The sequence below is a fragment of the Klebsiella sp. GL120222-02 genome (assembly GCF_003097195.1).
GTDB lineage: Bacteria > Pseudomonadota > Gammaproteobacteria > Enterobacterales > Enterobacteriaceae > Klebsiella > Klebsiella variicola.
The window spans coordinates 173,015-230,685 of the sequence record NZ_QEQO01000008.1 but is presented as its reverse complement, the minus strand read 5'-3'; the positions used below and the strand labels follow the sequence as shown (position 1 = coordinate 230,685).

The window sequence follows — 57,671 nt, the reverse complement described above, 5'->3', positions numbered from 1 at the left end:
ATAACCCGCCCCATGATCGCCACCCCGGCCAGCATCACGGCGTAAAACAGTACCGCCAGCGCCAGACCGGTCAACATCGACAGTTTAATAACGGTGCCGTCGCCGAAGTTCCAGCCCAGCTGCGTAGTGCCGATAAAGGCGCACACCACCGGAACCGCCGCCATCAGCAGCACATGGTGCGTATAGTGATGAGAAATGGTTTCATTCTCGCTCTTTATCACGCTCATCTCCCGGTTGGGATGAGCGAAGAGCCCCCAGACATGGTTCATAGCGTCCCCCTTGTCACGGCTTCGTACTGCACTGATCCAAGTATAATTCACCCTGTAGATTATTTTGTGTACAGCGCAAAAAAACTGCGTCGCCGCGTTTTGGTCAGCAGGGTGTATGATTAACAGGTGATGAGATAAGGAGATAAGCTGTTTATGGATATCAATCACCTGATTTCCCAGTATGGCTACGCGGCGCTGATCGTCGGCAGCATGGCGGAAGGTGAGACCATTACCCTGCTGGGCGGCGTCGCAGCGCATCAGGGGTTACTGAAGTTTCCCCTGGTGGTGATCGCCGTCGCCCTCGGCGGGATGATTGGCGATCAGCTGCTCTATCTGGTCGGCCGCCGCTTCGGGGGACGCATTCTGCGCCGTTTCGCCAGCCAGAAGGCGCGAATACGTAAAGCGCAGCGCATGATCCAGCACCGGCCGTGGCTGTTTGTCATCGGCACCCGCTTTATGTATGGCTTCCGGGTAATCGGCCCCCTGCTGATCGGCGCCAGCCGCCTGCCGCCGCGCATTTTCCTGCCGTTGAATATTGTCGGAGCGCTGGTGTGGGCCCTGCTGTTTACCACCATTGGCTATCTCGGCGGCGAGGTGGTTGGCCCGTGGCTGCACCATCTGGACGCCCATCTGAAGCACTGGATCTGGCTGATCCTCGCGGTAGGACTGGTGGTCGCCGCCCACTGGTGGCTCAGGCGGCGAGAAAGGAAGAAGAAAGACTAAACGGCGCCCCCGAAGGCGCGCCGTTGCGCCGGTTATTTCACGCTCTGGTGATAGCCGCCGCCGAGGGCTGAAGTCAGCTGAATACTGGCGTCAATCCACTGACCGTGCAGGCGCAATGCGGTAATGCGCTCCTGCAGCGCCGGGAGCTTCGCCATACTGACTCTGGAGCCGGGTAAGATCCCCGCCGCCATTCGGGCCTGCGCCAGGTTCACCACCCGCTGGGCGTCTTTTTCAACCTGCTGCTGCTGCTGGCTTTTGGCCATCAGCGTCTCGACCTGGCTGGCGGTTTTCGCCACCTGGTTGACGGCATCCACCACCGCTTTGTTGTACTGCGCTATCGACAGGCTGTTCTGCGCGCTGGCGATATCCAGATTGGCATTGAGGCGGCCGCTGTCAAAGATCGGCAGCGTCAGTCCGGCGGTGACGCCCATCTGCTGCGCCGAGTGACGGAAAAGATCGCTTAAGTGCAGGGCATCCTGCTGCAGGAACGCCATCAGATTGATGTCGGGATAAAACGCCGCTTTCGCCGCGTCCACTTCGCTCAGCGATGCCTCAATGTACCAGTGAGCAACCTGCAGATCCGGGCGGCGCGCCAACAGCTCATAGCCGAGGGTATCAGGCAGCTGCGCGCTGACCGTCGGCAGGCTGACCGGTTTGAGGTTCAGCGACTGGCTCTGGCTGTTGGTCAGGGCCATCAGGCGCGCTTCAATCTCTTTCATCGTGCCCGCCACGTCCGCCAGCTGCTGGTCGGTTTTGCTGACGTTAATATCGTTCTCCGCCCCTTCGGCGGAGTTGGTGATCCCGCGCTGCAACAGGGCCTTGTCGACCGTCACGATATTATTTTGCTCACCCTTCACCTGCTGCAGCACTGCTTTAATCGCCGCTTCCGTCTGCCACTGCCAGTACAGGCGCGCCACGCTGCCAGAAAGCAATTCGCGGGTCTGGGCCTGCTCCGCCACCTGGGCTTTCAGCTCGCCGATGCGCGCTTTCACCAGCGCGCGGTTTTTACCCCACAGGTCCAGATCCCAGCCAGCGGTCAGGCCGAAGGTGCCGTTGGTGTACCACGGGCCGGTATTGCCGTCGGTGTCGGTGGCGAACGGCCCCATCAGGCCTTCGGCCGACATGCGCTGGCGTTCAACATCGGCGGAGAAATCCATCTCCGGGCCAAGATTCGCCTGCGACATTCGCGCCTGCGCTTCGGCAAGCCTGATGCGCTGTTCGGCAATTTGCATATCCGGCGCATTGGCGAGTGCGCGCTGAATCAGATTATCCAGTTGGGCATCGTGGTAGTCTTTCCACCAGTCGGTCTGCGGCCAGCCATTTTTCACGGCGGCAGGGAGATCCATGGAAACATGGGAGGCTGGAATTTGCTGCTGCGGCGGATTAGCAACCTCATGAGATGGCGCGCAGCCAGCCAGCGCGATGGCCAGGGGCAATGCCGCCAGCACGCTTTTATTTAATATCAATTTCATTAGACAGGTCAGATAACTTAATCAGGTTGGTTATCATAAGTTAATTGAATTAAACGCGTTTAGTAAAGCGTGTGACTAAATTATTAGTTAGCTAAAAATAAACAACCTTATCAATTCAAGGGATGAATATGAGTCAGAATATTTATGACGACCCGCAGTTTTTTGCCGGCTATGCGACCCTCGATCGCTCGGTGAAGGGGCTGGATGGCGCACCGGAGTGGCCTTCCCTGCAGGCAATGTTGCCGCCGATAACCGGTTTGCGGGTGGTGGATCTCGGCTGCGGCTACGGCTGGTTTTGCCGCTGGGCACAGCAGCAGGGAGCCAGCCAGATAACCGGTTTTGATATCTCCCAGCGCATGCTGGCGCAGGCGCGGGAGATGACCCGCGGGGATGAGATTGTCTACCGCTGCGCCGATCTGCAAACCCTGACGCTGCCCGCCAACAGCTGCGATCTGGTCTACAGCTCGCTGGCGCTGCATTATTTACCGGACATTGCCCCGCTCTTCGCCACCCTGCAGCAGGCGCTGGTTCCCGGCGGCACCCTGGTCTTTTCCGCCGAACATCCCATCTATACCGCCCCCTTGCAGCAGGGCTGGCGGGTGGATGACCAGGGACAGAAAAGCTGGCCGGTCAGTCACTATCAGCAGGAGGGCGAGCGCGTCAGCAACTGGTTTGCCGAGGGCGTCATCAAGCAACATCGCAAGCTCTCAAGCTGGATAAACGCGCTTATCGCCGCGGGTTTTGTGCTGGAGCAGCTGGATGAGTGGGGTCCGAGCGCCGAACAGATTGTCCAACAGCCCGCCCTGGATGAAGAGAAAGAACGTCCGATGATCTTTTTACTGCGCGCGCGTAAACCGGGCTAATCCCCCGCCCGGCGATGGCCGGGCGGGCATGCTTTACGCTTTCAGGCTGGCGCCGCGGCTGGCAATCACCTCTTTATACCAGTCAAAACTCTTCTTCTTACTGCGCGCCAGGGTGCCGGTGCCGTCATCATGACGGTCGACATAGATAAAGCCATAGCGCTTCGACAGCTCCGCCTTCGAGGCGCTCACCAGGTCAATCGGCCCCCAGCTGGTAAAGCCCATCAGCTCAACGCCATCGTCAATGGCTTCCCGCGCCTGCACCAGATGGTCGTTCAGGTAACTGATGCGGTAGTCATCGTTAATGCTGCCATCGGCTTCCACCTTATCCTTGGCGCCCAGACCATTTTCCACGATAAACAGCGGCTTCTGATAGCGATCCCACAGCACGTTCAGCAGCGTACGCAGGCCCAGCGGGTCTATCTGCCAGCCCCACTCCGAGCTCGCCAGGTGCGGGTTCGGCACCATGCTGAGAATATTGCCGCGCGCCTGCTGGTTCAGCGCCTCGTCGGCGGTGACGCAACCGGTCATGTAGTAGCTAAAGGAGATAAAGTCGACGGTGGTTTTCAGCGCTTCACGATCGGCATCGGTAATGGTGAGTGTGATACCGTTGTCGCGGAAAAAGCGCAGCATATAGCCCGGGTACGCGCCGCGCGCCTGCACGTCGCCAAAGAACTGCCAGCTGCGGTTCTCCTGCAGCGTCTCAAACACATCTTCCGGTTTGCAGCTCAGGGGATACATCAGCCCGCCGAGCAGCATATTGCCGATTTTGCCCTCGGGCACCAGCTCGTGACAGGCTTTAACCGCCAGAGCGCTGGCCACCAGCTGGTGGTGAATCGCCTGATACACCTCGCCTTTGCTGCTGCCGGCCGGCAGGCCGACGCCGGTCATCGGAGCATGCAGCGACATATTGATTTCGTTAAAGGTCAGCCACAATTTGACCTTATTTTTATAGCGGCTGAACACCGTGCGGGCGTAGCGCTCAAAGAAACCAATCACCTCCCGGCTGCCCCAGCCGCCGTAGTTTTTTACCAGCGCCCACGGCATTTCATAATGCGACAGCGTCACCAGCGGGGTGATGTTGTGCTTCGCCATCTCGTCGAACAGCTTGTCGTAGAACGCGAGACCGGCTTCGTTGGGCTCGGCGTCATCGCCGTTGGGATAGATGCGGGTCCAGGCGATGGACACCCGCAGGCAGTTAAAGCCCATCTCGGCGAACAGAGCGATATCTTCCGGGTAGCGATGGTAAAAATCGATCGCCACATCCTTAATACCGCTGTCGCCGGGTACGCGCTCGACCACCTCGCCGAACACGCCGTGCGGCTGCACATCGGAGGTGGATAAGCCTTTGCCCTCTTCCAGATAAGCCCCTTCCACCTGATTCGCCGCGGTCGCGCCGCCCCATAAAAAATCCGCCGGGAATGTTTTCATCTCTCTCTCCTGTGATTAATGGCTGACTGACAACAGCGGCTGGCCGGCTTCGACGGCGCTGGACGCCACCGTATCAATTTCCCGGTAGTCGTCGCTGTTGCTGATAATGATCGGGGTCGCCAGGTCGTAACCGGCATCCAGAATCGCCTGACGATCGAACTCGATCAGCAGATCGCCGGCCTGCACCCTGTCGCCCTCTTTGACATGTGCGGTAAACGGCACGCCGTCGAGTTTGACCGTGTCGATGCCGACGTGGATCAACAGCTCAATGCCGCTGTCGCTCTGCAGGCCGATGGCATGTTTAGTCTGAAACAGGGAAGCCACTTCGCCCGGGAACGGGGCAATCACTTGGCCCACCGCCGGGATAATGGCGACCCCTTTACCGAGCAGGCCGCTGGCGAAGGTGCTATCCGGCACCTGCTCGAGGGCGATAACGCTGCCGCTCATCGGCGCCAGAATATCGTTTGCCGAGGCCGGGGCTACCGTCACGGCGCCCGGTGCAGCGCTGGCGCGCGGCATGCCGGCGAAGAAGGTCAGCACGCAGGCAAGCACGAAAGCCACGCCGGTGCCGATAAGCCCGCCCCAGACGCTGGCGTCAATGCCGCCGGGCGGGATCATCTGCGCCGGGAAAAAGATATTCGGCACGCCGAACGAGTAAGCATGGCTATTACTGAAGGCAGTGATCGCCCCGCCGATGGCGCCGGCGATACAGCCGAAGATAAACGGACGACGCAGCGGCAGGGTCAGACCGTAGATAGCCGGCTCGGTGATGCCAAACAGCCCGGCAGAGAAGGCGGAACCGGCCAGCATCCGCTGACGCGCATCGCGGGTGGCCAGCAAAATCCCCAGAACCGCCCCCACCTGGGCAATCACCGCCGGAAGAATAATCGGCAGCATGGAGTCGTGACCAAGTACCGTCATGTTGTTGATCATCAACGGCACCAGCCCCCAGTGCAGGCCGAAAATAACGCACACCTGCCACATGGCGCCCAGTACCGCGCCCGCCAGCCATGGGGCAAACGCATAAATGAACTGGTAGCCGTTGGCCAACAGATGGCTCAGCCAGGTGGCGACCGGGCCAATCACCAGGAAGGTGAGCGGGACCACCACCGCCAGGCAGATCGCCGGGGTGAAGAAGTTTTTCATTGATGACGGCAACAGCGCGTTGCTCTTGCGCTCCAGCCAGCAGCAGACCCACGAGGCGAGAATAATCGGGATCACTGACGAGCTGTAGTTGATAAAGGTCACCGGAATGCCGAGAAAGTGCTCCACCGCCGCGCCCGGCGCCTGGCTGGCCTCAAAGGCCTGAATCATCAGCGGGTGGGTTAACGCCCCGCCAATCACCATCGAGATAAACGGGTTGCCGCCAAACTTCTTCCCGGCGGTATAGCCAAGAAACAGCGGGAAGAAAAAGAACAGCGCGTCGCTGGCGGCAAACCAGATTTTATAAGTCCCCTGCTCCGGCGTAAGCCAGCCGCAGGTCACCGCCAGCGCCAGCAGGCCTTTCAGCAGACCGGTCGCCGCCATCACGCCGATAAACGGTGTAAAAATGCCGGAAATGATGTCGATAAGCTGGCTTAACACCGATCCTTTAGCCGCTTTTTCCCCGGCAACCGGTTCGCTGTCATCGCTTAACCCCGCCTCCTGGCGCACCGCCAGCCAGACGTCGTGAACGTGGTTGCCAATCACCACCTGAAACTGGCCACCGCTCTCCACCACCATAATGACGCCCGGATTGGCCTTCAGCCCTTCGGCATCGGCTTTGCCGTTATCTTTCAGTTTAAAACGCAGACGTGTCGCACAGTGAACCAGACTCACAATGTTCTCTTTGCCGCCGACGCGGTTGAGAATATCCTGCGCGAGTGCTTTATATTCCATGCTCTTTTCCTTACTGCCGCTGCCCGCAGACAACCGGCGACTGAGTAGTAAAAAATAAAAAAACCCGAGAACCACGCCGGTGGGCGTCGCGCTCAGGTTTTGCCTGCATCATGCAGTAACAATCCAGTTTTGTTGGGGGGAATTAACGCCCCTCTTTTCTTACCCGTTCGATATGAATGGCAAGAAACATAATCTCTTCGGTGGTCAGCGACCGCTGATACTGCTTTTGCAGATGCGTCGCCACCGTTTCCGCACACTTCCACGCTTTAGCGTAGTTATCTTTCACCGCGCTGTGCAGCGAGACGTCGTCATCTTCCACCACCGTGCGCGTCAGCATCCGCTGGGCGAAGAACTTGAGATGAGTGACAAAGCGCTGATAGCTCAATGACTCTTCGTCATAGTTAAGCTGCAGCTGATACTTCACCAGCTGCAGGATCTCCTGCATCACCCGGGTCACGTGCATGACCTCCGGCATTTCGCTGTTGAGCTGCGCCGTCACCAGATGCAGGGCGATAAATCCGGCTTCATCCTCCGCCAGCTCCACACCAAGCCTTTTGGCAATAATGGCCCTTGCCTCCTGACCCAGCGCGAACTCCTTCGGATACAGCCGCTTAATCTCCCACAGCAGCACGTTACGCAGTGCGATGCCCTTTTTCTGCCGCTCGATAGCAAAATGACAGTGATCCGTTAATGTGATGTACAAACTTTCCTGTAGCTTGCCCAGCCGCCCGCGTGCCAGGTCGATAATGCGATCGCAGGTGGTCATCACTTCTAACGGTATCTGACTGAGTAACTCACCTAAGCGGCCTACCAGTTCATCGCTCTGTAAGGCGAAGACTTTTTCAATTTTACTGTCGTCCAGCACGTCGCCCGGGCGTTTCTGAAAGGCCAGCCCTCGCCCCATCACCACCTGTTCGCGCCGGTGCTCGTCAAGAACCACCACCACATTGTTATTGAGTACTTTGGCGATTTGCATATAGACCCCAGAAACAAAAAAACCTGACCCCCGACGAAACGCCAGGTGATCAGGTTTTGCCTGCCGCAGCAGTTGCAATCCAACACCCGCACTGTAACAACTTCTGCTGCGCGCTCAACCTGACAAGTGAAAAAACGTGATTAAGATCGCGACTATCAGAAAGTCACCACCGTTTTCCACTCCACCACCCATGCGTCCTGGGTCTGCGCGACGCCGCCCGGACGGTGCCAGTACTGCAGGCCCGGCTGCAGCTCCAGCCAGGAGACCGGGCGGAAGCGATAATAGAGCTCGCCGTTCAGCGAATGACCGGCCACCGGCTGGTAAGCCGGGTCGTTATAGTCGGTGGCGCCGCTGAGTTGATTCATATAGCGCTGGTTACGTGCGTAGTGGCTGCTCATGTCGATCCACGTCAGACCAAAGCCAATCCAGTCCTCCGGGCGGGCGTCAAACAGCCCGCGGTAGCGCATGGAGGCGGCGACGGCGGAGTGGATATAGTTACTGCGCTGGTCGCTGAGGCTGCCGCTCAGCGAGACGCTCATCCCCCGCAGCGGGTCGTCGGCGTGGCGGGTGATCTGCTGGTTCAGGCCGGCGTACATAAACCAGGTGCTGTCGTGCTCGGCGTAGCCTTGCGGATCGGTCGCCCCGACGCCGCCGGATTTGCCGCTGTAGAGGTCGGTTTGCGGCGCGTTGGTCCAGACCACACCCAGGTTATAGGCTCCCGGCAGGCCATTCATCAGCGGACGGGTTTCGATCTCCATCGGCAGTAAAATGCCTTTGCTGCCCTTCGTCGACCCGCTCCAGGCGTGACTGCGCGCGGTAGCCTGCGGGTTTTGCTCCATCACCCCGCCTTTCAGGGTGACCGTCGGCGTCAGCTTGTACTCCAGGGTGGTGCCCCAGGTGTGGATGTTCCAGTTATTCCAGGTCAGCGAGTTGGCCGATTTCCCACCGCACTGGGTCAGTAGCTGAAAATCGCAGGGAATGATCTGGTCGAAAGTTTGCACCTTGTTCATCATGCCGATGCGCCAGGTCAGGCGACGGTCGTCAAAGCTGCGGGCAAAGGTCAGCCAGCCGAGGCGGGTGATCGACCCGCCGCCCCAACTCTCCTGCGACAGATCGTTGAAACTCACCCGCGGATCCTGCAGCCGTTTCGTGGTGAGGTTATCATCGTGGTTACGGTTGACGATGTTGCCTTCGAGACGCGCATCCGGTATGCCGGTCCAGCGCTCCAGATCCTGGGTAAAGGTCAGCGCCACCTGGTCAATATAGGCCAGGTGTTTATCATGGTCGTAACCGCCGCCGGCGTTGTAGGCCATCTCGTTAAGATACCCGAGATTATAATGAAAGCCGTTCTCTTCGAGGATCGGACGAATGCCCAGCATATCGCCCAGCAGCCCCTGCTGTCCGGCTTCGAACCCCAGCACGCTGCCGTTCCAGGCCGGAGTTTCCGCGGCGCTGACGGCAGGCACCATTGCCGCCAGCGCCGCGCCGATCAAAAGCTGATTTATTTTTTTGTTATGCATTGTGATATCCACCGTGACTGAATAAAAACAAAGGGGATCCCCAGGTTATTTATTTACCTGTTTTCTTTTTTAAAAAATGAATGGCAAAGGGCGTCCGCCGGTAATAAAACCGCGACGATGCCAGAGAAAACGTTAATTACAACCTATTGTTTTACATAACCATTTTTTCACCATTGAATTTTAGCCAAAAAAAAACCTAAGCACTTTCCGCCACGAATGACGAAAATGCTTAGGTTTTGCCTGGGTTCAGTAGCAATCCTGAATTGATTGACCGCACATTATCACTTTATTCAACTCATGCCTACCAGCAATAGGCAGGCAAGTAATAATATGTGAAGCAAATAACAGTATGGTGTTTAATAGCGGGCGATGGCCGCCGCTATTTCAGCAGACGTTTGCAGGGCGCGAATTTCATTAAACAGAGTCAGCGCCTCACTATATTCCTTGCGTAAATAGCCTAACCATTGCTTAATTCTCGCCACATGATACAGACCGGTGTCGCCCTGCTTTTCCAGGCGGGTATATTTTTGCAACAGCTGAACCACCTGCGGCCACGGCATGCGCGGTTCGTTGTATTTGATCACCCGGCTGAGGTTCGGCACGTTGAGCGCCCCGCGGCCAATCATCACCGAATCGCAGCCGGTGACGGCCATACAATCCTGGGCGCTTTGCCAGTCCCAGATCTCGCCGTTGGCCACCACCGGAATGGTCAGACGCTGGCGGATCTCACCGATCGCCTGCCAGTTAATGCGTTCGGCTTTGTAGCCATCTTCTTTGGTGCGGCCGTGAACCACCAGCTCGCTGGCCCCGGCCTGCTGCACCGCATCGGCGATTTCGAAGCGCCGTTCGCCGCTGTCCCAGCCGAGTCGCACCTTGACGGTCACCGGCAGATGATCGGGAACCGCTTCGCGCATGGCTTTCGCACCGCGATAGATCAGCTCCGGATCTTTCAGCAGCGTCGCCCCGCCGCCGCTGCCGTTCACCAGCTTAGACGGACAGCCGCAGTTTAAATCCACCCCCCACGACCCCAGCTCCACCGCGCGGGCGGCGTTTTCCGCCAGCCACTCGGGATATTGTCCCAGCAGCTGGACGCGCACGCGGGTGCCGGACGGCGTGCGGCTCTGATGATGCAGTTCCGGGCACAGCCTGTAGAACGATTTTACCGGCAGCAGTTGATCCACCACGCGCAGAAATTCGGTGATGCACAGATCGTAATCGTTAACCTCGGTCAGCAGCTCGCGCACCAGCGAATCGAGCACGCCTTCCATCGGCGCCAGTAGAACACGCATATCGTTATCCGGAAAAAAAAGAGGCGCTATGGTAGCGCCTCCAGGCATTGGTGGAAAGCGCTCAATGCGTCCGGCCTGCCGTACGCCATTCCCCGTTCGGCGAATGCGGCAAAGCGAGGAGATAATCTCTATGCTTTACAGGAGCCTGCGGCGTCTCATGCCGCCTTTATTTGCCGCGCCTCGTTCAAAAAGGTAGCGTGGGACTCCATATACCCTAAGCTGCGAGCTGTCGGGTCCTGCCGGGAGAGGCTATTGTTCCCGTACGCTATCAGCGCTATGCGTAGAATTCATGATGTGATCGGTAGCACATTTTAGGGATTAATTGTATGATGAATGCACTTCATCAAGGGTTATTACCATGAGTAAATCGCTGACTATTATCTGGCAGTACCTGCGGGCCTTCGTCCTGATTTACGCCTGCTTATACGCCGGAATTTTTATCGCCGGACTGCTGCCCATCACTATCCCCGGCAGCATCATCGGCATGCTGATCCTTTTCGTGCTGCTGGCGCTGCAAATTATGCCGCCGCAGTGGGTCAATCCTGGCTGCAATATCCTGATCCGCTATATGGCGCTATTGTTCGTGCCCATCGGCGTCGGCGTGATGCAATACTGGGATCTGCTGCGCGCCCAGCTGGGGCCAGTCGTCATCTCCTGCGCCATCAGCACGCTGGTGGTGTTTGTGGTGGTGAGCTGGAGCTCTCACCTGGTGCATGGCGAACGTAAAGTGATTGGGCAAAAGGAAAAGAAAAATGATGCATGAAATCTGGTGGTCGCTGCCGCTAACCCTGATCGTCTTTTTTCTCGCCCGCAGGCTGGCCGCCCGCTTTAAGTTCCCGCTGCTCAACCCGCTGCTGGTGGCGATGGTAGTTATAATTCCGTTTCTGCTGCTGACCGGGATCTCCTATGGGCGTTATTTTGCCGGCAGCAAAGTCCTGAACGATCTGCTGCAGCCGGCGGTGGTCGCGCTGGCCTTTCCACTGTATGAGCAACTGCACCAGATCCGCGCGCGCTGGAAATCAATCATCACCATCTGCTTTATCGGCAGCTGCGTGGCGATGATCACCGGTACTACCGTCGCCCTGCTGATGGGCGCCACGCCGCAAATCGCCGCCTCTATTCTGCCTAAGTCAGTCACTACGCCAATTGCCATGGCGGTCAGCGGCAGCATCGGCGGTATTCCGGCCATCAGCGCCGTGTGCGTGATTTTTGTCGGCATCCTCGGCGCGGTATTCGGCCATACGCTGCTTAACCTGATGCGCATTCGCACCAAAGCGTCACGCGGCCTGTCAATGGGCACCGCCTCGCACGCCCTCGGCACTGCCCGCTGTGCGGAACTGGACTACCAGGAAGGGGCGTTTAGCTCGCTGGCGCTGGTGCTGTGCGGGATCATCACCTCGTTGATGGCACCGTTCTTATTTCCGCTGATCCTCGCGGTGGTGGGATAAATTGTGATTTAAATCACATTTTTTAATGCAACAAATCAAAGTTGCATAAACAATGAGATATTCATCACATATGAGACTGCTGGACGCCCGTACACTGGCTTCCCATTACATTGTTATGAGGCAACGCTATGCACTCACGTTTTCAAGCTGCTTTGACGACTCTGGCAGCAGACCTGCAGGCGGCCATCGCCCCGATGCTCGCCGACCCGCACTTCCCGGCGCTGCTCGAAGCCGATCAGGTGGCGACGCTGCAGCAGGCGACAGGTCTGGACGAAGACGCGCTGGCCTTTGCGCTACTGCCGCTTGCTGCCGCCTGCGCGCGCGCCGACCTTTCTCATTTTAACGTCGGGGCGATCGCCCGCGGCGTCAGCGGCCGCTGGTACTTTGGCGGCAATATGGAATTTCTCGGCGCGACCATGCAGCAGACCGTTCACGCCGAACAGAGCGCCATCAGCCACGCCTGGCTGCGCGGCGAGACCTCCCTGCGCGCTATTACGGTGAACTACACGCCGTGCGGCCATTGCCGTCAGTTTATGAACGAACTGAACAGCGGACTGGCGCTGCGCATTCATCTGCCGGGCCGCGAAGCGCATGCCCTGGAGCACTATCTGCCGGACGCCTTTGGTCCGAAAGATCTGGAGATCAAAACCCTGTTGATGGATGCACAGGACCATGGCTTCCCGGTGAGCGGCGATGCCCTGACCCAGGCAGCCATTCAGGCCGCCAACCGCTGCCATGCGCCCTACAGCCACTCGCCCTCCGGCGTGGCGCTGGAGTTGAAAGACGGCACCATTTTCAGCGGCAGCTATGCGGAAAACGCAGCGTTCAATCCGACGCTGCCGCCGCTGCAGGGGGCGCTGAATCTCCTGAGCCTCAACGGCTATGATTATCCCGCTATCCAGCGGGCAATCCTCGCGGAGAAAGCCGACGCGGCGCTGATCCAGTGGGATGCTACCGTCGCCACCCTGAAGGCGCTGGGCTGCCAGAATATCGAGCGCGTCCTGTTAGGTTGATCAGCCTGAGCAGATTGCCGGATGACGGTTTCGCCTTATCCGGCCGACCTGTTATACCGTGATGTTGTCGGGTGGCGCTACGCTTACCCGACCTACGGTTCGCGCCATGGCGAGCTGAAGATCTCTATGCCGGGTGTCGGCTCACGCCTTACCCGACCTGCGTTCGGCGATCTGTCTATATTGCTGAAAATCCCCGCAATCAAACGCGGGTTTCTTGCGCTTACCCGGCGGGTAAAGTAGCCTGAAGACTCCGTTGTCTATTATTGAGCCAAGTTCATGTTAAAGCGTGTGTTCTACAGCCTGTTAGTCCTGCTCGGCCTGCTGCTGTTGACCGTGCTGGGCCTTGACCGCTGGATGAGCTGGAAAACCGCGCCCTATATCTATGATGAGCTGCAGGACCTGCCCTACCGTCAGGTCGGCGTGGTGCTGGGCACCGCCAAATATTACCGCACCGGCGTCATCAATCAGTATTACCGCTACCGCATCCAGGGTGCGCTGAACGCCTACAACAGCGGCAAGGTCAACTATCTGCTGCTGAGCGGCGATAATGCTCTGCAAAGCTACAATGAACCGATGACCATGCGTCGGGACCTGATTAAAGGCGGCGTCGATCCCGCCGATATCGTGCTGGACTATGCCGGCTTCCGTACGCTCGACTCAATCGTCCGTACCCGCAAAGTGTTCGACACCAACGACTTCATTATCATCACCCAGCGCTTCCACTGCGAACGGGCGCTGTTTATCGCCCTGCATATGGGGATCCAGGCCCAGTGCTACGCGGTGCCGTCGCCGAAGGATATGTGGAGCGTGCGGCTGCGCGAGTTCGGCGCCCGCTTTGGCGCGCTGGCGGACCTCTACATCTTCAAACGGGAACCGCGCTTTCTCGGCCCTCTCATCCCCATTCCGGCGCAGCAGCATGACGTACCGGATGACGCCCAGTCCTACCCGGCAGTCACTCCGGAGCAGCTGCTGGAACTGCAGAAAAACACAAAACCCGCCAATGAGTGATATAAGATGCATTAATCATGCGATGCCAAAACAATGCGTATTATAAGTAACGTTAATTGCATGAATGCTCTTTAATGAGTAATATTTCACTCATCATCCTTTTTGGAGGGCGAGATGGAAACATTAACGGTACAAGCCTTTCTCAATGCGGAGTGGCAAGACATTGCGTTGATAAAATTCCCCGGTAGTGAGCAAGGGGACTGGTTTACAACACAAATCGACTATCTTACCGATTACGCCATCGACTTTCTGGAACGCGATGACTATCACGCCGTGTCGCTCAACCATCCCGTTTCGCTTTATTTTGAGGATCACGGAAATCCTGGATGGTTAAGATTTATAGACGATATCATTCCAGGCGGCGCCAGCCGACGTTACTGGGTTAACTTTTTAGATATCAGTGAACTTCCTCAGGGCCAGCAGAATTTCATCTTGCTCAAATTCGGCACGATGTCGCCAGTGGGAAATTTACGCATTAAAGACTCGGTGCCGGACTGGGATAGTCTGGCAAGCAGTAAAACGTTCTCTGTCACTGATGTCATGAATCGTGCCAGTGATTTTCTCGACTATGACCAGGAACGAGGAGCCGCAGCAGGAGGGGCTACATTATCCCTCTCTCTGGTTGCCGCGATTTGATATCAGAAGAGACGGTGATGGCCGGATAATGAGATTGGGAATGGAGTCAGTCTATTCTCTGTTACAAAAAGCGCCAGCGACGATACTTGATCATGAAACCACGCTGCGGATCCTAATCGAAAAGATCACATCCAGTAATATGGTAAGAGTACAGAATTATCGCTTTGATGTTCAAGGATTTATCATCGATTGGGTACGTCGAGACTTATTAAACATTATTTTTGGCAATAGTGATAACCATGGACGTAATACTGCATTTATGAAAGCAGATAATGAAATTATCCTTGCGCCAATCTACGATTTTGCACCAATGAAAGCCGACCCGGAAGGTATACCGCGCACGATGAAGTGGTCATTAGCCTGCGAATCAGGAGGCGAATATAACTTTGGCGCCATCGCACAAGCTTTGGCTGAATGGATCACCCCTGACACATTGCTTAATGCTTTAAGTGAAACCGCATCTCAACTCGTTGATTTACCATCCCGTCTTAAAGTACGCGGCGTTCCTGTTCAGATTCTGGAAATGCCATCAATTGGTTTTAAATTTATACCTGACAAACTCGCTCGCTGGGGGCTGTTATGAAGACCCTGAATAAAAAAGAAACAGAAATCCAAAATACCTTAGCCAGGCTGCGGGCGGATAACCCACCATCCCTACCCGCCACCGGGGTAACGGCTACGGAAAAAAAAGCTCGTTCAGAGATAAGCAGACAACGCGTCTCGGCTGGTTTAAAAAAAGTCAAAACGGTCGATCGTCAGGCGGTCATTCACGCCATTATCCATGACATCATGCTAGGCGCCATCAGCCAGGGAGAGGCCCTGAAAAAACTGAGAGTAGAAGTTCTGGGTTTACGCCAGGATGAATATGCCCGGCTAGTGGATGTCTCTCGTAAGACCTTATCTGATGTGGAAAATGATAAAGGCAATTATTCTGCCGAGATCATTAATAAAATCTATAAGCCGTTTGGCCTTGAAACAGGACTCGTCCCTATTTCTAAAACACTTATTTCTTCTCTATTTAAATAGTAAAAACCCGCGCCAGGCGCGGGTTTTTGATGCGTTCAATCTTATTTCTTACGGGCGTATTTCAGGGAGTCCAGCGCCACGGCGAAGATAATAATCGCCCCCTTAATAATGTACTGCCAGTAAGGGTTGACGCCGATATAGGTCAGGCCGTAGTTGATGACGGTGAAGATAATCACCCCGGTCACCACGCCGAATACGGTCCCTACCCCGCCGCTGAACGAAACGCCGCCCACCACGCAGGCGGCGATGGCGTCCAGTTCGTACATAAAGCCGAGGTTATTGGTCGCCGAGCCGATACGCCCGGCTTCCAGCAGGCCGCCGAAGGCGTAAAACACGCCGGAGAGGGCATAGATCATCAGCAGGTTCAACGCCACGTTAACCCCGGAGACTTTCGCCGCTTCCGGGTTACCGCCGATAGCGAAGATGTTTTTACCAAAGCGCGTCTTGTTCCACAGGATCCAGACAAAGAAGACGGCAATCAGCGCGTAGAAGGTAATGTAGGACAGGCGGAACGAGCCCAGCGCCACAAACCCCTGGGCAAAATGGGAGAAGTGGCTGTCAAAACCGGAGATCGGCGACGCGCCCACGAAGTCGTAGTACAGCGAGTTAATGCCGTACACGATGATCATAGTGCCGAGGGTGGTAATAAACGGCGTCACGTTCAGGTAGGCGATGACGATCCCGTTAATCAGGCCGATGACCGCCCCGATGGCGCACACCAGCAGGATCACCAACGGGATCGGCATGGTCGCCATATCCGGGAACACCTTGTTGGCATTATCCACCGCCTGCAGCATGGTGGCGGCAATCACCGCCGCCAGTCCCACCTGACGGCCGGCGGAGAGGTCGGTCCCCTGCGTGACGATAAGTCCGGCCACGCCCAGGGCAATAATAATACGCACCGAAGACTGAGTCAGGATATTACTCAGGTTGAGCAGACTTAAAAATGTCGGATCCTGGAAAATAATAATGGCCAACAGGACCAGAAGGACGACATATATCCCACCCTCTTTCAGGTAAGTGAGAAAACTCTTTTTATTTAACGCACTCATGTGAAGCCCCTGATCTTAAAGGTGCAATGACGCAAGACGCAGTATTTCGTTTTGCGTGGTGGTTTTAGTCTCTACAATGCCCGCGACAAGGCCATTGCTCATCACCAGAATGCGGTCGGTAATCCCCAGCAGTTCCGGCATTTCGGAAGAAATAATAATGATCCCTTTGTCTTTTTTAGCCAGCTCGGCAATCAGCTGGTAGATCTCGAATTTGGCGCCGACGTCGATACCGCGCGTTGGCTCATCCAGCATCAGGATCTCCGGCTGGGTCAGCAGCCAGCGGCCTATAATGACCTTTTGCTGGTTACCACCGGAAAGCGAACCGATCTGCGTATGCTGGCCGGGGGTTTTAACGCGCATCGAGTCAATAACCCACTGGGTGTCGCTCTTCATTCGCGAGTTGTCCAGCAAGCCGATGCTGTTTTTATATTTCTTAATATTGGAGATCAGCGAGTTAAAACCGATATCCAGATAGGCATAAATCCCGGTGGAGCGCCGCTCCTCGGTCACCAGTGCAAAACCGTGGTTAATCGCCTCGTTGGCGCTGTGGTTGTTGATCTTCTTACCGTGCAGGGTGATGGTGCCGCTGGCCTTCTCACGGATCCCGAACAGGGTCTCCACGATGTCGGTGCGTTTAGCGCCTACCAGGCCGGCGATACCGAGAATTTCGCCCTTATGCAGATCAAAGGAGACATCGCGAATGGAGGGTTGACGCAGCGAGGTGAGATTGCGCACCTGGAGGATCACTTCTCCCGGGGTATTTTCGCGATCCGGAAAACGCTGGTTGAGCGAGCGCCCGACCATCATGGCGATAATCTTGTCCATATCCAGCCCTTCCAGCGGCTGGGTGGCGATCCACTGGCCGTCGCGCAGGATGGTTATTTCATCGCACAGCTGGAAAATTTCTTCCATTTTATGCGAGATATAGACGATACCGCAGCCGCGATCTTTCAGCTTGCGGATGATCTTAAACAGATGGTTGACCTCTTTTTCCGTCAGCGATGACGTCGGCTCGTCCATGATGACGATTTTGGCGTCATATGAAAACGCCTTAGCGATCTCAATCATCTGCATCTGGGATACCGATAAGGTACCGACGCGGGCGCGCGGGTCGATATCAATATCCAGCTCATCAAAAATGGCCTTGGTATCCCGGTACATTTTGTCCTGATCGACAAACATGCCTTTGGTGGGATAGCGTCCGAGCCACATGTTATCCATGACTGAACGCTGTAAAACCAGGTTTAATTCCTGATGCACCATCGATATACCGTTTTCCAGGGCTTCTTTCGCCGAATGGAAATCGATCTCTTTTCCCTGAAAAAGAATGCTACCGGAATCTTTTTGATAGATCCCAAAAAGGCATTTTAATAATGTCGATTTGCCGGCGCCGTTCTCACCCATTAACGCATGAATGGAGTGCGGACGAACCTTCAGGTTGACATTATCAAGAGCCTTGACGCCAGGAAACGATTTGTTGATGTTGGTCATTTCCAACAAATATTCGCCTGACCGTTCGCTATTATTGCTGACCATAGTTATACCTGGCTGCGTTCATGCACGCCCCGTCCGGCGCAATAACGCCAGCAGGAGTCTGGTTCTGTATCAGGAATAATCGGGCGTGGTTAAACCACGCCCGCAACTCACATCACGATTACTTGCCGGTAAACTGGCTCAGGTTGTCTTTATCGACGCCCACGTACGGTACGCGAACAATCTTGTTGTCAATTTTCCAGTTGGTGCCCGCCGCGGCTTCTTTACCTTCCGCGAGGTTTTTCGCCAGATCGAAGGTCGCTTTTGCCTGGTTGTTGGCATCGTTCAGCACGGTACCGGCCATCGCACCGGATTTCACCAGCGCCAGCGCTTCTGGCAGGGCATCGACGCCAAACACCGGAATGCTGCTCTTGTTGTGCGCTTTCAGCGCTTCAACCGCACCCATCGCCATGGCATCGTTGTTCGCGATCACTACTTCAATCTTGTTCGCATTCGGGCCGGAGAGCCAGGCGTCCATTTTGTCTTTCGCCTGCGCGGTATCCCACATGGCGGTATCCAGCTGCAGCTGCTGGGTCTTCAGACCTTTATCATTCAGCTCTTTGATAACGTAGGTGGTACGCGCTTCCGCATCCGGATGGCCCGGCTCGCCTTTCAGCAGGACGAACTGGATCTGGCCGTCTTTATTCAGATCCCAGTTCGGGTTGGCTTTCCAGTGCTTGGCGATCAGATCGCCCTGAATAATCCCCGACTCTTTCGAATCGGTACCGACGTAATAAGCCTTGTCATAACTATCCAGCGCTTTGCGGGAAGGCTCTTTGTTGAAGAACACCACCGGAATATTCTGCCCGCGCGCTTTTTCAATCACCGTTCCCGCTGCCGCCGGGTCAACCAGGTTAATCGCCAGCGCCTTCACGCCTTTCGCCAACAGCACGTCAATTTGATCGTTTTGTTTCGACTGGTCGTTCTGCGAGTCATTCATCAGCAGCTGGACGTCAGGCGCGGATTTGCCATCTTTTTCAATTGCCTTACGCACCACCGACATAAAGTTGTCGTCATATTTATAAATCGTCACGCCGATACGGGTATCTGCTGCGTGTGCGGCGGCGCCAAATAACAGACCAGCCATTACAGCAGACAGGGTAAACACCTTCTTATTCATGGAATCTCCGGTTTTATTATGCAGGGTCATTATTGTGAAAAAGTGCGGGCGGGGTTTGTTGCATTAGTGTTACCGCACAACGCATTTCACGACGAAAATTCGGTCTTCCGTGTCGGGTAACGCTCCAGAAAGATACGGCTCTAAAACTCGTTTAACGCCTTGTTCCTACTTAAAAAAGTGAGGATAACCCATCACCTCGTGGTTCAGACTGGTAAACGCTGCCATCATAATCAGGCGAATGTTAATATACTGTGAATTTACTCACAAATTGAAAGCGGTTACATCCCATCACCGCTTCAGTTAGTGATCGGCCCCACAGTTTGCCGCTGGGCAACGGAATGACGGCGCACCAGCGTCGGCATAAAGCAGTGCGTTGCCTCGCGATCCAGCTTGCCGGCCGCCCCCAGCAGCGCCAGCTCGGTGGCCAGCTTTGCCATCGACATTACCGGATAGCGCACGGTAGTGAGTTGAGGATCGGTGTAACGGGAAATAGGAATATCATCAAAGCCAATCAGCGACAGATGCTGCGGCACGACAATGCCGTTGTCCTTCAGGGTCGTCAGCGCGCCGGCCGCCATGCTGTCGTTATAGGCAAACACCGCGGTGAGACCGAGATTGCGCCCCAGCAGTTCGACCATCGCCGCCTCGCCGCCCTGCATATCCGGGGAGCCAGAACCGACCCAGCTGTCCGGGGCGATGATGCCCTGCTCCTGCAGCGCTTTGCTCCACCCTTCCCGGCGCATATCGTCATCTTCAATGCCGTGGTTTGAGGAGAGATAGCCGATGCGCTGGTGACCCTGATTGAGCAGCATGCGGGTGGCCATCAGCGCGCCGCTGACGTTGTCGAGCCCGACGCAGCGATGGGCAAAGCCTGGTACAATGCGGTTGATCAGCACCATTCCCGGGATATGTTGCATAAAGTCGCTCAGTTCATCATCGCTGAGCGCTTTCGAATGGACAATCAGCGCCGAGCAGCGCTGGCGGATCAGCACCTCGATGGCGTGGCGCTCTTTTTCTGCCTCGTGATAGCTGTTGCCGATCAGCACATACTTCTGATGCTGCTGGGCGACGGTATCCACCGCTTTCACCAGCGCGCCGAAGAAGGCATCGGAGACGTCCATCACCACCACGCCGATGGTATCGCTCACCTGGGTGGCCAGCGCCTGGGCGTTGGCGTTGGGCCGGTAGCCCAGTTGGGTCACCGCTTTCATCACGGCGTCGCGCGTATCCGGACTCACCAGCGCGCTGTTGTTCAGCACCCGCGACACGGTGGCCACGGATACACCCGCCTGGCGGGCGACATCACGAATGGTGATCATACTCAGCGACCTTAAGAGAATTACAGCACGTCACATTCACCTCCTGTGCTCAGCAAGGAGGCTATTCTGGCAGCGACCCGCGGTCCGCTACGTGAGTGAGGTCACACGGCTGGAAACGTTTACATCCGTTTTGTTAATGATTGTGATCGAGATCGTTATCTGGATGTGTCTTTCAATGATGTGCCTGACGCACGCAGGGTTAACTGACGCCACAGCCATTCCACCGGCCCCTGGCGGAAGCGGCGCAGCCACAGCGATGAGACAAGGAGGTTAACGGCCCAGATGGGGGGAACAAAGGCCAGCAGCTGCAGGCGATCGAAGCGCATAAACAGCCCGAGATGATAAAACAGGGTGGTGCAGATCAGGGTCTGCAACAGGTAGTTGGTCAGCGCCATGCGTCCGACGCAGGCGATAGCGCCCACCAGGCGGAAACGGCACAGCTGCGGCCAGTAGCCCCAGGCCAGCGAGGCATAGCCGATCGCCTGTAAGGGGGCGCTCAGTTCGCGCGGCGCCTGCAGCAAAAACGCGCACCAGCGATAGTCCCAGGCCAGATACCACTGGGCGAATATTGCCGGCAGATTTACCGCCATGCCGGCAACCACCAGCAGGGCACCCGTGCGCCGGTAGTGACGCAGACTGAACTGCCCTTTGAGCCAGCCGCTGCGCATTAGCGCCGCGCCCATCAGCATCATCCCCGCCAGCTGCCAGCCATACTGGGCGCCCAGCGCCAGCAGATTGTCCGATAGCATATCCGCCCGGTTGCTGACCGCCTCCATGCCGCCGTGCAGCTTCCAGTACTGCTCATACTGCAGGTTCGCCGCATCCGGCACCCAGGAGCGATTCGCCGCCGTCCCGGAGATGACTCCCAGCAGGACCAACACCACAATGCCGATGAGGTAGAGCACCACCCCGGTATTGAACAGCGATTTGACATGGTGCGCCTCACGCACCATGCGCCAGCTCACCAGCCCCACCAGGGCGTAGGCCAGCAGAATGTCGCCATCCCAGAAAAAAAGACCGTGAATGAAACCGAGCAGCGCCAGCAGCGTCAGCCGCGACTGGATCCAGCGCTTCCCTCGCGGGAGCAATAGCTGCAGACCGGCGCCAAACAGCAACGCGAACAGGGTGAGAAACTTCACCTGCGCCAGCAGGTCGAGGAGTGCCCACGTCCAGGCATCGCTGAGGGTCGCGCTTCCTGACCAGGCGGGATTGAGGTAAGCGGCCTTCGGCAAGCCGAAGGCGCTGATATTGAGAAGCAGGATACCGAGGATGGCGACGCCGCGGACAAAGTCCAGCGTGACATTTCTCTCCATGTACCCTGCTCCGTTTTAGTTGTGGTGACGTACTGCGCGCAGGAATTCCTGGCGGGTATTCTGGCTGGATTTAAACAGGCCGCCGAGAGAGGTGGTGGTGGTGGCGCTGGTCGCATCGCGAATGCCGCGCGCCTTCACGCAGTAATGCACCGCGTCAATGGATACCGCCACGTTGCTGGTGCCGAGCAGCGTCTGCAGCGCGATCAGGATCTGCTGGGTCAGACGCTCCTGGACCTGCGGACGCTGAGCGAAAAACTGCACGATGCGGTTGATTTTCGACAGGCCGATCACCGCATCTTTCGGGATATAGGCTACTGTCGCTTTACCATCGATGGTGACGAAATGGTGTTCGCAGGTGCTGGTCAGGGTGATATCGCGCACGGTCACCATTTCATCAACCTTCATTTTGTTTTCAATGACGGTGATTTTCGGGAAGCGGGAGTAATCCAGCCCGGAGAAGATCTCATCGACATACATTTTGGCGATGCGATGCGGGGTCTCCATCAGACTGTCATCACTCAGATCCAGATTCAGCAGTTGCATAATCTCGGTCATATGACCGGTAATCAAACGCTTGCGTGTTTCGTTATCAATTTCTTGTACTGGCGCACGCATCGGCGTCTCCAGCCCACGAGCGACCAGCGCTTCATGAACGAGGACGGCTTCTTTACTCAGTGATGACATTTGGGTTTCTCCTGCAGGTGTGGCGCTCTTTGCTTTTTCTGGGGGCAAAGTTTGTATTCATTGTGCGTGAGGTGGCGCACAGAATCCAGTAGCCGTAACGATAATTATTGAAATTGGCGCTGCCTTTTATTAGGGCCTGAAGCCGCGCCTCAGGCGCGGCGCCAAATCCTTATCGCCGAATCCGGAATGATCTAACCGCTGTACGCATCCATAAGCGCCATCGCTACACCGGCATGTTGGCTATAAGTTGCATTAATGATGCAGTAAGTTCTCAAAAGGAGAAAGTGAAAGTTACTCACCGGCTAATGAAATATCTGTATTATGAACGTTTACGCGCCCCCCCCTTTCGAGGAGCCTTGCATGGAACTGCTTGAAGAGCATCGCTGTTTTGACGGTCGGCAACAACGCTGGCGTCATCACTCCCCTGTCCTGAACTGCGCCATGACGTTCAGCATTTTTTTACCGCCTGAGCGCGAAACGCCGCCGCCGGTACTGTACTGGCTGTCCGGGCTAACCTGTAACGACGAAAACTTTACCACCAAGGCGGGCGCCCAGCGCATTGCCGCTGAGCTGGGCATCGCGCTGGTGATGCCGGATACCAGCCCGCGCGGTGATGAGGTCGCCAACGATGATGGATACGATCTGGGGCAAGGCGCCGGCTTCTACCTGAATGCCACCGAGGCGCCGTGGGCGGCGCACTATCGGATGTATGATTATCTGCGCGATGAACTGCCCGCGCTGATCCGTAGCGAGTTTAGCGTCGGCGAACGCTGCGCCATCAGCGGCCATTCGATGGGCGGTCACGGCGCGCTGGTAATAGCGCTCAAAAATCCGGGCCGCTACGCCAGCGTCTCCGCCTTTGCGCCGATCGTCAATCCCGGCCAGGTGCCGTGGGGCAAGAAAGCGTTTACCGCCTATCTGGGCGCGGATGAATCGACATGGCAGTCGTGGGACAGCTGCGCGCTGATGCAGGCCAGCCAGCCGGCTGACGCCGTGCCGACGCTGATCGACCAGGGCGATAACGATCCGTTCCTCGCCGGGCAATTACAGCCGGCCGTACTGGCGGAAACCGCCCGCCAGAAGGCCTGGCCGTTAACGCTGCGTATCCAGCCTGGCTACGACCACAGCTATTACTTCATTGCCTCGTTTATTGAAGACCATCTGCGCTTCCATGCGCAGCATCTCTTTGCCTAAACGCCACTGCGCCGCGAAGCAGCTTCGCGGCGCATGCTCAGGCCCGCAGGCCACGTTTTAGTGCCGACGATCAGAAGCGATAATCCACCGCCATAAAGTAGCGACGGCCCTCTTCGGTATAGCTGTAGTCGTCCCGGCTCAGATCTTTATCACCCACGTTCTGCACCCCGGAGCGCAGTTTCACGTTTTTGGTCACCTGCCATGCCGCGCCAACGTCAAACAGGGTGTAGCCGCCCGGCGTTTTGCCGGTGGCGCTTACCGCGCGTTGCTGGCCGGTATAGTTGGCCGTCACGTAGAAGGACCAGTCGTCCAGCGGTTTCCAGTCAAGCGTGCCGTTGGCGGTATGGAACGGCAGCGTCTGCAGCGGTTTGTCGCCGCCATTGCTCAGATCGCGGCCATCGTTATAGGTGTAGTTCATCGTCAGCTTCCACTCATCGCCAAACGGGATCTTCACCTCCGTCTCCACCCCTTTGATGCGGGCTTTGTTGACGTTGAAATAGCGGAAGATCGGCACGCGCTTGCCGTTGACGGTTTTCCAGCCGACAAAGTTCGGGTAGCCCGGCGCTTCGCTGGCGCTGGAGGTGCGCAGAACATCGATCATATCGTCGACATTATTCTGGAAGGTGGTGATGCTGCCTTCAACATCCTGCAGCCAGCCCTCTTCCCCACGGTAGTAGAGACCGAGCTCGAAACTTTCACTGGTTTCCGGTTTCAGATCCGGGTTACCGATGATGCTGCACGACCCGCGGCAGGAGTTGGTGGTCCAGTCGGGGTTAAGCTGCAGCAGCGACGGGGCTTTAAACGCCGTCGCCCAGCCGCCTTTGACGGTGACGGTATCGGTGGCGTTATACACCAGATAGGCCCGTGGGCTCCAGTGATCGCCATAGGTCTGATGGTCGTCCATACGAATGCCGGTGGTCAGCGCCAGCGGCTCGATAATGCGCCATTCGTCTTCGATAAACAGGGCGTACTGACTGGCGGAGGTCGACTGGCCGCCACTGCTCAGGTTGACCGGATCTTTGAGTTTATCGTGGCGCCATTCGCCGCCGAAGGTCACCAGCTGGTTAATCATGTCCAGCGGCAGGACATACTTGCCGTCGATGGCATTGCTTTCCGAGGTGATGGTCCCGTTCTGCCCCGGATTTTTGTTATCCACCTTTTCGCCGTAGAACTTGAGCTCGCTGTTACCCATATCCCAGCGGCCATTATGGCTCAGGGAGTAGTTCTCACGCTCAAGGCGGTTGCGGTCAAGGGAATCGGAATCACGATCCTGACGGTCAAAGCCATAGCCCGCCGTAAAATCATGGTTTTCGCCCGGCGTCCAGGCGAATTCAACATTGCCATCGCGGCTGGTGAAGCCCTCGATGCGCGGCGTCTCGCCGGTGGCGCTGCTGGAAGACTGCGGATCGTCCTTGGCGCGTTTTGCCAGGCTGCCGTAGGCCTTCATCCCGAGCACGCCGTCGATCAGCGGACCGCTGGTGAAGAACTGGCCGTTCCAGGTATCACCGCGGTCGCGGTGTTCCTGAATGGTGGTATCGGCGCTCAGCGTCCCGGTCCATTTCTGGCCGATTTTTTTGGTAATAATGTTGACCACGCCGCCGAGCGCATCGGAACCGTAAAGGGAGGACATCGGGCCGCGCACCACCTCGATACGTTCGATGGCATCCACCGGGATCCAGTTCAGGTCGAAGTCATTGTGGCGGAAGACGGCGTTGCGGGAGTTGACGCGTTTCCCGTCGACGAGGATCAGGGTATAGCTGCTGCTCAGACCGCGAATGCTGACGCCCTTGCGGTTATCTCCTTCGTTAGTGAGCTGGACCCCAGGGACATCGCGCAGTACGTCTTTCAGGTTCTGGACGGGCTTACGTTGTAAATCCTGCTGGGTGATGACGCTGATGCTCGCCGGCGCGTCTTTGACGCTCTGTTCAGTTGCCGAGGCGGTCACCACCAGCGTTTCTTCATTTACATCGGCGAGAGCCGGAAACGCCAATGATACGACGGACGCAGACAATCCCGCCCGGATAAAAGGGTTTAACCTGAACATTCCAAATCTCCATGAGGTGTACAACCAAACAAACAAAAAGGTGCTGCTCACACGCGCTGGCGGCCTGTCGCTCTGTCGGCGACATGCTCGCGCTGTTTTCTCGTCGATGTGGCTGGTCGCCCGATGTCAGTCTGACCCAATGGCAGAGACGGGGAGTGGCTTCATCCGTAATGGGCGAAAATGATAAAGATAATGATTACGATTATCAATATAATTATGAAGAATTGTGTCAAGCTGTAACCGTGCGGACATAAAAAAAGCCCTCTTTTCAGAGGGCTTTTATCGCACAATTGCGAAGATTAACGCTTAAAGCGGTCCGGGAAGGTCATTTCGCTGTAGCGAACAAAGCGGGTGCCTTTCGCCAGCTTGTAACCAAACCAGATGACGAGGAACAGCGGAATACCGATGTAGGTCGCCGCCACGCCGCCCCAGTCAATGGTGTCCTTGAGGAACGCTTCGTAGTTCTGTCCGAGGGTGATGATCAGGCACAGCACGAAGGCGAAGATCGGCCCCAGCGGGAAGAACCCGGAACGATACGGCAGATTATTAATATCGTTACCCTGCATGACGTAGCCGCGACGGAAACGATAGTGGCTGATCGCAATACCCAGCCAGGCGATAAAGCCGGTCATCCCGGAGGTGTTCAGCAGCCACAGGTACACCGTCTGGTTGCCGAACATGGACGTCAGGAAGCACAGCGCCGCGATAACAGTGGTCGCGTACAGCGCGTTGCGCGGCACGCCGCCACGCGACAGCTTCGAGAAAATACGCGGCGCTTTGCCGTCGCAGGCCAGGGTGTACAGCATACGCGTGGAAGCGTACATCCCGGAGTTACCGGCCGACAGAACGGCAGTCAGGATAACCGCGTTCATGATCGCCGCCGCCGACAGCAGACCAGCATGCTGGAAGACCAGCGTGAACGGGCTGACGGAGATATCCTTCACGTCGTTGCGCAGCAGGCTCGGGTCGGTGTACGGAATGATCAGGCTGATAATCAGAATGGCGAAAACGTAGAACAGCAGGATACGCCAGAAGACCTGGCGCACCGCGCGCGGGATGTTCTTCTCCGGATCCTCAGACTCACCGGCCGCGATGCCGATAAGCTCAGTGCCCTGGAAGGAGAAGCCGACAATCATCGCCACGCCGATCATCGCCGAGAAACCACCGGCGAATGGCGCATCCGCGATCCCCCAGTTGCTCCAGCCAGTGGGCTGCGACCCTTTGAAGATGCCGACAATCATCATCACGCCGACAATAATAAAGATAATGACGGTGGCGACTTTGATCAGCGAGAACCAGTATTCCGCCTCGCCAAAGCCGCGCACCGAGATCCAGTTCAGCAGGAACATAATGCCAAGGAACAAGGCGCTCCAGATCCAGCCCGGGGTATCAGGGAACCAGTAGCTCATCACCAGTTGCGAAGCCACGAGGTCAACGGCGATCGTCACCGCCCAGTTGTACCAGTAGTTCCAGCCCAGCGCGAAGCCGAAGCCTTCTTCAACATAATTCTGGCCGTAGGTGGCGAAGGAACCGGACACCGGCATAAACGCCGCCAGCTCGCCCAGGCTGGTCATCAGGAAATAGACCATCAAACCGATCAGAATATAAGACAGCAGCGCCCCGCCGGGACCTGCTTGCGAAATGGTTGCGCCAGAGGCAACAAAAAGACCCGTACCGATGGAACCGCCAATGGCGATCATGGTCAAGTGGCGCGCCTTCAGTTCACGACGTAGCGTGGGCGCTTCTGTGGTTTTAGTTTCCGAAACCATGTGATAATGCTATCCATCCAAAAAATGAGGCGCGATTGTAGCAGACGATCGGGGTTCCATCCGGTACAAATGCAAAGTTATAAGAGAGCTTCATGATCGCCCGCAAATTATTAGTAAAGCACTAACCTGCGGAATTGCCAGCGAATTCCCCCCGTTATGAGGCGTAAAAACCGGGTGCTACACCTGGCAATATTGCAGAAAACGTTGTAATGCTTTGGAAATATGCTTCTGCCGATGATGGATCCGCCACAGCGTGCGCGTCAGCCGGGGCAATGGCACTTTCAGCTCCGCCAGCGTGCCCGAGGCCAGCTGTTCGGCAATCACCCGGCGCGATAAACAGCTGATGCCCAGGCCATGCCGGACGGCGTGCTTGATCGCCTCCGAATTGCCCAGCTCCATGCCCATATGAAACGCCGGCAGATGCGACAGCAGTACATAATCGACAATCTCCCGGGTACCGGACCCATGCTCGCGCAGGATCCACGGCGCCTCAGCCAGTTGCTGCAGGGTCACCTCCCCCGCCAGCAGCGGCGAATCAGGCGCAGCAAACACCACCAGCTCATCTTCCAGCCACGGCTCGGCAATGATGTCGGCGGCATGGCACGGCCCCTCAATCAGACCGAAATCCACCCGCAGGTCGGCGACGGCGTTGATCACATCCAGGCTGTTGCCGACGCTCAATTCCACCGGCAGTTCCGGGAAGTCATGGCGATAACGGGCGATGATCTCCGGCATAATATAGTTGCCGATGGTGCTGCTGGCGTAGACCCGGATCGCCCCGTTATCGCCGCGAAACAGCTGTTCGATCTCCAGCGCCCGCTCCAGCAGCGCCAGCGCACGCGGGTACAGCAGCCGTCCGTGCTCATTCACCACCAGTCGTTTACCGACGCGGTCAAACAGCTGCACGCCGAGCTGCCCTTCCAGATCGGTCAGCGCGGCGCTGACCGCAGATTGCGAAAGCGCCAGCATCTGTGACGCCTGAGTGGTTGACCCACTCTTATGGACTTCGGCGAACACTTCCAACTGCCGCAGCGTAATATGCATAACCCACCCGTTTAGTAATCCAACCTGAATAACCTTCCTTACTATGGTGACACAAATCGAGGCGGCTGAAGGAAGGAAAATCCGCTTATGTCACAAAATCATCGTCTTGCCGGGAAACCACCCCGCTTTCGCCGCATCGCTCCCCTGCCCCCCCTTGTCAGCGACGATGCGGTCCTTAACCACTTATTACGATTGATTATAAACATATAATCAATTTTATATTTAACCGCGCGCGGCGTAACCTTTAGGCAGACAAAGGAGAAGGTTATGACAGCACTCACTTTACCCACCAAACATCGTTCCCTGTGGCATTTTGTCCCAGGCCTGGCGCTGACCGCCGCGCTGACCGGCGCCGCCCTGTGGGCCGGGAGTTTCCCGGCCATCGCCGGCGCAGGCTTTAGCGCCCTGACCCTCGCTATCCTGTTCGGGATGGTCGTCGGCAACACGGTCTACCCGAAAATCTGGCAGCCCTGCGACGGCGGGGTGATCTTCGCCAAGCAGCACCTGCTGCGCCTGGGGATCATCCTCTACGGCTTCCGCCTGACGTTCGCCCAGATTGCCGACGTCGGCGTGAGCGGTATTTTGATTGACGTTCTGACGCTCTCCAGTACCTTTTTCATCGCCTGCTTCCTTGGCCAGAAAGTGTTTGGTCTCGACAAACACACCAGCTGGCTGATCGGCGCCGGCAGCAGCATCTGCGGCGCGGCGGCTGTGCTCGCCACCGAACCGGTGGTCAAAGCCGAAGCCAGTAAAGTGACGGTCGCCGTCGCCACGGTGGTTATCTTCGGTACCATCGCCATCTTCCTCTACCCGGCGATGTACCCGCTGCTGGCGCACTGGTTTACTCCGGAGACCTACGGGATCTATATGGGTTCCACCATGCATGAAGTGGCGCAGGTGGTTGCCGCCGGCCATGCGGTCAGCCCGGACGCCGAGAACGCGGCGGTTATCGCCAAAATGCTGCGCGTCATGATGCTGGCTCCGTTCCTGCTGTTCCTGGCGGCGCGTGTTAAACAGCTGACCCCGGCAGGCAACGGCGAGAAAAGCAAAATCACCATTCCATGGTTCGCGATTATGTTCATCCTGGTGGCGGTGTTTAACTCCTTCCATCTGCTGCCGAAAGCCGTGGTGGATATGCTGGTGACGCTGGATACCGTTCTGCTGGCGATGGCAATGGCCGCCCTCGGGGTTACCACTCACGTCAGCGCGCTGAAAAAAGCCGGGGCGAAACCGCTGCTGATGGCGCTGATGCTGTTCGTCTGGTTGATTGTCGGCGGCGGGGTCATTAACGTCGCTATCCACAGCCTGATGGCATAAAGCACTACATCTTTCTCCAGTTAAGCCGCTATCATTACCCACCCCCCAGCGGCTTTAACTGGAGTTTTTTTATGAAATACGTAGGAGCGCACGTGAGCGCCTCAGGTGGACTGGCCAATGCCGCCATTCGCGCCGCCGAAATCGAAGCAACCGCCTTCGCCCTCTTCACCAAAAACCAGCGCCAGTGGCGCGCCGCGCCGCTCAGCGACGAAACCATCGCCGAATTCAAAGCCGCCTGCGAAAAGTATCACTTTGGCCCCGGGCAGATCCTGCCGCACGACAGCTACCTGATTAACCTCGGCCATCCGGTGGAAGAGGCGCTGGAAAAATCCCGTGATGCCTTCATTGATGAGATGACCCGCTGCCAGCAGCTGGGGCTGACGCTGCTCAACTTCCACCCCGGCAGTCATCTGCAGCAGATCCCGGAGGAGGCGTGCCTGGCGCGCATCGCCGAATCGATCAATATCGCGCTGGCGAAGACCGAAGGCGTTACTGCGGTTATCGAAAATACCGCCGGCCAGGGCAGCAACCTCGGCTTTAAGTTCGAGCACCTCGCGGCGATTATCGACGGCGTGGAAGATAAATCCCGCGTCGGCGTCTGCATCGATACCTGCCACGCGTTCGCCGCCGGCTATGACCTGCGCAGCGCCGAAGCCTGCGAGAAGACCTTTGCCGACTTCGAGCGTATCGTCGGCTTCCAGTATCTGCGCGGCATGCACCTGAATGATGCCAAGAGTACGTTTGGCAGCCGCGTTGACCGTCACCATAGCCTTGGCGAAGGCAACATTGGCCACGACTGCTTCCGCTGGATCATGCAGGACAGCCGCTTCGACGGCATTCCACTGATTCTGGAAACCATCAACCCGGATATCTGGGCGGAAGAGATTGCCTGGCTGCGGGCGCAGCAGATCGCCGAAGTGGCGTAAAACAGAGACAAAAAAAGGGCCGAACAATCGGCCCTTTTTTATTACGGTAAGATTATGCCGCTTTTTCGACGTCCACTACCTGCGCTTCCGGGCGTTTCAGCACCGCGTAGGAGAGGCCCGCCACCAGCGTCCCGGCAACAATCGCCAGCAGGTAGCCCAGCACCGGCGTAATCGCTCCCGGGATCAGCAGGACAAACAGACCGCCGTGCGGAGCCATCAGTTTCGCGCCAATCGCCATCGAGATTGCGCCGGTTACCGCGCCGCCGACGATGCAGCAAGGCAGCACGCGCATCGGGTCACGGGCGGCAAAAGGAATTGCCCCTTCAGAGATAAAGCACAGGCCGAGAACCAACGCGGCTTTCCCCCCTTCACGCTGCCCTTTGTCGAACTTATTGCGGGCAACCAGCGTCGCGATACCCATCGCCAGCGGAGGCACCATACCGGCCGCCATGATCGCCGCCATCGGCGCGTAGGTCTGGGTACTCAGCAGGCCCACGCCAAAGGCATAAGCCGCTTTATTCACTGGCCCGCCCATGTCGGTACACATCATCGCGCCGAGGATTGCGCCTAACAGAACCGCGTTCGCGGTGCCCATGGTTTGCAGCCAGTGGGTCAGCCAGGCGAGAATACCGGCTACCGGTTTACCGATCAGGTAGATCATCGCCAGACCCACGATCAGGCTGGAGACCAGCGGAATGATCAGGATTGGCTTCAACGCTTCCATACTCTGCGGCAGTTTCAGCTTCGTGCTGATGGCTTTCGCCACGTAACCGGCAAGGAAACCAGCAATGATCCCGCCAATAAAGCCGGAGCCGCCGCTGACCGCCAGCATACCGCCGATAAGACCCGGGGTCAGGCCCGGACGGTCGGCAATGGAGAAGGCGATAAAGCCTGCCAGCACCGGTACCATCAGCGCGAAGGCCGAGCCGCCGCCGATCTGCATCAGCGCCGCCGCCAGGGTGTCTTTCACTTCAAACGCTTTGATCCCGAAGGCAAAGGAGAGCGCAATACACAGGCCCCCGGCCACCACCATCGGCAGCATGTAGGAGACGCCGGTCAGCAGGTGGCGGTAGGCGCCCGCCGACTCTTTTTTCCCTTCGCCAGCAGCCTGAGGTTTACCGGACGGCTGGTACGGTTTGGCTTCGGCCACCGCTTTATCCAGCTCCTGGGCGGTTTTCTTCAGCGCCAGACCGGTGGTGGTGCGATACATTGGCTTACCGGCGAATTTCGCCAGGTCCACCTCGATATCGGCAGCGACGATCACCAGATCCGCCTCGGCCACCTCTTCCGGGGTGATGGCATTGCCAGCCCCGACGGAGCCGCGGGTTTCCACCTTCACCCACCAGCCGCGTTTTTTGGCTTCGGTTTCGATGGCTTCTGCCGCCATAAAGGTATGAGCAACGCCGGTCGGGCAGGCCGTGACCGCGACAATACGTTTCGGTCCGCCGGTAGCCGCCGGGACTGCCGCAGCGGCAGGGGCCGCGTACGGCGTTGCGTGACCTTTGGCTTCGCTGAGGAACAGCTCCGGGTGCGCCACGGCGCGATTAATATCGCCGAGGTAGACCTGTTTGCCGTTCAGCGCGCTGTCGGTGGGCAGCGCCGCGCCCAGCACAATCACCAGTTCGGCGTCGTTCGGGTTATCAATCAGTTCAAGGTGCGCTTTAGGCGCTGCCGCTCCCAGCAGGGTTTTCGCCATATAGGCGCGCGCCTGTCCGAGTCCGGCATCAATAATCAGCAGCGTTTTCATTATGCCTCTCCTGCTGTCAATTAAAGGGTTGTAAGTCGACGCGCGCCATCATCGCGGCCAACTGGGTACGGTCGGTAATACCCACGTTGCTCTGGCTGACGGCCAGGGCAGCGACGGCAGTCGCCAGGCGCAGGGTATGCTCGCTGGATTCACGCATCAGCAGGCCGTAAATCAGGCCGCCAACCATCGAATCGCCCGCGCCGACGGTGCTGACCACTTCCACTGAAGGCGGTTTGGCAATCCACTCACCGGAGGCGTTCACCCACAGCGCGCCCTCTTCACCCAGGGAAATCACCACGTGGGCGATACCCTGCTCGCGCAGCGCATGGGCGGCTTCGATAACATCTTTCATCTCCGGCAGCTTACGCCCGGCCCAGATTTCCAGCTCGCGACGGTTCGGTTTCACCAGCCATGGCGCCGCTTTCAGTCCGGCAACCAGCGCTTCGCGGCTGCTGTCGAAAATAATGCATGGGCACTGGCTGCGCAGACGGGTCATCCAGTCGGTGAAAGCCTCCGGGCTGACGCCGGACGGCAGGCTGCCGCTGACGCAGACCATATCGAACTGCCCGAGCCAGCTCAGGGAGTCGTTGACGAAGCGTTCCCAGTCGCCCGGGGTGACTTCAAAGCCGGAGAAGTTAAAATCGGTTACTTCGCCATCTTTTTCCGTCAGCTTAACGTTGATGCGGGTCCGACCCTGCACCACCTGGAAACGGTTGGCGATCCCCAGCTCGCTGAACAGCTGCTGAAAGCCATCCTGGTTGTCTTTGCCCAGGAAGCCGCCGACGGTGACGTCAATACCGAGATCTTTCAGCACTTTCGCCACGTTGATGCCTTTCCCGGCGGCATGCAGGCCGGTGGTGCGCACCAGGTTCACTTCACCGCGTTCAATCTCCGGGGTGAACCCCACCAGATCGTACGCCGGGTTTAACGTAATCGTTGCTACACGTCTGCTCATTTATGCGCCCTCCCCAAGGCCTGCGGCGATCGCTTCGCCAATCGCATCCAGCGCTTGTTGCGCATCCTCACCCTGCGCGGTGAAACGCAGACGGTGACCTTTTTTCACACCCAGCGCCACGACCTTCATCAGGCTGCGACCGTTGGCCGGCTTGCCGGAACCGTCGAGGTTGGTGACGGTGATGTCGCTGGAGAATTGTTTAATCGTATTGACCAGCATGGTGCCCGGTCGGGCATGCAGGCCGTGCTCATTGCGCACCACGAATTCGGCGCTCAGCACGTCTTCCGCAATGGCATCGTCGCTGGTCAGCAGCGCCAGCACGGTGGCGGCGTCGGCTTTCAGCAAACGGTCAGCTTTCTTATCCAGCAGCAGCTTGCTCAGGCGGTTCAGCACCGCAGTCGGCTGCTCATCGGCCATCGCCACCGTGACCAGCAGGGAAACCGGCTGGTCGTCGCGGGTAAAGGCATTAGCCGCGCGGCTGACTGCCACGGCGCTGCGCAGATTGCCTTCCGCACTGTCGTTCAGCCAGACGCCCTGACCGAGGTTCAGCGGCGTATCGTTGATAGCGTGGCTTACGAATGCCGTGTCAGCGGCACCCACTTCTTTCAGTCGCGCCGCGTTCAGCGCCTGCAGGGTCAGCAGATCGCTGGCCGCCACGTCGAGGCTGAGGGTCTCGTTGTCCAGCTTCAGCGCTTCGCTCTGTTTTTCCCCCATCAGCAGCGCACGCAGCTCTTCCGCGGTGGTGGCGGACTGCAGCTGCGCGGCTACCGCGTCATCGCTTAGCACATGGGTCAGCTGACGCAGCAGGCCAAGGTGTTCATCTGAGCTGGCGGCAATCCCGATCGCCACATAGGCGGTCTGCCCTTCGCCCCAGGTGACGCCCTGCGGGAACTGAAATACCTGGACGCCGGTCTTCAGCACCTGGTCACGGGTGTCCGTCGTGCCGTGCGGGATCGCAATCCCGTTGCCGAGGAAGGTCGAGGTCTGCTGCTCGCGAGCCAGCATACCGTTCACGTAGCCATCAGCCACGTTGCCGGCGCTGACCAGCGCGGCGGCGACCTGCCGGATGGCCTCTTCTTTATTACCGGCCTGCTGGCCGGGATGAATATCCTGCACAGATAACTGGAACATGGTTCTCCTCTCCTGCTGAATTGAATCGTTTCAGCTAACTTGAGAAAAAAGGCGCCATCTGACGGGGAACGGATTGTCGAATGACGCTGAAACGTTTCAAGAATTTTGTACCTTTCTTGCTCAACGCGCAAGGTACGTCAGCGACTTGATTGCAGAACTTAGAGGTACTGCACACTTTTGCTGAAGCCTTTGCTATCGACCACCGCAAATGTCAGCTTTTTGCTGAACCTTATATTTTGAAACGCCTTTTTAATTATTCGTGCCATACTACTGTTTATTTTCAGCCAGCAGGCGTAAACTCCGCGCCGTCTCCTGAAACTACAGAAAACCGAACATGCAAAACCGTAGCGCCGCTCTTCCCCGACGCGGGTTCGATGTAACCTCTTCCGCATTCTTGATCGTCGCCTTTCTGACAGGCATTGCCGGGGCGTTGCAAACCCCAACACTGAGCCTCTTTTTGACCAACGAAGTGCACGTCCGCCCGGCGATGGTCGGCTTCTTTTTTACCGGTAGCGCCGTCATTGGCATTCTGGTCAGCCAGTTTCTCGCCGGCCGCTCCGACCGGCGGGGCGATCGCAAACAGCTGATTGTCGTCTGCTGCCTGCTGGGGGTGCTGGCCTGCCTGCTGTTTGCCTGGAACCGGAACTACTTCATTTTGCTGTTTATCGGCGTCTTCCTCAGTAGCTTTGGCTCGACCGCCAACCCGCAGATGTTCGCCCTCGCGCGCGAGCACGCCGACAAGACCGGTCGCGAAGCGGTGATGTTCAGCTCCATTTTGCGCGCCCAGGTCTCCCTGGCATGGGTGATTGGTCCCCCGCTGGCCTACGCCCTGGCGATGGGGTTTGGTTTTACCGCAATGTATCTCAGCGCTGCGGCGGCGTTTATCGTCTGCGGGATCATGGTCTGGCTGTTCTTACCCAGCATGCATAAAGCGGCGGCGGTGGCGACGGGCCGGCTGGAAGCCCCGCGCACGCACCGCCGCGATGCGCTGCTGCTGTTTAGCATCTGCACGCTGATGTGGGGCACCAACAGCCTGTACATCATTAATATGCCGCTGTTTATCATTAATGAGCTGCATCTGCCGGAGAAGCTGGCCGGGCTGATGATGGGCACCGCGGCCGGACTGGAAATTCCTACCATGCTGATTGCCGGTTATTATGCCCGGCGCTTTGGTAAACGCTTTCTGATGCGCCTTTCGGCAGTGGCCGGTGTGTTGTTTTACGTGGGCATGTTGACGGTGCATACGCCGGCGCTGCTGCTGGCGATGCAGGTGCTGAACGCCGTCTATATCGGGATCCTCGCCGGGATCGGCATGCTCTATTTCCAGGATCTGATGCCGGGGCAAGCGGGCGCGGCCACTACCCTCTACACCAATACCACCCGCGTCGGCTGGATCATCGCCGGTTCACTGGCGGGGGTAGTAGCGGAGATCTGGAGCTATCACGCGGTGTTCTGGATAGCGCTGGTCATGGGTATCACCGCTCAGGTCTGCCTGTGGCGGATCAGGGACGTGTAGGCAAGACGGCCCGGCCTCGACCGGGCCATCCTGATTAATGATCCAGATAGAGGTAATGCAGCCAGCTGGTCATTCGTAGCAGGACTTTGCGCATAATCGACACATGGGCAAAATAATCGGTATAAACCGCCGCCTGCGCACTGACCCCGTCCGGTAAATGTTCCACTTCCGGGTGGGGATCGAGGTCGATCAGCACATAGATGCCCTCTTTTCCGGCTCCGGCGCTCAGCCCCTGCAGCGCACCGCTGGCCTGATAGCTGCCATCCGGGATCGCCGGCAGCACCCGCGATACCTTACCGCTATAGACGCTGCCCGGCAGACCATTAAACACCACCTCCGCGCTATCCCCGGCCGTCAGACGCAGAACCGAGTTCTGGCGGAATACCGCCACCACCTGGCGCTTTTGCTGGGGAATAAACACCAGCACCGGCTTGAAGGGCAGACGTACCGCGGTCATCCCCGGCCGCGCCAATAGCTGGGTAACGTAGCCATCGCTCGGCGCACGAACCACAGTTTGCGCCAGATTATACTCCGCCTCGAGGATCTGCGATTTCAGACTGGCAATGTTGGCATCAAGCCCGTTATAGCGGCCAGACACCTGCTCTCTGGCGTTTTGTAATTGCGCTTTCGCCGCCTGCAATACCGCCGTCTGGATCTGCACCTGCTGCCTGGCGTGAGTCACATCCTGTTCCGAGAAAGGATTGACCGGCATGGCCGCCCCCTGTGCATAACGCTGGTAGTCACGGGTAACGCGATCGTACTCGGCCTGCGCCTGCTGCACTCTGGCGCTGGCATCGTCGATAGTCGCCTGCTTCGCCCGCAGCGTCGCCTCCCCGGCCGCCAGATCGGCTTTCAGCTTGTTCAGCCGCGCGCGGTAGCGGGTGTCATCGATGCGGAACAGCAGTTCGCCCTTCTTCATTAACACGTTGGTTTTAGTCGTAACCTCAACCACCTCGCCTGAGACCTGAGGCACCATCGGAATAGAAACGACAATTTTTTGCGCCCGCAGCGTATAGGGATGGTTATAGTTCATCGTTAATATTAACGCGCCTACGACCACTATTCCGCCTAATATGGCAGTGGGTATTGTCCATTTATTTACTGGAATGCGAAATATCTTAAAAACGCCCCAGGCGATGGCGACATAGCAAAGGATAATTAACAGATCCATATTATTTATCTTTATTCCCCGCTGACGCCTGCTGGCTGTTTTTTAACGCCGCTTCGAGTAATGCGATACGTTGCTCCAGTTCCTTGCGTTGCAGACTATCCTCGGTCTGCGAAGCCATCCCCCACCCGCGGTCAGGGCGGTACAAGGTGGCCCAGATCCACAGAAAAGGCCAGATAGCATGCAGGGTAAACAGGCTTATCCAGCCCGCCACATGAATCGCGTCCTGATGGGGGTGCTGCCGTTTTTGCGCGATATGATAGGGAATATCATGGATAATAATCACTCCATAAAATAATATGAGAAAAACCAGTATTAATACAAACAAAGCAAAATAATTAAGCAGCATGGTGCATATACACTCAGTAAGCCAGCGGGAAGATCGTTATTTTTAATGACGTCGAGGACCACAAAAGAAGCGATAAAACGCACAATTTTCCTTAAATAACGGACTGTTCAACGCAAAGGCCATCATACGTTTAGCTGATCAATAAATCACATGGCAATTCCGCCAAACTGGTATATCATTTTTGATATACCACAGATATCAGGCAGCGATAAGATGTTGAAAGACTTTAAAATGGATGAGCTGAGGATCCTCTGCGCTATCGCCGAAACCGCCAGCGTGAGCCGGGCGGCCCAGCGCCTGAATATGCCCCAGTCTAACGTTTCGCGGACGCTGACCAGCGTGGAGCGGAAAGTCGGTTTGGCCATATTCCTGCGCACCGCCAGAGAGCTGGTGCGCACCGAGTTCGGCGAGCAGTTTATTCACGCCAGTCGCGCGGTTCTCGAACAACATGAACAGCTTATCAACCTCGCCGACCGTTATAAGAACACGCTGCAGGGCGTGGTCACCCTTGGGGCGCCCATCGGTATCCATCAGTTTCTCGGGCGCTATATTCTGCCGGCGCTGAGGAAAACCCTGCCGGAGCTGCAGATCAATCTGGTCACCCGCAACGCCAGCGAGCGGGAACAGAAATACGGCGCCATCTTCAATAGCGACTGCGATCTGCTGATAAGCCCCTTTAAGCCGCAGAATGAAAATCTCATCGCCCGCCCCTTTACCCGCTTTCGCACCGGCGTCTTCGCCTCTCCGGACTATCTGGCGCAACATCCTATCGCCGAGCCGGAGGCGCTGGTGGATCATGAGTGCATTACCCTGCGCATGCTGGGCGGCAGCGACAATATCTGGACCTTCAAAAGCAAAAACGGCGAACCGCTTAATCTCACGGTAAAGGGGGGATTCGTTTGCGATAACACACTACCGGCGGTGGAGCTGGCGAAGCTGGGGATGGGGATCGTCTATGCGCCCTACTATTCACTCGCCACCGAGCTGGCTGCGGGACAGCTGGTTCCCTGTCTGAAAAAGGAGCGCTGTATCGACCTGCAGGCCTGGCTTATCTTCCAGCGGCGGGACATTCTCCCCTTGCGCGTACAGGCGCTACTCGACGGCCTCAGCGCCCATATCAAAAACCTGTCTCATCTGCTGCTTTAAGCTCAGGGCGCGGTGGCCAGCTCAAGATCCAGCAGCCAGGTGATGGCGTCATCGCGGTGGGTGAAGCACATCTCGGGCGAGGGTTGCAGGCTGGCGCACACCTTCGGGCGCAGAGGGGAGCCGAAAATCAGGCACAAGTTGTGCTCGGAAAGCTGAATACAGCGGGTATTGGCGGGCTTGCCCTGCGGCATTCCGGGTATTGGCGATGATATAGAGGGAGCGATGCAACATGCGCCACAATCGGTACGACATTCCACAACCCAGCTCCCAAACGCTCATTTTGTGCCACAGCCTAAACGTTTTGCCAGAAGATAGCAAAACTCGCGAATTCCGCTTGCCTGAAGGCGCGGGCGCGAGTAGTTTTACGCGATATTTTTGACTCGTTAAGTGACAGGATTACTGCAATGCCAAGAGCGAATGAAATTAAAAAAGGTATGGTGCTGAATTACAACGGCAAGCTGCTGATTGTGAAAAATATTGATATTCAGTCACCCAGCGCCCGTGGTGCTGCGACACTGTATAAAATGCGCTTCTCCGATGTGCGTACCGGCCTGAAAGTGGAAGAGCGCTTCAAAGGTGACGATATCGTCGATACCGTGACCCTGACCCGCCGTTTCGTTGACTTCTCCTATGTCGATGGCAACGAATACGTGTTCATGGATAAAGAAGACTATACCCCTTACACCTTTACCAAAGAGCAGATCGAAGAAGAGCTGCAGTTTATTCCGGAAGGCGGGATGCCGGATATGCAGGTGCTGACCTGGGACGGCCAGCTGCTGGCCCTGGAGCTGCCGCAGACTGTTGACCTGGAAATTATCGAAACCGCGCCGGGTATTAAAGGGGCGTCCGCCAGCTCCCGCACCAAGCCAGCCACCATGAGCACCGGCCTGGTAATTCAGGTGCCGGAATACCTGACCACCGGTGAGAAAATCCGCATTCATATCGAAGAGTGCCGCTATATGGGCCGCGCGGATTAATCCTCTGTGACGCCCCGACAGTAAAAAAGGACAGCCGCTGGCTGTCCCTTTTTATTTGGCGACGGTATGCCCCGATGCCGGGTAATATCCATTCAACACGGTTCCCGTATTTGTGCCGGATGGCGGCTGACGCCTTATCCGGCCTACGATCCGGGCGCCCTGTCGTTAATTTATTCACTATTCTTGCTGAAACTGCCGGTGTTGGCGGCCTCAAAATCGCTGAGACGTTCCCGGCCCGGGGGTACAGGGGGCGGCGGCGACTGGCCGCCCCCTGTGCGCTCCCTGCACCATGAGTGACATAACGCAGAAGAAATATCGGGAGCGCAATCTGCCCGGAAATAACAGAGAACACAGGTTTTTCCAGGGTCGACACTGTTGCAAACCGATCACCGTATCTACCCCATTGCGCCGTTATTTTGTCGGGTGGCGCTTCACTTACCCGACCAGGCTGACGCCCCGACAGTAAAAAGGGACAGCCGCTGGCTGTCCCTTTTATTATCCCTGTTACCGCGATTACAACAGTTCAGGGTATTTGGTCATTTTCAGCGCCAGCTCGACGCCACGCACTTCCGCCATCCCCTTGAGACGGCCAATCGCCGAATAGCCTGGGTTGGTTTTCTTGCGCAGATCGTCAAGCATCTGATGACCATGATCCGGACGGAATGGGATCGGGCGCAGATCGCCAGCCTGTTTACGCCGCTGCTCTTCACGCAGAATCGCATCCACCACCGCCACCATATTGACGTCGCCGCTAAGGTGCGCCGCCTCGTGGAAGGTTTTCGGGTTCGCTTCACGGCAGGTAGATCGCAGATGGGTGAAATGGATGCGATCGCCAAAGGTCTCCACCATCTTCACCAGATCGTTATCGGCGCGGACGCCATACGATCCCGTACACATGGTGAAGCCATTATTGATGCTGTCCACTGTCTCTTTCAGCCACTGCATATCTTCGATGGTCGACACGATACGCGGCAGGCCAAGGATCGGCCGCGGCGGATCGTCCGGATGCACCGCCAGGCGGATGCCTACCTCTTCGCACACCGGCACGATAGCCCGCAGGAAGTAGGCCATATTCTCGCGCAGCTGCGCTTTATCAATGTGGTCATATTCCGCCAGGCGCGCGCGGAACTGGTCAAGAGTGTAACCCTCTTCCGCTCCCGGCAGGCCGGCGATGATATTGCGGGTCAGTTTCTCGATGTCCGCTTCGCTCATCGCCTTGAAATAAACCTCAGCCTGACGCTGCTCTTCTTCGCTGTAATCTCCTTCCGCGCCCGGGCGTTTGAGAATATGCAGTTCAAAGGCGGCGAAGGCGATCTGATCGAAACGCAGCGCCCGGGAACCGTCCGGCAGCTCATATTCCAGATCGGTGCGCGTCCAGTCGAGGATCGGCATAAAGTTGTAGCATACGGTATCGATGCCGCAGGCCGCGAGGTTGCGGATGCTCTGCTGATAGTTGGCAATCCAGGTCGCATACTCCCCGCTGTGGGTTTTAATATCCTCATGCACCGGAATGCTTTCGACGACCGACCAGGTCAGCCCTTTTGCCGCTAACAGCGCCTGACGCGCTTTAATCTCCTCTACCGGCCAGACCTGACCGTTTGCAATATGGTGCAGCGCAGTCACGACGCCGGTCGCCCCTGCCTGCCGTACATCATCAAGCGATACCGGATCGTTCGGCCCATACCACCGCCAGGTTTGTTCCATCGCTATGCCCTCACAAAAGTTGTTATACCAATAATGGCGACACTGATGACGACTACCATACATGTTTCTTCTCAGGCTGCAAATAGTGCCGGCGCATTGATTGATCCAGCTCACAGTCAGCGGATAATTTCGGCTTACCAATTTAATTTCCTGTCATATAACTTTAGACTGGCGTTGTTAATAAGCAGTTAAACAGGTGTGTAAAGAATGACAACAATTGCAACCGCTACGCTACCGGAAAACGTGCAACGTCCTCAGTACGATCGCAGCCAGCTCCGCTCGCGTATTGTCCATTTCGGCTTTGGCGCGTTTCATCGCGCGCACCAGGCGCTGCTGACCGATCGCGTGCTGAATAACGTCGGTGGCGACTGGGGGATCTGTGAAATCAGTCTGTTCAGCGGCGATACGCTGATGAGCCAGCTTCGCGAACAGGACCATCTGTTTACCGTGCTGGAAAAAGGCGCCGACGGTAACCAGCCCATCGTGATCGGCGCGGTGCACGAATGCCTGAACGCCAGGCTCGATTCGCTGGCGGCAATTATCGAAAAATTTTGCGAGCCGCAGGTGGCGATTGTCTCGCTGACCATCACCGAAAAAGGCTATTGCATCGATCCGGCGACCGGCAAACTGGATCCGACGCATCCGCGCATCGTTCACGATCTGGAGAATCCGACGCTGCCGCAGTCGGCTCCCGGTATTTTAGTGGAAGCGCTGGCCCGCCGCCGGGACCGGGGCCTGCCGCCCTTTACCGTGCTCTCCTGCGATAACATTCCCGACAACGGCCACGTGGTGAAAAATGCCGTCCTCGGTATGGCGGAAAAACGCAGCCCGGCGCTGGCGAACTGGATCGCCAATAACGTCAGCTTCCCGGGCACCATGGTGGATCGCATTGTTCCTGCGGCCACCGCCGAGTCGCTGGCGGAAATCGCCGCCGTGCTGGGGGTCGACGATCCCTGCGCCATCAGCTGCGAACCCTTCATTCAGTGGGTGGTCGAAGACCACTTCGTCGCCGGACGACCGGCCTGGGAGACGGCCGGCGTGCAGATGACCGACGACGTGCTGCCCTGGGAGCAAATGAAGCTGCGGATGCTCAACGGCAGCCACTCTTTTCTCGCCTGGCTTGGCTATCTGGCAGGTCATGCGCACGTCAGCGACTGCATGCAGGATAACGTTTTCCGCCGCGCCGCTCACCAGCTGATGCTTGACGAACAGGCTCCGACGCTGACCATTACCGGCGTCGATCTCGAGGCCTATGCCGACAGCCTCATCGACCGCTTCAGTAATCCGGCGCTCAAACACCGCACCTGGCAAATCGCCATGGACGGCAGCCAGAAACTGCCCCAGCGCATGCTCGACGGCATCCGCGTACATCTTGAGCGCGGCAGCCGCTGGCCGCTGCTGGCCCTCGGCGTTGCCGGCTGGATGCGCTACGTCAGTGGTACGGACGACGCGGGTCAGACGATCGACGTGCGCGATCCGCTGGTCGACAAGATCCAGCAGCGGGTGGCGCAGAGCGATGAGCAGCAGCGCGTCGATGCGCTACTGGGTCTGGAGGTAATATTTGGCCGCGACCTGCCGCACAACGCGCAGTTTGTCGCCGGGATCCGCGCCGCCTGGCAGCAACTGGCGACGCACGGTGCCCGCGAGGCCGTGGCCCGCGCGCTAAATTCTTAACAATATTTGCGCTTATGCGGACAGAATCTTCTTCTGTCCGCCTCAGGACTTCTCTTTTTCCCCTTTTTTCGTCAGGATAGACGTAACTGTTACAACATTACATTTATCCTGGAGAAAAGAGTGACCAGAACCAATTTGATCACCGGCTTTCTCGGCAGCGGTAAGACGACCTCAATTCTTCATCTGCTGGCGCAGAAGCCTGCGGATGAAAAATGGGCCGTACTGGTGAATGAGTTTGGCGAAGTCGGGATAGACGGCGCGCTGCTGGCCGACAGCGGCGCCCTGCTCAAAGAGATCCCCGGCGGCTGCATGTGCTGCGTTAACGGCCTGCCGATGCAGGTTGGACTGAATACCCTACTGCGCCAGGGTAAACCCGATCGCCTGCTGATCGAACCCACCGGCCTTGGCCACCCGAAGCAGATCCTCGATATCCTCACTGCAGCGGTGTATGAACCCTGGATCGATCTGCGCGCTACGGTGTGCATCCTCGATCCCCGTCAGCTGCTGGATGAAAAAGTCGTCAATAACGACAATTTCCGCGATCAGCTGGCCGCGGCGGACATCATTGTGGCCAATAAAAACGATCGGGAAACGCCCGAAAGCGCCCACGCCTTGGCCGACTGGTGGCAGCGCTGGGGCAGCGATCGTCGCAAGGTGTCGACAACCCAGGGTAATATCGACCTCGCCCTGCTCGATGAGCCGCGCCGCAACACCGCCCCGTTGCCGGCGAGCGCGGAGCATGTTCACCACTCTCGCCCGACCAGCGGTCTCGCCGCACTCAGCCTGCCCGAGCACCAGCGCTGGCGCCGCCACCTCAACAGCGGCCAGGGCTATCAGGCCTGCGGCTGGATTTTCGACGCGGAAACGGTCTTTGAGACCATCGGCCTGCTCGAATGGGCACGGCTGGCGCCCGTGGCGCGCGTCAAAGGCGTGATGCGCATTGCCGAAGGGGCCGTGAGGATCAACCGCCAGGGCGAGGATTGGCATATCGAGACTCTGAGCGTCCCCCCACCCGATAGCCGAATCGAGCTTATCTCGGCGAACGAAGCCGACTGGAACGCGCTCCAGACCTCACTGTTGAGGCTTCGTTTAAGTTGAGGCGGCTAAGGTTGCCGCCGACTGTCACAAAATCGCAATGGCTATGATGAAAAACCGAATTCCTTTAATTCTGCTGCTTAACATCGCGGGTGTGGCGCTATTTTGCTCCTGGTATCTGCCGGTCAACCACGGCGCCTGGTCGCCGGTCGACTCCGCGATCTTCCATTTCTTTAACCATGGCGTCAGCGTCAGCCACGCCTATGCCTGGCTGCTGGCGATCATCAACAATCGCGCCTTCGACGCCTGTTCGCTGCTGGCGATGGGCTGCCTGATGCTCCGCTACTGGCTTAAAGCGCCGCCAGCAGGCCGTCGCCAGATTGCCATCATGGGCCTGGTGATGCTGCTGGCCGCGGTGATCATTAACCAGCTGGCGCAGCACCTGATGCCGGTACAGCGCGCCAGCCCGTCGCTGTTTTTCCACGATGTCACCCGCGTCAGCGATGTCGTCAATTTCCCGACCAAAGACGCCTCCAAGGACAGCTTCCCTGGCGATCATGGGATGATGCTGCTGATCTTCGCGAGCTTTATGTGGCGCTATTTCGGCCGCCGCGCGCTAACCGTGGCGCTGGTGATATTTGTGGTCTTTGCTTTCCCACGCGTCATGATTGGCGCTCACTGGTTCAGCGATATTGCCGTCGGCTCCCTGACCGCCGTGCTGATTGGCGCACCGTGGGTATTGATGACACCGCTGAGCGATAAATTGATCGCCCTTTTCGACCGTTATCTGCCCGGCGGAATATCGGCCAAATAATGTCGTGGTCGCCGTCTGGCGTCATTATCTATAAGGGGACCTTTTGGGTCCCCTTTTTCAATTGCGCTTTTTTTCAACATGATGTTCATCTTCTTGTCACATTAATCCCGTGACAAATGAAGGAATTGTCTGTTTTTTACCCGATACTGGCGCTATTTTGTCCTTTCCCGATGATTCACTTTTTGTCACCAAAATACTTATAAGAAATCGCGCAAAACCGCTCGCCATGCGGCGTTTGATAGGGTAATCTCGTTCTCGTTTTGCCTTTTCCGCAACATTAATTCAGAGCATGAATAAATTTGTGCGTGACTGCACAAATTTAAGCTTAAGGAATTGTCTCATTGCGGATGGGTATTTAGGCTCTAACACGTTTGGCATTTTTTATAACGACATTGTCGTTAAGGACAACAAGGGAAAATAAACAGCATGGTCAAATCTCAGCCGATTTTGAGATACATCTTGCGGGTAGCCCCCGCGATTGCAGTAGCGGTTCTGCTTTCCGCGTGTAGTTCAACAAGTACCGCCAGGAATATGCATTCTGAGACGCATGCTGTGGGTAGTGGCGATTTATCATCACTGCAAGCCTCTCAGGATGAATTTGAAACGATGGTCCGTAACCTGGACGTGAAGTCCCGTTTAATGGATCAGTATGCCAGCTGGAAAGGCGTGCGTTACCGCCTCGGCGGCAGCACCCGTAAAGGTATCGACTGCTCAGCGTTTGTGCAGCGCACCTTCCGCGAACAATTTGGTCTGGAACTGCCGCGTTCAACCTCTGAACAGCAGGAAACCGGAAAATCGATTTCCCGTACCCAGCTGCGTACTGGCGATCTGGTTCTGTTCCGCGCCGGCTCTACCGGCCGCCACGTCGGGATCTATCTCGGCAACAACCAGTTCGTTCACGCCTCCACCAGCAGCGGGGTGACCATCTCCAGCATGGATGAACCGTACTGGAAAAAGCGCTACAACGAAGCGCGTCGAGTTCTGAGCCGCTCGTAAACTGTCCTCTACCGCCGCCGGTTATCCCTTGGCTGGAGGCGGGATAAAAAAACACTGCCCCGGCAGTGTTTTTTTTTGCCACCTGATTCTGAACGCCGCAAAATAAGCTATGTCTTTTAAGTGGGAATGAGAAAAACGACGACCGACAAACCGTTGATGGGATTCAATAACACGGAAAGACTATAGCTATGCTTACTCGCTACTTTTCACCCCAGCGTAAAATCTGGTTAACCAGCCTGTGCGTGGGGATTATCGTCGCGCTGCTGGCCGGCTGCATTCAGTTTATGGTGATTTACCATAACCGGGTAGAGCGTTTCGACGCCATTCTCAACAACGTTGACACTTACCTGAAAAGCTATTTTCACGATCTCCGTGAAACCATTGATGGCCTGCAGCCGCTGGTGGATCAGCCCTGCGAGAATATCGACTCCGGACTCACCTCCCATGCCGCTTTCAGCCCCAACGTTCGCGCGTTTCTGCTGGTTAAAAACGGCGTCGTCTTTTGCTCCTCGGCGACAGGGGCCATGAATACGCCCCTTACTCAGCTTATCCCGGCGATCGATATTCGCAAACCCGTTGATATGGCGATTTTGCCGGGTACGCCGATGATGCCGAAAAGCGCAGCGCTGGCGTTATGGGTCAGCAAACCCGATGATGCAAACAGCGGCATTTTCGTATCGATCAACGCCAATCTCACGCCGTACATCCTCTATTCCGCACGACAAAATGATTTCAGCGGTATTGCGCTGGCCATCGGTCACACCGCCATCTCCACCTTCAGTAATCGGCTGGTGGATCCGCAAACCCTGCATAACGAACCGATCCGCCAGGTACAGATCGACGGTTTACCGCTGAAGGTCTACCTGTATGCCAACAGCTGGCTGGCGGAAAATACACAGTTTGCCCTGTTGCTCGGGGTAGTGTGCGGCCTGCTGGCGGGGTTGCTCTGTTATTACGTGCTGACGATCAAATCCGATCCGCGAAAATCGATACTGCTGGGGATCAAAAATAACCAGTTCTACGTCGTCTATCAGCCGGTCGTGAATGCCCAGACCCTGCGTATCAGCGGCGTGGAGGTGCTCATGCGCTGGCGCCATCCGGTGGTGGGTGAAATCCCGCCCGACGTCTTTATTAATCTGGCGGAAACCCAGCAGATGATCGTGCCGCTGACCCATCACCTGCTGGCGCTGATCGCCAGCGATGGTCAAGTGCTTAAACGGATCCTGCCGCGCGGCGTCAAGCTGGGGCTGAATATTTCCCCTGCCCATCTGCAGGCTGACAGCTTCCGCGACGATATGCTGCGCTTTGCCGCCGCGCTGCCCGCCGACCATTTTCACGTGGTGCTGGAGGTGACCGAGCGGGCCATGATTGATAAAGAAAAATCGATCGCTAACTTCGCCTGGCTCCACCAGCAGGGTTTTGAAATCGCGATAGATGATTTTGGTACCGGGCATAGCGCGCTGATTTATCTCGAACGCTATAACTTCGATTATCTGAAGATCGATCGCGGCTTTGTGCAGGCGATTGGCACCGAAACCGTGACCTCGCCGGTGCTGGATGCGGTACTGACCCTCAGCCGCCGGCTGAAATTAATGACCGTCGCTGAAGGAGTGGAGACCCAGGAACAGGCGGAGTGGCTTCGTGCCCAGGGCGTCAATTTCCTGCAAGGGTACTGGATAAGCCGTCCGCTATCGCTGGAGGCGCTGGTCGCCGCGCATGATGAACCTGCGAATTATTTCACAACGCGCTAAGTCTCACATATGATGCGGGAACAGAGGTCGGCTATGGGGGCCGACCGTGACAAGGTATTCTGCCGCCTATGTATGCGCGCCTCTTTTTAATTCTGCTTGCTCTGTTTAGCCTTAGCGCTAAGGCGCAAACAATAAAAGAAAGCGTCGCCTTTGCGATTATCGGTGAACCCAAATACGCCGCCAGCTTCAGCCATTTTGATTATGTCAATCCTGAGGCGCCGAAAGGCGGCACCCTCACCCTGGCGGCGATCGGCACCTTTGATAACTTCAACCGCTACGCACTGCGCGGCAATCCCGCCGTGCGCACTGAGGCGCTCTACGATACCCTGTTCACCACCTCGGATGATGAGCCCGGCAGCTACTACCCGCTGATTGCCGAGCGGGCGCGCTATGCCGAGGACTATTCCTGGATGGAGATCGCTCTCAACCCGCACGCCCGCTTCCATGACGGCACGCCAATCACCGCCCAGGACGTTGCATTTACCTTCAACAAGTTTATGACCGAAGGGGTGCCACAGTTCCGCTTGTTTTATAAAGGCACCACCGTTAAGGCCATCGCCCCGTTGACCGTACGAATCGACCTCGGCCAGCCCGGCAAAGAGAACATGCTGAGTCTGCTGAGCCTGCCGGTGATGCCTGAGTCGTTCTGGCGCCAGCACAAACTCAGCGACCCGCTGTCGAAGCCGCCGCTGGCCAGCGGGCCATACCGCATCAGCGCCTGGCGAATGGGGCAATACATTATCTATTCACGCGTCGCCGACTACTGGGCGGCCGACCTGCCGGTCAACCGGGGTCGCTGGAATTTCGATACGCTGCGCTATGACTATTATCTCGACGACAATGTCGCTTTCGAAGCCTTTAAAGCGGGAGCCGTCGATCGCCGGGAAGAGACCGTCGCCAAAAACTGGGCTACCCGCTACGTCGGTCGCAACTTCAGCCGCGGCTACATTATTAAAGATGAGCATACAAATACCTCGGCGCAGGATACCCAGTGGCTGGCGTTCAATATTCAGCGCCCGGTTTTTGCCGATCGCCGGGTGCGGGAGGCCATTACCCTGGCGTTCGATTTTGAATGGATGAACAAGGCGCTGTTTTACAGCGCCTATCAGCGCGCCAACAGCTATTTCCAGAACACCGAATATGCCGCCCGCAGCCTGCCCGACGCCGCCGAGCTGGCCCTGCTGACGCCGATGAAAAACGAACTGCCCCCGGAGGTCTTCAGCCAGGTTTACCAGCCGCCGGTCTCCCGTGGCGATGGCTTCGACCGCGACAACTTACTCAAAGCCGACGCCCTGCTCAATGCGGCGGGTTGGACGGTAAAAAACCAGCGCCGGGTCAACGCCGCCACCGGCAAGCCGCTGCGCTTTGAACTGCTGATGCCAGCCGGTGGCAATGACCGCTGGGTGCTGCCGTTTCAGCACAACCTGCAGCGCCTGGGGATCGTCATGGATATTCGTCAGGTTGATAACTCGCAGTACAGCAACCGTCGCCGCAGCCGTGATTACGACATGATGCCGAGCCTGTGGCGTGCCATGCCCTGGCCCGGCACCGACCTGCAAATCTCCTGGGCCTCAGACTATATTCACTCCAGCTATAACGCACCGGGGGTGCAAAGCCCGGTAGTGGATAAGCTGATTGCGCAGATCCTGCAGTGGCAGGGCAATAAGCAGAAACTGATCCCCCTCGGTCGGGCGCTGGACCGCGTGCTCACCTGGAATAACTACATGCTGCCGATGTGGTATATGGCGCAGGACCGCACCGCGTGGTGGAATAAGTTCTCTTTCCCCGAGACCCGCCCCATTTATTCCTCCGGGCTCGATACCTGGTGGTACGACGTGAACAAAGCGGCCACCCTCCCCGCGGACAGACGTTAAGGACATCCCATGGGCAGCTACCTGATCCGCCGTTTGCTGTTAGTGATCCCCACCCTGTGGGCCATCATCACCATTAACTTTTTTATTGTGCAAATCGCACCCGGCGGCCCGGTCGATCAGGCCATCGCCGCCATCGAATTTGGTCAGCACGGCGGGATGCCGGGTGCCGGCGACGGCGGGATGGGCGCCAGCCATGCCCGAACCGGCGCAGGGAACATCAGCGAGGGGCACTATCGCGGTGGGCGGGGCCTTGATCCGGAAGTCATCGCCGAGATCACCCACCGCTACGGCTTTGACAAGCCGCTGCACGAGCGTTACCTGAAGATGCTGGGCGATTATCTGCGCTTTGATTTTGGCGACAGCCTGTTTCGCAGCGCCTCAGTACTGCAGCTGATTAAAGACAGCCTGCCGGTCTCGGTGAGCCTCGGACTGTGGAGTACGCTGATTATCTACCTGGTTTCCATTCCGCTGGGTATTCGCAAAGCGGTCAGCAACGGCAGCCGCTTTGACATCTGGAGCAGCACGCTGATTATTATTGGCTATGCGATCCCCGCCTTTCTGTTCGCCATCCTGCTGATCGTGATTTTTGCCGGCGGCAGCTATTTCGACCTCTTCCCGCTGCGCGGTCTGGTCTCACCGAACTTCGACACCCTTCCCTGGTATCAGAAGATCCTCGATTACCTGTGGCACATCACCCTGCCGGTGCTGGCGACGGTGATCGGCGGCTTTGCCGCCCTGACCATGCTGACCAAAAACAGCTTCCTCGATGAGATCCGCAAACAGTATGTGGTCACCGCCCGCGCCAAAGGCGTCGGTGAGAAACAGATCCTCTGGGGACATGTGTTCCGCAACGCCATGCTGCTGGTGATCGCCGGCTTCCCGGCCACCTTTATTAGTATGTTCTTTACCGGTTCGCTGCTGATCGAAGTGATGTTCTCGCTGAACGGCCTGGGTCTGCTGGGCTATGAAGCGACGGTCTCCCGCGACTATCCGGTGATGTTCGGCACGCTCTATATTTTCACTCTGATTGGCCTGCTGCTGAATATCGTCAGCGATATCAGCTATACGCTGGTCGACCCGCGCATTGATTTTGAGGGCCGCTAATGTCTTTCTTCAGTCCCGTTAATCAGGCCCGCTGGGCGCGCTTTCGTCACAACCGTCGCGGCTACTGGTCGCTGTGGCTGTTTTTAATTCTCTTCTTCTGCAGCCTCGGCGCCGAGCTGCTGGCCAACGATCGCCCGCTGCTGGTGCAGTACCGGGGCCAGCTGTATGTTCCGGTGTTAAAAAACTACACCGAGCAAACCTTTGGCGGCGCGTTCGCTACCGCCGCCGACTATCAGGATCCCTGGCTGCAGCACCAGCTGTCCACCCACGGCTGGGCGCTATGGCCGCCGGTGCGCTTCGGCGCCACGACGATTAATTTTGCCAGCACCGTCCCCTTTCCATCACCGCCCTCGGCCAGCAACTGGCTTGGCACCGACGCCAACGGCGGCGATGTGCTGGCGCGGATCCTCTATGGTACGCGCATCTCGGTGCTCTTCGGTCTGCTGCTGACGCTGTTCTCCAGCGTGCTGGGAGTGCTGGCCGGGGCGATACAGGGTTACTATGGCGGCAAAATCGACCTCTGGGGCCAGCGCTTTATCGAAGTCTGGTCCGGGATGCCGACCCTGTTTCTGATCATCCTGCTCTCCAGCGTCGTGCAGCCGGGCTTCTGGTGGTTGCTGGCGATCACCGTCCTTTTTGGCTGGATGACGCTGGTGGGCGTGGTGCGCGCTGAATTTCTTCGCACCCGCAACTACGACTACATCCGGGCGGCGCAGGCGCTAGGGGTCAGCGACCGGCAGATCATCCTGCGGCATATGTTGCCTAACGCAATGGTGGCGACCCTCACCTTCCTGCCTTTTATCCTGTGCAGCTCCATTACCACCCTGACGTCGCTGGATTTTCTCGGCTTCGGTCTGCCGCTCGGCTCCCCCTCTCTCGGGGAGCTGCTGCTGCAGGGAAAAAACAACCTGCAGGCGCCCTGGCTGGGCATTGCCGCGTTTCTCTCCGTCGCCGTACTGCTGACGCTACTGATTTTTATTGGTGAAGCGGTTCGCGACGCCTTTGACCCGAGTAAGGCGGTGTAATATGACCCACCCGCTATTAGCTATCGACAATCTCTCTATTGCCTTTCGCCAGCAGGGCGAGACGCAGACCGTGGTGCACAATCTGTCGCTCGAGGTGGCAGTTGGTGAGACGCTGGCGCTGGTGGGCGAATCCGGCTCAGGAAAAAGCATCTCCGCGCTGTCGGTGCTGCGACTGCTCCCCACCCCGCCGGCCAGCTACCCCAGCGGCGATATCCGCTTTCATGGCCAGTCGCTGCTGCATGCGGATGAGTCGACCCTGCGCGGCGTGCGCGGCAACCGGATCGCGATGATCTTTCAGGAGCCAATGGTGTCGCTCAACCCCCTGCATACCCTGGAAAAACAGCTCTATGAGGTGCTGTCGTTACACCGGGGAATGCGCAAAGAGGCGGCGCGCGGGGAGATCCTCGACTGCCTGGAGCGCGTCGGGATCCGTCAGGCGCCGCGGCGTCTGGCGGACTATCCGCATCAGCTCTCCGGCGGCGAGCGCCAGCGGGTGATGATCGCCATGGCGCTGCTGACGCGCCCGGAGTTGCTGATCGCCGACGAACCGACCACCGCCCTGGACGTGTCAGTGCAGGCGCAGATCCTGCAGCTGCTGCGCGAGCTAAAGCGGGAGCTGAACATGGGGTTGCTGTTTATCACCCATAACCTGAGCATTGTCCGTCAGCTGGCTGACCGGGTAGCGGTGATGCAGAACGGCTGCTGTGTGGAACAAAATGACTGTCGGGCGCTGTTCAGCGCGCCGGCGCATCCCTACACCCAACGCCTGCTGGATAGCGAACCAGACGGTGAGCCGGTGCCGCTGGCCGTCGATGCCCCGGTGCTGCTACAGGCGGACGATTTAAACGTGGCATTTCCTGTTCGCAAAGGGATCCTGCGCCGGGTGGTCGATCACCATCGGGTGGTCAACAGCCTCAGTTTTCAGCTACGCGCCGGCGAGACGCTGGGGCTGGTGGGCGAATCGGGATCGGGAAAAAGCACCACCGGTCTGGCGCTGCTGCGCCTGATCTCATCCGAGGGCAGGATAACCTTTGCCGGCCAGCCGATTCAGGGGCGTAACCGCCGACAGCTGCTGCCGCTGCGCCGACAAATGCAGGTGGTTTTTCAGGATCCGAACTCGTCGCTCAATCCGCGCCTGACGGCGCAGCAGATCATTGAGGAAGGCTTGCGCGTCCACCAGCCGACGCTGACGGCAGCCGAACGCGAACAGGCAGTGATCCTCGCCATGCAGGAGGTCGGCCTCGATCCGGCCAGCCGCCAGCGCTACCCGGCAGCCTTCTCCGGTGGCCAGCGCCAGCGTATCGCCATCGCCAGAGCGTTGATCGTCAAGCCGCAGCTGCTCGTCCTCGACGAGCCGACCTCATCACTGGATAAAACCGTTCAGGCGCAGATCCTGCACCTGCTGAAAGCGTTACAGCAAAAGCATCAGCTGGCCTATATTTTTATCAGTCATGATTTACGCGTAGTGCGGGCGCTGTGTCATCAGGTGATGGTGCTGCGTCAGGGAGAGGTGGTTGAACAGGGCGAGTGCCAGTCCGTCTTCAGCGCACCCCGGCACGAATATACCCGCCAGCTGCTGGCGCTGAGCTGACGGTCAGAAGGGGTTGTTGCCGGAGAAGGGCTCGGCGATGGCCACGCCAAAATTTTTCAGACGACAGGTGGCGGCGAACTCATCCTGCAGGTTAACGAACAGGCACGGTTCGCCTTCGCACTCAAGGACTGAACAGTCGACTTCGATGTCGCTTAACGCCTGGCTGAGCTTATGCATAACCGGCCAGGCTTTCTCACCGTCCGGACTCAGCAACTTCAGGGCAACGAGACTGTTCTCGTTCTGAGCGCCGTTTTGCGGAATCGGTTCAACTCTGGAACCCGCAAAACCGGCCAGCCAGCGATAGCTCTGCGGCAGACGGTGTACGATAGAGAGTTGTTGTGTATTCACGTGGTTTCCCCGGAAGCAAAAGGCTTCACAATAAATTTACATCAATATTAACACACTGTTGACAAATAGTCCTGCCTTGACGCAGAAAACGTTTACAGCCGCGGCGGGCCAGGGCTAAGCACTTATAATCCAGCGCGTTATTTTTATACCCGGCGAGCCGATTGGCGCTATATGTACCCGTTTCTGTGATCCAAAACAACTTTTTTATCGCAACAATGCGACTTTTTACACTAATTGATTTTACATAAAGGAAACAAATCGCAGAACCCTGAAGCTCATTCTGGTTGACATGTATCAAGAAAGGGGCGATTTCGCCCCTGAAAATGTGACCTAGTGTGCGATTTTTCGCCGACGGGAAGCGTAAAGCGAGAAGAAAATAGAACAGGTTGCGCAGAAGGCAATAGAGATCAGCATTGGCCAGGCGGTGGTAAACGTCGCCATCGACAGCAGCGCACCAATGATCGCCCCGATACCAAAACGAAACGTTCCGGCCAGTGACGAAGCGGTGCCGGCCATATGCGGAAACTCATCGAGGATCACCGCCATGGCGTTAGACGACACCATCGATACGCAGCCGACAAAGGCCGCCACGCCGATCACCAGCGACCAGAAGCCGACGTCCAGCAGCGCGCAAACCACCATCCATACCGCCATGGCAAACTGGATCCACAGCCCGGCCCGGAACATGCGCAACGCCCCCACCCGCCGCACAAACCGGCTGTTGAACATGGTCATCAGGAACAGGAAAACAATGTTCAGCGCAAAATAGTAGCCAAAGTGCTGAGGCGCGACGTGGTTAATATTGATGTAAACAAAAGGCCCGGCGCTGAGAAACGAGAACATCCCCGCGAAGCTAAAACCGCTCGCCAGCATATAGCTCAGAACCCGCTTGTGACGGAACAGAGTGGCAAAATTACCCAGCGTGGTGCGCAGATGGAACGGCTGACGCCTGTCAGCTGGCAGCGTTTCGCGGATAAACAGGCCGATCATCAGCGAGGCCAGCAGGGCCACCAGCGCGAGGATCCAGAAGATGGCATGCCAGCTAAACCAGACCAGCACCGCCCCGCCAACCATCGGCGCCACCAGCGGCGCAATGGTCGTCACCAGCATGACAAACGACATCATCCGTGAAAACTCATCTTTCGGATAGATATCGCGCATAAGGGCGTTGATCACCACGCTGGCGGCCGCGGCCGCCAGACCGTGGAAGAAACGCATGACAATGAGCATATCGATGGTCTGCGAAAGGGCGCAGGCCACCGCCGCCGCGGCGAACACCAGCGTCCCGCCGAGGATCACCGGCTTGCGACCAAGGCTGTCTGCCATCGGCCCGTACAGCAGCTGACCCAGCGCAAAGCCCAGGATATAGGTGCTGAGCGTCATCTGCGCGCTGCCGTCCGGGACGTTGTACTGGGCGGCGATCACCGGCAGCGCCGGAAGATACATATCGATCGACAGCGGCATCAGCATGGCCAGCAGGCCGAGGATAAACACAATTCCCAGAGAAGAATTCTGCTTCACTGTCACGTTTTACTCCGTGCCTGCGGGGCGCCTACGCTGGCGATTTCCGTTTCCGTCAGCGGACGATATTCACCCGGCGCCAGCGCGTCATCCAGCAGGATATCGCCGATGCGCTCCCGGTGCAGGCCAACCACATGGTTGCCCACGGCGGCGAACATGCGTTTCACCTGATGGTAGCGCCCTTCGCTGATGGTCAGGCGCACTTCGGTCGGGGTGATCACTTCCAGCACTGCCGGCTTAGTGAGATCTTTTTCATTGTGCAACTGGACGCCTTTGGCAAACAGCTCTGCGGTCCCTTCCGCCAGCGGGCTTTCCAGCTCCACCAGGTAGGTTTTTTCACAATGGTGGCGCGGCGAGGTAATGCGGTGCGACCACTGGCCGTCATCGGTCATCAGCACCAGCCCGGTGGTGTCGATATCCAGGCGCCCGGCGGCGTGCAGCTTGTGCGCCACCGGCTCATCGAGGAAATAAAGGATAGTCGGATGATCGGGATCGTCGGTGGAACAGACGTAACCCTGCGGCTTGTTCAGCATAAAATAACGGGGGCCGTTCTGCTGGGTCAGCGTATTGCCATCATATTCCACCTCGTGCTCTGGCTGGAGCTTAAAAGAGGCATCTTTCACAATGTCGCCGTCCACGGTAACACGGCTGCCGCGGATTTCACGCCCGGCAATAGCCCGGCTGACGCCAAGCTGCTGAGCGATAAACTTATCAAGTCGCATGAATTTTTTTAGCCTGTAATAGTGCTGGAGCGGGCAACTCGCCCGAAAAAGAAGAATTTCACTGGCTAGTATAACGGGCTCTTAACACCACTCAAGGGAAAAGATTCATGGCATACTATTCGCGAGTTAATTAGCCCCGTGAATTCATGACTTTTACATTACGCCCCTACCAACAAGAAGCCGTCGATGCCACCCTCGCCTGGTTTCGTCGCCATACCGAGCCGGCGGCCATTGTCCTGCCCACCGGCGCGGGCAAAAGCCTGGTGATTGCCGAGCTTGCCCGGCTGGCACGCGGCCGCGTGCTGGTGCTGGCCCACGTCAAAGAGCTGGTGGCGCAGAACCATGCGAAATACTGCGCCCTTGGCCTCGAGGCGGATATCTTTGCCGCTGGTCTGCAGCGTAAAGAGAGCCACGGCAAAGTGGTGTTCGGCAGCGTGCAGTCGGTGGCGCGCAACCTCGATCAGTTTCACAGTGAATTTTCGCTGCTCATCGTCGATGAATGCCACCGTATCAGCGATGACGACGACAGCCAGTATCAACAGATCATAAGCCACCTGCGGCAGGTGAATCCTCAGCTCCGGCTGCTCGGCCTGACGGCTACCCCGTTCCGCCTCGGCAAGGGTTGGATCTATCAGTTTCACTACCACGGCATGGTACGTGGCGATGAGAAAGCACTGTTTCGCGACTGCATCTATGAGCTGCCGCTGCGCTATATGATTAAGCACGGCTACCTGACGCCACCGGAACGCCTTGATATGCCGGTGGTGCAGTACGATTTCAGCCGTCTGCAGGCGCAAAGCAACGGCCTGTTCAGCGAAGCCGATCTTAACCACGAACTGAAAAAACAGCAGCGCATAACACCGCATATCGTCAGCCAGATCGTGGAGTTCGCCGAAAGCCGTAAAGGGGTGATGATCTTCGCCGCCACCGTGGAACACGCCCGGGAAGTAACCGGTCTGCTGCCGGCGGCGCAAGCCGCGCTGATCACCGGGGAAACGCCTGGACCAGAGCGGGATCGCATTATCGAGGCGTTTAAAGCGCAGGAGTATCGCTATCTGGTGAACGTCGCGGTGTTGACTACCGGCTTCGACGCCCCGCACGTTGACCTGATCGCCATCCTCCGCCCCACCGAGTCGGTGAGTCTTTACCAACAGATCGTTGGCCGCGGCCTGCGCCTGGCGCCGGGCAAAACCGACTGCCTGATCCTCGACTACGCCGGCAACCCGCATGACCTGTACGCCCCGGAAGTGGGGACGCCGAAGGGGAAAAGCGACAACGTGCCGGTGCAGGTCTTCTGCCCGGCCTGTGGTTTCGCCAACACCTTCTGGGGCAAAACCACCGCCGACGGCACCTTGATTGAGCATTTTGGCCGCCGCTGCCAGGGCTGGTTTGAAGATGATGACGGCCACCGCGAACAGTGCGACTTCCGCTTTCGCTTCAAAAACTGCCCGCAGTGCAACGCGGAAAACGATATCGCCGCCCGCCGCTGCCGCGAGTGCGACACGATTTTGGTCGACCCGGACGATATGCTGAAGGCGGCGCTGAAGCTAAAGGACGCGCTGGTGCTGCGCTGCAGCGGCATGGCTATGCAGCACGGTAGCGACGAGAAAGGCCCGTGGCTGAAAATCACCTACTATGATGAGGACGGCGCCGACGTGA

51 protein-coding genes and 1 pseudogene (2 of these 52 running past the window's edge) are annotated in these 57,671 nt (G+C 57.5%); 26 read left to right on the top strand and 26 right to left on the bottom strand.

All coding sequences use genetic code 11. From position 1 onward, the window contains the following. A protein-coding gene (locus N438_RS22185) for a Yip1 family protein (protein WP_008804043.1) crosses the window boundary here: on the bottom strand, nucleotides 1-269 show its 5' portion. The gene continues 319 nt to the left of window position 1, outside the view; the window shows 269 of its 588 coding nt (coding positions 1-269); its start codon is at nucleotides 267-269; its stop codon lies off the left edge, out of view. Nucleotides 270-422: 153 nt separating this feature from the next. On the opposite strand from N438_RS22185, the gene N438_RS22180 reads away from it, so the two are divergent. Further along, nucleotides 423-992: a DedA family protein gene (locus tag N438_RS22180; protein ID WP_008804042.1), complete on the top strand. Its 570-nt coding sequence runs from the start codon at nucleotides 423-425 to the stop codon at nucleotides 990-992. 32 nt (nucleotides 993-1,024) lie between these two features. On the opposite strand, the gene mdtQ is transcribed toward N438_RS22180, so the two are convergent. Next, nucleotides 1,025-2,464 (bottom strand): multidrug resistance outer membrane protein MdtQ, encoded by a 1,440-nt coding sequence (mdtQ, locus tag N438_RS22175; RefSeq protein ID WP_008804041.1) that lies wholly within the window; start codon nucleotides 2,462-2,464, stop codon nucleotides 1,025-1,027. A 128-nt stretch (nucleotides 2,465-2,592) separates the two neighbouring features. On the opposite strand from mdtQ, the gene N438_RS22170 reads away from it, so the two are divergent. After that, on the top strand, nucleotides 2,593-3,327 hold the full coding sequence (locus tag N438_RS22170; RefSeq protein WP_008804040.1) for a class I SAM-dependent methyltransferase: 735 nt from the start codon (nucleotides 2,593-2,595) through the stop codon (nucleotides 3,325-3,327). 33 nt (nucleotides 3,328-3,360) lie between these two features. Here the strand turns inward: N438_RS22170 and ascB are convergent, their stop codons facing one another. The 5 genes and pseudogenes from ascB to dusC form a co-directional block, all read right to left on the bottom strand. Next, nucleotides 3,361-4,755 (bottom strand): 6-phospho-beta-glucosidase, encoded by a 1,395-nt coding sequence (ascB, locus tag N438_RS22165; protein ID WP_008804039.1) that lies wholly within the window; start codon nucleotides 4,753-4,755, stop codon nucleotides 3,361-3,363. Nucleotides 4,756-4,770: 15 nt separating this feature from the next. After that, a pseudogene (gene bglF / locus N438_RS22160) lies at nucleotides 4,771-6,745 on the bottom strand (PTS beta-glucoside transporter subunit IIABC). Between the two features lie 30 nt (nucleotides 6,746-6,775). Then, the gene (gene bglG / locus N438_RS22155; RefSeq protein ID WP_002912842.1) at nucleotides 6,776-7,609 is read right to left on the bottom strand and encodes a transcriptional antiterminator BglG; all 834 of its coding nucleotides are present in this window, start codon (nucleotides 7,607-7,609) and stop codon (nucleotides 6,776-6,778) included. A gap of 155 nt (nucleotides 7,610-7,764) precedes the next feature. After that, nucleotides 7,765-9,129, bottom strand: a complete 1,365-nt coding sequence (locus N438_RS22150; protein WP_008804037.1) for a carbohydrate porin — start codon at nucleotides 9,127-9,129, stop codon at nucleotides 7,765-7,767. A 356-nt stretch (nucleotides 9,130-9,485) separates the two neighbouring features. Further along, nucleotides 9,486-10,418, bottom strand: coding sequence for a tRNA dihydrouridine(16) synthase DusC (dusC, locus tag N438_RS22145; protein ID WP_012541036.1), 933 nt, complete (start codon nucleotides 10,416-10,418; stop codon nucleotides 9,486-9,488). Nucleotides 10,419-10,776: 358 nt separating this feature from the next. Here dusC and N438_RS22140 point away from each other — a divergent pair, with 358 nt between their 5' ends. The 8 genes from N438_RS22140 to N438_RS22110 all read left to right on the top strand — a co-directional run bounded on the left by N438_RS22140 (nucleotide 10,777) and on the right by N438_RS22110 (nucleotide 15,549). Further along, the gene (locus tag N438_RS22140) at nucleotides 10,777-11,181 is read left to right on the top strand and encodes a CidA/LrgA family protein (RefSeq protein ID WP_004201620.1); all 405 of its coding nucleotides are present in this window, start codon (nucleotides 10,777-10,779) and stop codon (nucleotides 11,179-11,181) included. After that, nucleotides 11,171-11,866, top strand: coding sequence for a CidB/LrgB family autolysis modulator (locus N438_RS22135; RefSeq protein ID WP_012541035.1), 696 nt, complete (start codon nucleotides 11,171-11,173; stop codon nucleotides 11,864-11,866). The genes N438_RS22140 and N438_RS22135 overlap by 11 nt, the downstream gene beginning before the upstream one ends. A 128-nt stretch (nucleotides 11,867-11,994) precedes the next feature. Beyond that, nucleotides 11,995-12,879, top strand: a complete 885-nt coding sequence (cdd, locus tag N438_RS22130) for a cytidine deaminase (protein ID WP_012541034.1) — start codon at nucleotides 11,995-11,997, stop codon at nucleotides 12,877-12,879. A 21-nt stretch (nucleotides 12,880-12,900) separates the two neighbouring features. Continuing rightward, nucleotides 12,901-13,119 (top strand): hypothetical protein, encoded by a 219-nt coding sequence (locus tag N438_RS22125; RefSeq protein WP_060619740.1) that lies wholly within the window; start codon nucleotides 12,901-12,903, stop codon nucleotides 13,117-13,119. A gap of 36 nt (nucleotides 13,120-13,155) precedes the next feature. After that, nucleotides 13,156-13,887: an outer membrane permeability protein SanA gene (gene sanA, locus N438_RS22120; protein ID WP_008804033.1), complete on the top strand. Its 732-nt coding sequence runs from the start codon at nucleotides 13,156-13,158 to the stop codon at nucleotides 13,885-13,887. A 114-nt stretch (nucleotides 13,888-14,001) separates the two neighbouring features. Continuing rightward, entirely contained in the window at nucleotides 14,002-14,523 is a 522-nt protein-coding gene (locus N438_RS28915; protein WP_022064813.1) for a hypothetical protein, read from the top strand. After that, nucleotides 14,456-15,106 carry a HipA domain-containing protein gene (locus tag N438_RS28910; RefSeq protein WP_223169293.1) on the top strand — a complete coding sequence of 217 codons (651 nt, stop codon included), beginning with the start codon at nucleotides 14,456-14,458 and terminating at the stop codon, nucleotides 15,104-15,106. Before N438_RS28915 ends, N438_RS28910 begins: the two co-directional genes overlap by 68 nt. Further along, nucleotides 15,103-15,549 (top strand): helix-turn-helix transcriptional regulator, encoded by a 447-nt coding sequence (locus N438_RS22110; protein ID WP_012541033.1) that lies wholly within the window; start codon nucleotides 15,103-15,105, stop codon nucleotides 15,547-15,549. Before N438_RS28910 ends, N438_RS22110 begins: the two co-directional genes overlap by 4 nt. A gap of 41 nt (nucleotides 15,550-15,590) precedes the next feature. Here N438_RS22110 and mglC read toward each other — a convergent pair whose 3' ends face one another. The 6 genes from mglC to folE form a co-directional block, all read right to left on the bottom strand. Continuing rightward, nucleotides 15,591-16,601 (bottom strand): galactose/methyl galactoside ABC transporter permease MglC, encoded by a 1,011-nt coding sequence (gene mglC, locus N438_RS22105; protein ID WP_002912871.1) that lies wholly within the window; start codon nucleotides 16,599-16,601, stop codon nucleotides 15,591-15,593. Nucleotides 16,602-16,616: 15 nt separating this feature from the next. After that, nucleotides 16,617-18,137 (bottom strand): galactose/methyl galactoside ABC transporter ATP-binding protein MglA, encoded by a 1,521-nt coding sequence (gene mglA, locus N438_RS22100; protein ID WP_008804029.1) that lies wholly within the window; start codon nucleotides 18,135-18,137, stop codon nucleotides 16,617-16,619. Nucleotides 18,138-18,255: 118 nt separating this feature from the next. Then, nucleotides 18,256-19,254, bottom strand: a complete 999-nt coding sequence (gene mglB / locus N438_RS22095) for a galactose/glucose ABC transporter substrate-binding protein MglB (RefSeq protein ID WP_008804028.1) — start codon at nucleotides 19,252-19,254, stop codon at nucleotides 18,256-18,258. Nucleotides 19,255-19,550: 296 nt separating this feature from the next. Further along, nucleotides 19,551-20,573, bottom strand: coding sequence for an HTH-type transcriptional regulator GalS (gene galS, locus N438_RS22090; protein ID WP_012541032.1), 1,023 nt, complete (start codon nucleotides 20,571-20,573; stop codon nucleotides 19,551-19,553). 155 nt (nucleotides 20,574-20,728) lie between these two features. Then, the gene (yeiB, locus tag N438_RS22085) at nucleotides 20,729-21,886 is read right to left on the bottom strand and encodes a DUF418 domain-containing protein YeiB (protein ID WP_116696512.1); all 1,158 of its coding nucleotides are present in this window, start codon (nucleotides 21,884-21,886) and stop codon (nucleotides 20,729-20,731) included. 15 nt (nucleotides 21,887-21,901) lie between these two features. Beyond that, nucleotides 21,902-22,570, bottom strand: coding sequence for a GTP cyclohydrolase I FolE (folE, locus tag N438_RS22080; RefSeq protein ID WP_008804025.1), 669 nt, complete (start codon nucleotides 22,568-22,570; stop codon nucleotides 21,902-21,904). A gap of 360 nt (nucleotides 22,571-22,930) precedes the next feature. Here folE and fghA point away from each other — a divergent pair, with 360 nt between their 5' ends. Then, the gene (gene fghA / locus N438_RS22075; RefSeq protein WP_038421538.1) at nucleotides 22,931-23,764 is read left to right on the top strand and encodes an S-formylglutathione hydrolase; all 834 of its coding nucleotides are present in this window, start codon (nucleotides 22,931-22,933) and stop codon (nucleotides 23,762-23,764) included. A gap of 70 nt (nucleotides 23,765-23,834) precedes the next feature. Here the strand turns inward: fghA and cirA are convergent, their stop codons facing one another. From cirA to yieE, 3 genes are all read right to left on the bottom strand, one after another. After that, nucleotides 23,835-25,808, bottom strand: coding sequence for a catecholate siderophore receptor CirA (cirA, locus tag N438_RS22070; RefSeq protein WP_016161549.1), 1,974 nt, complete (start codon nucleotides 25,806-25,808; stop codon nucleotides 23,835-23,837). Between the two features lie 299 nt (nucleotides 25,809-26,107). Next, on the bottom strand, nucleotides 26,108-27,577 hold the full coding sequence (locus N438_RS22065; protein WP_008804022.1) for an amino acid permease: 1,470 nt from the start codon (nucleotides 27,575-27,577) through the stop codon (nucleotides 26,108-26,110). A gap of 177 nt (nucleotides 27,578-27,754) precedes the next feature. Then, the gene (gene yieE / locus N438_RS22060; RefSeq protein WP_008804021.1) at nucleotides 27,755-28,621 is read right to left on the bottom strand and encodes a DNA-binding transcriptional regulator YeiE; all 867 of its coding nucleotides are present in this window, start codon (nucleotides 28,619-28,621) and stop codon (nucleotides 27,755-27,757) included. A 267-nt stretch (nucleotides 28,622-28,888) separates the two neighbouring features. On the opposite strand from yieE, the gene N438_RS22050 reads away from it, so the two are divergent. Together N438_RS22050 and nfo are read left to right on the top strand one after the other, a co-directional pair. Continuing rightward, nucleotides 28,889-29,938 carry a YeiH family protein gene (locus tag N438_RS22050; protein WP_002912935.1) on the top strand — a complete coding sequence of 350 codons (1,050 nt, stop codon included), beginning with the start codon at nucleotides 28,889-28,891 and terminating at the stop codon, nucleotides 29,936-29,938. Nucleotides 29,939-30,009: 71 nt separating this feature from the next. Beyond that, nucleotides 30,010-30,864 (top strand): deoxyribonuclease IV, encoded by an 855-nt coding sequence (nfo, locus tag N438_RS22045; protein ID WP_012967549.1) that lies wholly within the window; start codon nucleotides 30,010-30,012, stop codon nucleotides 30,862-30,864. Between the two features lie 52 nt (nucleotides 30,865-30,916). Here nfo and fruA read toward each other — a convergent pair whose 3' ends face one another. From fruA to fruB, 3 genes are read right to left on the bottom strand one after another with little or no spacing between them, the layout of a single operon-like run. Further along, nucleotides 30,917-32,611 carry a PTS fructose transporter subunit IIBC gene (fruA, locus tag N438_RS22040; protein WP_012541027.1) on the bottom strand — a complete coding sequence of 565 codons (1,695 nt, stop codon included), beginning with the start codon at nucleotides 32,609-32,611 and terminating at the stop codon, nucleotides 30,917-30,919. A gap of 16 nt (nucleotides 32,612-32,627) precedes the next feature. After that, entirely contained in the window at nucleotides 32,628-33,566 is a 939-nt protein-coding gene (gene fruK, locus N438_RS22035; protein WP_004103928.1) for a 1-phosphofructokinase, read from the bottom strand. Next, on the bottom strand, nucleotides 33,567-34,697 hold the full coding sequence (gene fruB, locus N438_RS22030; RefSeq protein WP_008804018.1) for a fused PTS fructose transporter subunit IIA/HPr protein: 1,131 nt from the start codon (nucleotides 34,695-34,697) through the stop codon (nucleotides 33,567-33,569). Between the two features lie 334 nt (nucleotides 34,698-35,031). On the opposite strand from fruB, the gene setB reads away from it, so the two are divergent. Continuing rightward, a complete protein-coding gene (gene setB, locus N438_RS22020; RefSeq protein ID WP_008804017.1) occupies nucleotides 35,032-36,213 on the top strand; it encodes a sugar efflux transporter SetB in 1,182 nt (393 codons plus the stop codon). A gap of 34 nt (nucleotides 36,214-36,247) precedes the next feature. Here the strand turns inward: setB and N438_RS22015 are convergent, their stop codons facing one another. Together N438_RS22015 and N438_RS22010 are read right to left on the bottom strand one after the other, a co-directional pair. Beyond that, entirely contained in the window at nucleotides 36,248-37,384 is a 1,137-nt protein-coding gene (locus N438_RS22015; protein ID WP_032733367.1) for an HlyD family secretion protein, read from the bottom strand. A gap of 1 nt (nucleotide 37,385) precedes the next feature. Then, nucleotides 37,386-37,730: a DUF3302 domain-containing protein gene (locus N438_RS22010; protein WP_008804015.1), complete on the bottom strand. Its 345-nt coding sequence runs from the start codon at nucleotides 37,728-37,730 to the stop codon at nucleotides 37,386-37,388. Nucleotides 37,731-37,943: 213 nt separating this feature from the next. On the opposite strand from N438_RS22010, the gene N438_RS22005 reads away from it, so the two are divergent. After that, nucleotides 37,944-38,876, top strand: coding sequence for a LysR family transcriptional regulator (locus tag N438_RS22005; protein ID WP_032736033.1), 933 nt, complete (start codon nucleotides 37,944-37,946; stop codon nucleotides 38,874-38,876). A 2-nt stretch (nucleotides 38,877-38,878) separates the two neighbouring features. On the opposite strand, the gene N438_RS22000 is transcribed toward N438_RS22005, so the two are convergent. Next, nucleotides 38,879-39,133 carry a YkgJ family cysteine cluster protein gene (locus N438_RS22000; protein ID WP_008804013.1) on the bottom strand — a complete coding sequence of 85 codons (255 nt, stop codon included), beginning with the start codon at nucleotides 39,131-39,133 and terminating at the stop codon, nucleotides 38,879-38,881. Between the two features lie 147 nt (nucleotides 39,134-39,280). Between N438_RS22000 and yeiP the strand changes: the two genes are divergently transcribed. Continuing rightward, nucleotides 39,281-39,853 (top strand): elongation factor P-like protein YeiP, encoded by a 573-nt coding sequence (gene yeiP, locus N438_RS21995; protein WP_002912951.1) that lies wholly within the window; start codon nucleotides 39,281-39,283, stop codon nucleotides 39,851-39,853. 513 nt (nucleotides 39,854-40,366) lie between these two features. Here yeiP and uxuA read toward each other — a convergent pair. Next, nucleotides 40,367-41,557: a mannonate dehydratase gene (gene uxuA, locus N438_RS21985; protein WP_008804012.1), complete on the bottom strand. Its 1,191-nt coding sequence runs from the start codon at nucleotides 41,555-41,557 to the stop codon at nucleotides 40,367-40,369. 207 nt (nucleotides 41,558-41,764) lie between these two features. On the opposite strand from uxuA, the gene N438_RS21980 reads away from it, so the two are divergent. The 9 genes from N438_RS21980 to yejF all read left to right on the top strand — a co-directional run bounded on the left by N438_RS21980 (nucleotide 41,765) and on the right by yejF (nucleotide 53,421). Then, nucleotides 41,765-43,231: a fructuronate reductase gene (locus N438_RS21980; RefSeq protein ID WP_032755024.1), complete on the top strand. Its 1,467-nt coding sequence runs from the start codon at nucleotides 41,765-41,767 to the stop codon at nucleotides 43,229-43,231. 120 nt (nucleotides 43,232-43,351) lie between these two features. Then, nucleotides 43,352-44,329: a GTP-binding protein gene (locus N438_RS21975; RefSeq protein WP_040968748.1), complete on the top strand. Its 978-nt coding sequence runs from the start codon at nucleotides 43,352-43,354 to the stop codon at nucleotides 44,327-44,329. Nucleotides 44,330-44,366: 37 nt separating this feature from the next. Beyond that, nucleotides 44,367-45,080, top strand: a complete 714-nt coding sequence (locus N438_RS21970; protein ID WP_165818815.1) for a phosphatase PAP2 family protein — start codon at nucleotides 44,367-44,369, stop codon at nucleotides 45,078-45,080. Nucleotides 45,081-45,506: 426 nt separating this feature from the next. Then, complete coding sequence (mepS, locus tag N438_RS21965; RefSeq protein WP_004201653.1) at nucleotides 45,507-46,076, top strand: bifunctional murein DD-endopeptidase/murein LD-carboxypeptidase; 570 nt, start codon at nucleotides 45,507-45,509, stop codon at nucleotides 46,074-46,076. A 188-nt stretch (nucleotides 46,077-46,264) separates the two neighbouring features. Continuing rightward, nucleotides 46,265-47,827: a cyclic di-GMP phosphodiesterase gene (locus N438_RS21960; protein ID WP_116696511.1), complete on the top strand. Its 1,563-nt coding sequence runs from the start codon at nucleotides 46,265-46,267 to the stop codon at nucleotides 47,825-47,827. A gap of 68 nt (nucleotides 47,828-47,895) precedes the next feature. Next, complete coding sequence (locus tag N438_RS21955; protein ID WP_012967543.1) at nucleotides 47,896-49,701, top strand: extracellular solute-binding protein; 1,806 nt, start codon at nucleotides 47,896-47,898, stop codon at nucleotides 49,699-49,701. Nucleotides 49,702-49,710: 9 nt separating this feature from the next. After that, a complete protein-coding gene (locus tag N438_RS21950; protein ID WP_008804006.1) occupies nucleotides 49,711-50,805 on the top strand; it encodes a microcin C ABC transporter permease YejB in 1,095 nt (364 codons plus the stop codon). Continuing rightward, a complete protein-coding gene (locus N438_RS21945) occupies nucleotides 50,805-51,830 on the top strand; it encodes a microcin C ABC transporter permease (protein WP_012967542.1) in 1,026 nt (341 codons plus the stop codon). Before N438_RS21950 ends, N438_RS21945 begins: the two co-directional genes overlap by 1 nt. A gap of 1 nt (nucleotide 51,831) precedes the next feature. After that, nucleotides 51,832-53,421 carry a microcin C ABC transporter ATP-binding protein YejF gene (yejF, locus tag N438_RS21940; protein ID WP_116696510.1) on the top strand — a complete coding sequence of 530 codons (1,590 nt, stop codon included), beginning with the start codon at nucleotides 51,832-51,834 and terminating at the stop codon, nucleotides 53,419-53,421. Between the two features lie 3 nt (nucleotides 53,422-53,424). On the opposite strand, the gene N438_RS21935 is transcribed toward yejF, so the two are convergent. The 3 genes from N438_RS21935 to rsuA form a co-directional block, all read right to left on the bottom strand. Next, complete coding sequence (locus N438_RS21935; RefSeq protein ID WP_002912974.1) at nucleotides 53,425-53,769, bottom strand: YejG family protein; 345 nt, start codon at nucleotides 53,767-53,769, stop codon at nucleotides 53,425-53,427. A gap of 330 nt (nucleotides 53,770-54,099) precedes the next feature. Further along, the gene (locus N438_RS21925) at nucleotides 54,100-55,296 is read right to left on the bottom strand and encodes a Bcr/CflA family multidrug efflux MFS transporter (RefSeq protein ID WP_008804003.1); all 1,197 of its coding nucleotides are present in this window, start codon (nucleotides 55,294-55,296) and stop codon (nucleotides 54,100-54,102) included. Then, the gene (rsuA, locus tag N438_RS21920; protein ID WP_008804002.1) at nucleotides 55,293-56,012 is read right to left on the bottom strand and encodes a 16S rRNA pseudouridine(516) synthase RsuA; all 720 of its coding nucleotides are present in this window, start codon (nucleotides 56,010-56,012) and stop codon (nucleotides 55,293-55,295) included. Before rsuA ends, N438_RS21925 begins: the two co-directional genes overlap by 4 nt. Before the next feature lie 146 nt (nucleotides 56,013-56,158). On the opposite strand from rsuA, the gene N438_RS21915 reads away from it, so the two are divergent. After that, on the top strand, nucleotides 56,159-57,671 hold the 5' portion of the coding sequence (locus N438_RS21915; RefSeq protein WP_016161561.1) for a DEAD/DEAH box helicase. It continues 245 nt past the right edge of the window; only the first 1,513 of its 1,758 coding nucleotides appear in the window; it begins with the start codon at nucleotides 56,159-56,161; its stop codon lies off the right edge, out of view.

Excerpts from the sequence above, each read along its gene's own strand:
- mglC (WP_002912871.1), bottom strand. The coding sequence starts at position 16,601 with ATGAGTGCGTTAAATAAAAAGAGTTTTCTCACTTACCTGAAAGAGGGT.
- N438_RS21960 (WP_116696511.1), top strand. The coding sequence starts at position 46,265 with ATGCTTACTCGCTACTTTTCACCCCAGCGTAAAATCTGGTTAACCAGC.
- N438_RS22180 (WP_008804042.1), top strand. The coding sequence starts at position 423 with ATGGATATCAATCACCTGATTTCCCAGTATGGCTACGCGGCGCTGATC.
- N438_RS21950 (WP_008804006.1), top strand. The coding sequence starts at position 49,711 with ATGGGCAGCTACCTGATCCGCCGTTTGCTGTTAGTGATCCCCACCCTG.
- uxuA (WP_008804012.1), bottom strand. The coding sequence starts at position 41,557 with ATGGAACAAACCTGGCGGTGGTATGGGCCGAACGATCCGGTATCGCTT.
- cdd (WP_012541034.1), top strand. The coding sequence starts at position 11,995 with ATGCACTCACGTTTTCAAGCTGCTTTGACGACTCTGGCAGCAGACCTG.
- N438_RS22065 (WP_008804022.1), bottom strand. The coding sequence starts at position 27,577 with ATGGTTTCGGAAACTAAAACCACAGAAGCGCCCACGCTACGTCGTGAA.
- yieE (WP_008804021.1), bottom strand. The coding sequence starts at position 28,621 with ATGCATATTACGCTGCGGCAGTTGGAAGTGTTCGCCGAAGTCCATAAG.
- N438_RS22170 (WP_008804040.1), top strand. The coding sequence starts at position 2,593 with ATGAGTCAGAATATTTATGACGACCCGCAGTTTTTTGCCGGCTATGCG.
- N438_RS22005 (WP_032736033.1), top strand. The coding sequence starts at position 37,944 with ATGTTGAAAGACTTTAAAATGGATGAGCTGAGGATCCTCTGCGCTATC.
- mdtQ (WP_008804041.1), bottom strand. The coding sequence starts at position 2,464 with ATGAAATTGATATTAAATAAAAGCGTGCTGGCGGCATTGCCCCTGGCC.
- fruB (WP_008804018.1), bottom strand. The coding sequence starts at position 34,697 with ATGTTCCAGTTATCTGTGCAGGATATTCATCCCGGCCAGCAGGCCGGT.
- dusC (WP_012541036.1), bottom strand. The coding sequence starts at position 10,418 with ATGCGTGTTCTACTGGCGCCGATGGAAGGCGTGCTCGATTCGCTGGTG.
- mglB (WP_008804028.1), bottom strand. The coding sequence starts at position 19,254 with ATGAATAAGAAGGTGTTTACCCTGTCTGCTGTAATGGCTGGTCTGTTA.
- ascB (WP_008804039.1), bottom strand. The coding sequence starts at position 4,755 with ATGAAAACATTCCCGGCGGATTTTTTATGGGGCGGCGCGACCGCGGCG.
- N438_RS22125 (WP_060619740.1), top strand. The coding sequence starts at position 12,901 with ATGACGGTTTCGCCTTATCCGGCCGACCTGTTATACCGTGATGTTGTC.
- N438_RS28910 (WP_223169293.1), top strand. The coding sequence starts at position 14,456 with ATGACCAGGAACGAGGAGCCGCAGCAGGAGGGGCTACATTATCCCTCT.
- bglG (WP_002912842.1), bottom strand. The coding sequence starts at position 7,609 with ATGCAAATCGCCAAAGTACTCAATAACAATGTGGTGGTGGTTCTTGAC.
- N438_RS28915 (WP_022064813.1), top strand. The coding sequence starts at position 14,002 with ATGGAAACATTAACGGTACAAGCCTTTCTCAATGCGGAGTGGCAAGAC.
- mglA (WP_008804029.1), bottom strand. The coding sequence starts at position 18,137 with ATGGTCAGCAATAATAGCGAACGGTCAGGCGAATATTTGTTGGAAATG.
- yeiP (WP_002912951.1), top strand. The coding sequence starts at position 39,281 with ATGCCAAGAGCGAATGAAATTAAAAAAGGTATGGTGCTGAATTACAAC.
- N438_RS21980 (WP_032755024.1), top strand. The coding sequence starts at position 41,765 with ATGACAACAATTGCAACCGCTACGCTACCGGAAAACGTGCAACGTCCT.
- sanA (WP_008804033.1), top strand. The coding sequence starts at position 13,156 with ATGTTAAAGCGTGTGTTCTACAGCCTGTTAGTCCTGCTCGGCCTGCTG.
- yeiB (WP_116696512.1), bottom strand. The coding sequence starts at position 21,886 with ATGGAGAGAAATGTCACGCTGGACTTTGTCCGCGGCGTCGCCATCCTC.
- nfo (WP_012967549.1), top strand. The coding sequence starts at position 30,010 with ATGAAATACGTAGGAGCGCACGTGAGCGCCTCAGGTGGACTGGCCAAT.
- N438_RS21970 (WP_165818815.1), top strand. The coding sequence starts at position 44,367 with ATGGCTATGATGAAAAACCGAATTCCTTTAATTCTGCTGCTTAACATC.
- N438_RS21945 (WP_012967542.1), top strand. The coding sequence starts at position 50,805 with ATGTCTTTCTTCAGTCCCGTTAATCAGGCCCGCTGGGCGCGCTTTCGT.
- mepS (WP_004201653.1), top strand. The coding sequence starts at position 45,507 with ATGGTCAAATCTCAGCCGATTTTGAGATACATCTTGCGGGTAGCCCCC.
- N438_RS22050 (WP_002912935.1), top strand. The coding sequence starts at position 28,889 with ATGACAGCACTCACTTTACCCACCAAACATCGTTCCCTGTGGCATTTT.
- N438_RS22015 (WP_032733367.1), bottom strand. The coding sequence starts at position 37,384 with ATGGATCTGTTAATTATCCTTTGCTATGTCGCCATCGCCTGGGGCGTT.
- N438_RS21955 (WP_012967543.1), top strand. The coding sequence starts at position 47,896 with ATGTATGCGCGCCTCTTTTTAATTCTGCTTGCTCTGTTTAGCCTTAGC.
- N438_RS22110 (WP_012541033.1), top strand. The coding sequence starts at position 15,103 with ATGAAGACCCTGAATAAAAAAGAAACAGAAATCCAAAATACCTTAGCC.
- yejF (WP_116696510.1), top strand. The coding sequence starts at position 51,832 with ATGACCCACCCGCTATTAGCTATCGACAATCTCTCTATTGCCTTTCGC.
- cirA (WP_016161549.1), bottom strand. The coding sequence starts at position 25,808 with ATGTTCAGGTTAAACCCTTTTATCCGGGCGGGATTGTCTGCGTCCGTC.
- N438_RS22140 (WP_004201620.1), top strand. The coding sequence starts at position 10,777 with ATGAGTAAATCGCTGACTATTATCTGGCAGTACCTGCGGGCCTTCGTC.
- N438_RS22150 (WP_008804037.1), bottom strand. The coding sequence starts at position 9,129 with ATGCATAACAAAAAAATAAATCAGCTTTTGATCGGCGCGGCGCTGGCG.
- galS (WP_012541032.1), bottom strand. The coding sequence starts at position 20,573 with ATGATCACCATTCGTGATGTCGCCCGCCAGGCGGGTGTATCCGTGGCC.
- folE (WP_008804025.1), bottom strand. The coding sequence starts at position 22,570 with ATGTCATCACTGAGTAAAGAAGCCGTCCTCGTTCATGAAGCGCTGGTC.
- rsuA (WP_008804002.1), bottom strand. The coding sequence starts at position 56,012 with ATGCGACTTGATAAGTTTATCGCTCAGCAGCTTGGCGTCAGCCGGGCT.
- N438_RS22010 (WP_008804015.1), bottom strand. The coding sequence starts at position 37,730 with ATGCTGCTTAATTATTTTGCTTTGTTTGTATTAATACTGGTTTTTCTC.
- N438_RS22135 (WP_012541035.1), top strand. The coding sequence starts at position 11,171 with ATGATGCATGAAATCTGGTGGTCGCTGCCGCTAACCCTGATCGTCTTT.
- setB (WP_008804017.1), top strand. The coding sequence starts at position 35,032 with ATGCAAAACCGTAGCGCCGCTCTTCCCCGACGCGGGTTCGATGTAACC.
- fruK (WP_004103928.1), bottom strand. The coding sequence starts at position 33,566 with ATGAGCAGACGTGTAGCAACGATTACGTTAAACCCGGCGTACGATCTG.
- fruA (WP_012541027.1), bottom strand. The coding sequence starts at position 32,611 with ATGAAAACGCTGCTGATTATTGATGCCGGACTCGGACAGGCGCGCGCC.
- fghA (WP_038421538.1), top strand. The coding sequence starts at position 22,931 with ATGGAACTGCTTGAAGAGCATCGCTGTTTTGACGGTCGGCAACAACGC.